Below are 57,671 nucleotides of genomic sequence, written 5' to 3' on the forward strand. Positions count from 1 at the left end.
GCGTCAGTTCGTCAATCACTCGGCCCTGTTCGCGCCCTATAACGCCTTGATGTACCTGTTCTCCGGCGTGCCGTCCAAGCCCTATCTGGATCGCAGCAAGTTCCCGGAGCTCGACGTGCTCAGGGACAACTGGGAGGTTATCCGCGACGAAGCCATGCACCTGTTCGATGAGGGCTACATTCGCGCCGCCGAAAAGAATAACGACGCCGGTTTCGGTTCGTTCTTCAAAAAGGGCTGGAAGCGTTTTTACCTCAAGTGGTACGACAAACCGCTGCCATCGGCTGAAGCCTTGTGCCCGAAAACCGTAGCGTTGGTCAGCAGCATTCCCAACGTCAAGGGCGCCATGTTTGCGCTGTTGCCGGGCGGCAGTCACCTCAACCCGCACCGCGACCCGTTCGCCGGCTCCCTGCGTTATCACCTGGGGCTATCGACGCCGAACTCCGATGATTGCCGCATCTTCGTCGACGGTCAGGTCTACGCCTGGCGTGATGGCGAAGACGTGATGTTCGATGAGACCTACGTGCACTGGGTCAAGAACGAAACCGAGCAAACCCGGGTCATTCTGTTCTGCGACATCGAACGCCCCTTGAGCAACCGCCTGATGACCCGCATCAACCGCTGGATCAGCGGCTGGCTAGGACGTGCTACTGCGCCGCAGAACCTTGATGATGAACGCGTTGGCGGGATCAACCAGGCCTATGCCTGGAGCAAGACGTTCAGCGACAAATTCAGCGGTGTGGTCAAGCAGTGGAAGCGTCGCAATCCCAAGGCCTATCGCGTGCTGCGACCGGTGCTGGCGGTGGTGGTGTTGACGTTGTTGGGGTATTGGTTGTTTGGTTGAGGCCAATCATTGAATGAAAAAAAACCGCTCCTTGGGAGCGGTTTTTTTATGCGCGCTTGCTCGGACTTGTGATGGGCTCCTGTTTCCTGGGCTCTTCCGTCAAGCCATTGCAATTGCTGTCCCGCGCTGGTTATAGTCGGCGCTCTGTGGTTTCCTGAGCCACTGTTCCACTCATCAAAAAAGATCAGCCCATGCCAGCTTCCCTTATCAACGCGGTAGTCGATTCAGCGGTCAACGTTGGCGTCGTGCCGTGCGGGAATCAGCAGCCTGCGCAGATCAGTCATTACCCTCCACCTGTCAGTAGCACGCCGGTGTGCGCAGTCGTATCACCGCCGGGCGTTGGCTTTTCGGGCTGATCAGCTTTTTTCTGCTGTTCCCATGCTCGTCTGAAAAAGCGCCTGCTTGAAAAAACTACTGAATTTCAGCTTCGGCTGAGTTGGCTTTTTTTGCCTGACTACAGGTGGTATTCATGTTTGTCCTTTCGAAAAAGTCCGCGCTCGCGGCGGCTTCCACGAGCCTGTTCGTTTTGCTGTGGAGCAGCGGAGCGATCTTCTCCAAATGGGGCTTGGCCCACGCATCACCTTTCGCCTTTCTGCTGATTCGCTTCGCCATCGCCTTGTGCGGGTTGGTGCTGCTGGTGCCGTTGCTCAAGCTGAAACTGCCCAAGGGCGGCAAGCCAATGCTGTATGCGATGGCCACGGGCGTGGTGTTACTGGGGGCTTATCAGATTTTCTATCTGCTGGCCCTCGACCTCAAAGTCACACCGGGCGTGATGGCAACCATCATGGGCGTTCAACCGATTCTCACCGTAGTGCTCATGGAGCGGCACCGATCAATAAGTCGGATGTTCGGCCTGGCGTTGGGTTTGGCCGGATTGATTATGGTGGTTTATCAAGGCATCGGGCTGGCCGGAATGTCGCTGGCAGGAATGCTCTTCGGTCTGTTGGCGCTGGCAAGCATGACGTTCGGTTCGATCATGCAGAAACGCATTACCGACAATCCCCTCGGCACACTGCCGGTGCAGTACCTGGCCGGGTTGTTGTTGTTGTTGTTGTTGTTGTGCGGGGTGTTTGTGCCGTTCCAGCCGTTTCACGTCGAACACAGCACAGGGTTCATTGTGCCGGTGTTGTGGATGGGGTTGGTGGTCTCGGTGCTGGCGACGCTGCTGTTGTATCGGCTGATCGCCCGGGGCAATCTGGTGAATGTCACCAGCCTGTTTTACCTGGTGCCGGCGGTGACGGCGGTGATGGATTACCTGATTTTCGGCAACCGACTTGCAGCGTTGAGCCTGCTGGGCATGGGGCTGATCATCGTCGGTCTGGTGTTTGTGTTCCGTAAGACCGCTTGAAACAAACAAGGCCCGGGGCATGAGCTCCGGGCCTTGTAGGTGATCCGACTTGACTGCGAAGGCGTTTTATCGGGCAACCACCTCAACCGGCTTCACCACCGCCGGCTTCAACACCAGCCACAACGCCGCGGCAATCAATACTCCGCCATAGAGGTGCGCCATCGACAGCGGCTCATCCAGCAACAGTGCCCCCCACAACACCCCGAACGGTGGAATCATGAAGGTCACGGTCATCGACTTCACCGGGCCGATCGAGCTGAGCAAACGGAAGTAAATGATGTAAGCAAACGCGGTACAGCCCAAGCCCAATCCCAGCAATGACAACCAGACACTCCAGCCGCCCCAGCTCACCGGTGGCTGGCTGATCACGCTGTAGCCAAACAGTGGCAGCAACAACAACGTCGCGCCGAGCATGCTGCCCAACGCCGAAAGGCGACTGTCGAGGCCGCCGGCCTGGTCGAGCCAGCGGCGGGCGAGGAACCCGGCGAAGCCATAACAGGTGGTGGCCATCAGGCACGCCAGTGCGCCCATCAGCAGTTCCATGTCGAACGCCACCGGGCCTGCACGGGTAAGAATGCCAACGCCGAATAGCCCGAGGAACACCCCGCCAAGCTTGGCGGCGGTCAGTTTTTCATGGAAGAACAGGCCGCCGATCAACACCCCCATCAACGGCGTGGTGGCGTTGAAAATCGCCGAGTAACCGGCCGGCAGCACTTGCGCGGCCACGGAATAGAGCGTCGCCGGAACCCCGGAGTTGATCACTCCGAGCAGCATCACCGTCTTGAGTTTGCCTTTGAAATCCCAACTGATGCGCATCAGCCCCAGGATCACCAGCAGTCCGACGGCGGCAATCGATACACGGAAAAAGGCAGTGGGGATTGTGCCAATCACTGGGGCGATAATGCGCATGAACAGAAAGCTCGCTCCCCAAATGGCAGCAAGTGACAACAAACGCAGGATATCGACGGGGTTCACAGCACTTTCCTTCCTAGATCGGCGCGCAAGTGTCGCGCCAGTCGGGGCACAAGGCAATGGTTGCGTTGCGTCACACGGGGCCACTAAGCTCAGGCTCCAATGATAAGAACAGCCGCAGAGGTTTCACCATGCCGCAGCAATGGCCCGCCGCCGACATCGCCCGAATGATCCTCGATGGCTTTGACGATTATCGCGAGCATTTCCGTCAGATCACCGACGGTGCCCGAGGCCGCTTCGAGCAAGCCCAGTGGCAGGCGACACAAGTCGCGTCGGCGGCGCGGATCAACCTCTACGAAGAGAAGGTTGGCGAAACGGTCGGGCGCCTGCATGGGGCGTTCGCAACCGATGTGCTGATGGACGTCAGCAGCTGGCCGCTGGTCAAAAGCGCCTATATCAGCCTGATCGACCTGCGCTTCGACGATGAACTGTCCGAGACCTGGTACAACTCGATTTTCTGCGGGCTGTTCAGCCACGACCTGATCAGCGACGGCTGCATGTTCATCCACACCACGCGGCCGAGCCTGCGCCGCGCCCGGGCGGCGCAAACCCGTACCTACAAGCCGCAGGGGCAGTTGCCCGGCATGCTCACGAGCATCTTTACCGACTTCCGCTTCAGCGAGGACTACGCCGATTTGCCCGGCGACCTGCGTCGTCTCGAAGCGCAATTGCGCGAGAACCTGCCGGACTGGGTCTGCAAGGATCCGGAGCTGAGTGTCGAGCTGTTTTCCTCAGTGCTTTACCGCAACAAGGGTGCTTATCTGGTGGGGCGCATTTACACCCAGGACGAGCAGTGGCCGTTGGTGATTCCGCTGTTGCACCGCGAAGGCCGGGGCATTCAGATCGATGCGTTGATCACCGACGAGGCGGAGGTGTCGATCATCTTCTCCTTTACCCGTTCGTACTTCATGGTCGATGTGCCGGTGCCGGCGGAATTCATCGGCTTTCTCAAGCGTATCCTGCCGGGCAAACACATTGCCGAGTTGTACACCTCGATCGGCTTCTACAAGCATGGCAAGTCCGAGTTCTACCGGGCGCTGATCAATCACCTGGCCAACACCGACGATCAGTTCATCATGGCTCCCGGCGTGCGCGGGATGGTCATGAGCGTGTTTACGCTGCCGGGTTTCAACACCGTATTCAAGATCATCAAGGACCGCTTCTCGCCGTCGAAAAACGTCGACCGCGCCACCGTGATCGAAAAGTATCGCCTGGTGAAAAGCGTCGACCGGGTCGGGCGCATGGCCGACACCCAGGAGTTCGCTGACTTCCGTTTCCCCTTGAGCAAGTTCGAGCCGGCCTGCCTGGAGGAGTTGCTTGAAGTGGCGCCGTCCACGGTGTCGGTGGAGGGCGATACGGTGCTGATCCGCCACTGCTGGACCGAACGCCGGATGACGCCGTTGAACCTTTATCTGGAACATGCCAACGAAGCGCAGGTGCGCGAGGCGTTGGAAGATTACGGTCTGGCGATCAAGCAACTGGCGGCGGCGAACATTTTCCCCGGCGATATGCTGCTGAAAAACTTTGGCGTCACCCGTCACGGTCGCGTGGTGTTTTATGACTACGACGAGATTTGCTTCCTGACCGAAGCCAACTTCCGCCACATCCCGCAACCGCGCACGCCGGAAGACGAAATGGCCTCTGAGCCGTGGTACTCGATCGGGCCACTGGATGTGTTCCCCGAGGAGTTTCCACCGTTTCTGTTTGCCGATTCGGCGCAGCGCAAGTTGTTCGATCAGTTGCACGGCGAGCTGTACAACGCCGATTACTGGAAGGGGCTGCAGGAAGCGATTCGGGCGGGGAAGGTGATTGATGTGTTTCCGTATCGACGCAAAGGCCTGGATAACGAATAAGGCCCTGAGTGTCCCCTGTGGCGAGGAGGCTTGCCCCCGTTGGGTGGCGAAGCCGCCCCAAAATCAACCCGCGCGGTGATTCAGGCAAACCGCGAATACCGGGTTTACGACTGCTTCGCAGCCGAACGGGGAGGTGTGGCGTTCCGACAAGCCCCCTCGCCACAATAAGCTCTCTGGCCACAAAAGCAGGTTGCATTCGTCGCCATGCGCCCAAATCTGCGACAATCCGCTCCCTGCGCCACTAGACGACTTTTGCGTACCTGATGACTGACGAATCGCCTTCCATCGACAAACTGCTGAAAAACCTCGATCACGCCATGCTCGCCGACCGCCACCGGCTGCGGCGGCAGTTGCTTGAGCTGCGCAAGAAACCTGACGAGGCCAAACTGGCCCAGTGGGTGACGCGTATGCAGGCGTCCTGTGATCAGGTGTTGGCGCGGCGCGCCAGCCTGCCGGTGATTCGTTACGACGACAGCCTGCCGATCGCCGCCAAGCGCGACGAAATCAAAGCGGCGCTGCTCAAACATCAGGTGCTGATCATTGCCGGCGAAACCGGGTCGGGTAAAACCACCCAGTTGCCAAAGATCTGCCTGGAAATCGGTCGCGGCCAGCACGGCCTGATCGGCCACACCCAGCCGCGCCGAATCGCCGCCCGCAGCGTGGCGAGCCGCGTTGCCGAGGAGTTGGCGACGCCGTTGGGCGCGCTGGTCGGCTATCAGGTGCGGTTCGAGGACCAGAGCGATGCCAACACCCTGATCAAACTGATGACCGACGGCATCCTGCTGGCGGAAACCCAGAACGACCGCTACCTCGAACGCTACGACACGATCATCGTCGACGAAGCCCACGAACGCAGCCTGAACATCGACTTTTTGCTCGGTTACCTGAAAACCCTGCTGCCGCGTCGCCCGGACCTGAAAGTCATCATCACCTCGGCCACCATCGACCTGGAGCGTTTCTCCAAACACTTCGACGACGCGCCGATTGTCGAGGTCTCCGGCCGCACCTTCCCGGTCGAAACCTGGTATCGCCCGCTGACCCTGGAGCAGGACGAGGAGGGCAACCGTGTCGAGGATGACCTGACCGTGGATCAGGCGATCCTCGCCACCCTCGACGAAATCGCCGCGTTCGAACGCAGTGAGCGCAAGAGCCCCGGCGATGTGCTGGTGTTCCTGCCCGGTGAGCGCGAGATTCGTGACGCCGCCGACATGCTGCGCAAGGCCCAGCTCAAACACACCGAGATTCTGCCGTTGTACGCACGGCTGTCGCCGGCCGAACAGCAGCGGATTTTCCAGTCGCACCCAGGACGCAGGGTCGTACTGGCGACCAACGTCGCAGAAACCTCGCTGACGGTGCCGGGCATTCGTTACGTGATCGACAGCGGCACCGCGCGCATCAGCCGCTACAGCTACCGCGCCAAGGTCCAGCGTTTGCCGATCGAAGCGATTTCCCAGGCCAGTGCCAACCAGCGTAAAGGTCGCTGCGGGCGGGTCGAGCCGGGGATTTGCGTGCGCTTGTACAGCGAAGAAGATTTCATCGGTCGGCCGGAATTCACCGACCCGGAGATTCTGCGGACCAACCTCGCGGCGGTGATTCTGCAGATGCTCCATCTGCGCCTCGGCGAGATCACTGATTTCCCGTTTATCGAACCGCCGGACGGCAAGGCCATCAGCGACGGTTTCAACCTGCTGCAAGAACTCTCGGCGGTGGACCGCAACAGCCAGTTGACCCCGCTCGGCCGGCAACTGGCGCGGCTGCCGGTGGACCCGCGCATGGGCCGCATGCTGCTGGAAGCGGCCAAGCTCGGCAGCTTGCAGGAAGTGCTGATCGTCGCCAGCGCGATGTCGATCCAGGACCCGCGCGAGCGTCCGCCGGAGCGTCAGCAAGCCGCCGATCAGGCTCACGCCCAGTGGAAAGACGTCGACTCGGACTTCGCCGGGCTGGTCAATCTTTGGCGGGGTTTTGAAGAACAGCGCCAGGCGCTGACGGCCAGTCCGCTGCGCAACTGGTGCCGCAAGAATTTCCTCAATTACCTGCGCCTGCGCGAGTGGCGCGACTCCCATCGCCAGTTGAGCCTGATCTGCCGCGACATGCAGTTGAGCCTCAACAAAGAGCCGGCGGATTACCCGAAACTGCACAAAGCCGTGCTGTCGGGTTTGCTCAGCCAGATCGGTCAGAAAACCGAAGACGGCGACTACCTTGGCGCCCGCCAGCGGCGCTTCTGGATTCACCCGTCGTCGGGCCTGGGCAAGAAGCGCCCGCAATGGCTGATGACCGCCGAACTGGTGGAAACCACCAAACTTTACGCGCGGATGGTCGCCAAGATCGACGCCGACTGGATCGAGCCGCTGGCCGGGCACCTGATCAAGAAAAACCACTTCGAACCCCATTGGGAGAAGAGGCGTGGACAGGTCGTGGCCTTCGAGCAAATCACCCTGTTCGGGCTGATCGTGGTCGGACGCCGGCCGGTGCATTACGGGCCGGTCGACCCGGTGGTGTCCCGCGAATTGTTTATCCGCGAAGCCTTGGTGCGTGGCGAGATTCAATCCAAAGCCAAGTGCCTGACAGCCAACAAGCAACTGCTGGAACAGCTCGACGAACTGGAAGCCAAGGCGCGTCGGCGGGACATTCTGGCCGACGAAGAAACCCTGTTTGCCTTCTACGATGCGCGCCTGCCGGCGGAGATCCACCAGACCGCGACCTTCGACAGTTGGTACCGGATCAACAGCCAGAAAGACCCGCAACTGCTGATCATGCGCGAAGAAGACGTGCTGGCCCGCGAAGCCAGTGAAGTCACCGCCGCGCATTACCCGGACACCCTGCACATAGGTGACCTGGAACTGGCGCTGAATTATCACTTCGAGCCCAACCATCCGCGTGACGGCGTGACCTTGCGCGTGCCGGCCCCGCTGTTGCCGATGCTGCCGCCGGAACGTCTGGAATGGCTGGTGTCGGGCGTGATCGAGGCCAAGTGCATTGCGCTGGTGCGCAACCTGCCCAAGGCCCTGCGCAAGAATTTCGTACCGGTGCCGGATTTCGTCAAAGCCGCGATGCAGCGTATGACCTTCGGCGAGGGCTCGTTGCCCCAGGCGCTAGGCCGCGAATTGCTGCGCATGACCGGGGCGCGGGTCAGCGATGAGGCGTGGGCCGAAGCGTCGCAGCAGGTCGAAAGCCATTTGCGGATGAACCTGGAAATCGTCGACGGCCAAGGCAAGTTCCTCGGCGAAGGGCGTGATCTGGCCGAGTTGACCGCGCGTTTTGCCGAGGCCAGCCAGGCCGCCTTGGCCGTGCCGCAAACCGCGAAAAGCCAGCAGCCGGTGGAGGCGAAAGTCTTTGCCGCTGTCGCCGAGAAAACCCAACAGAAGATCGCCGGGCTGTCGATGACGGTGTATCCGGCGTTGGTGGAAGAGGCCGGGACGGTCAAGGAAGGACGCTTCTCGACCCCGGCCGAAGCCGAGTTCCAGCATCGCCGGGCCTTGCAGCGTTTGCTGATGCAACAACTGGCGGAGCCGGCCAAGTTCTTGCGCGGCAAGTTGCCGGGGTTGACCGAGTTGGGCTTGATGTACCGTGAGCTGGGGCGCATCGACAGCCTGGTGGAAGACATTCTGCTGGCCAGTCTCGACAGCTGCATCCTCGATGGTGAAGAGCCGTTGCCACGCGATGGCGCTGGGTTGGCGTCCCTGGCTGAGCGCAAACGTGGCGCCTGGACCGAGCACGCCGAACGTCTGGCCAGACTGACTTTGGAGACGCTCAAGCTCTGGCACGGCCTGCAGAAACGCTTCAAGGGCAAGATCGACCTGGCGCAAGCCGTGGCCTTGAACGACATCAAGCAACAGCTCAGCCATCTGGTGTACCCGGGGTTCGTGCGGGAAACGCCGATGCCGTGGCTCAAGGAACTGCCGCGTTACCTGAAAGCAGTCGAGCAACGTTTCGAGAAACTCAGTGCCCAGGTTCAGAAGGACCGGGTCTGGAGCGGAGAATTGTCTGGCCTCTGGAGCCAATACCAGACCCGCGCCAACAAACACGCCCAGGAAGGCAAACGCGATCCGCAGCTGGAGCTCTATCGTTGGTGGCTGGAGGAGTATCGGGTCTCGCTGTTCGCGCAGCAATTGGGAACCAAGGTGCCGATCTCCGACAAGCGCCTGAGCAAGCAATGGACGCTGGTTGAACCATAACCCTGTGGGAGCGGGCTTGCCCGCGATGGCGGTCTACCATTCGACATGGATGTTGAATGTGATGGCCTCATCGCGGGCAAGCCCGCTCCCACACGTATGCTGTTGCTTTTGCAAAAGGCGCCAAAAGCCAGTGTTTATGGCAAACTTCGTGCCTATAAACGCCGGCCCCGCGGTTTTGAGCCTCCACGGGCCCGGGCGGATCGGAATAAAGTGATGCCAGGTTTGCGTCTGGAACCTGGAATGGACCCTTTGTGTGTTGGTACGTCGGTGCCAGCGCTTTCTGCCTGAACAGATTAGAGAAACGACCATGCATAACGTCGTCATCAGCGGCACCGGCCTGTACACCCCGGCCAACAGCATCTCCAACGAAGAGCTGGTGCAGTCTTTCAATGCTTACGTCGCGCAGTTCAACGCCGACAACGCCGAAGCCATTGCGCGCGGCGAAATTCAGGCATTGACCGAATCCAGCGCAGCGTTCATCGAAAAAGCCTCCGGCATCAAAAGCCGCTTTGTCATGGACAAGGAAGGCATCCTCGACCCGCAGCGCATGGCGCCACGCTTGCCCGAGCGCTCCAACGACGAGTGGTCGGTGCTGTGCCAGATGGCCATCGGCGCGGCCGAACAAGCCTTGCAGCGCGCCGGCAAGACCGCCGCTGACATCGACGGTGTGATCGTCGCCTGCTCCAACCTGCAACGCGCCTACCCGGCCATCGCCATCGAAGTTCAGGAAGCGCTGGGCATTCAGGGGTTCGGTTTCGACATGAACGTGGCGTGCTCCTCGGCGACCTTCGGCATCCAGGCCGCGGCCAACAGCGTGCAACTGGGCCAGGCCCGGGCGATCCTGATGGTCAACCCGGAAGTCTGCACCGGTCACCTGAACTTCCGTGACCGCGACAGCCACTTCATCTTCGGTGACGCCGCCACTGCGGTGATCATCGAGCGCGCCGATCTGGCGACGTCCAAGTACCAGTTCGACGTGGTCAGCACCAAACTGCTGACCAAGTTCTCCAACAACATCCGCAACAACTTCGGCTTCCTCAACCGCGCCGCGGAAGAGGGTATCGGTGCTCCCGACAAATTGTTCGTCCAGGAAGGCCGCAAGGTGTTCCGCGATGTCTGCCCGATGGTCGCCGAGCTGATCGCCACGCACCTGGAGGAAAACCAGCTCAACGTCAGCGACGTGAAGCGTTTCTGGCTGCATCAGGCCAACCTCAGCATGAACCACCTGATCGTCAAGAAGCTGCTGGGCCGCGATGCCACCGAAGCAGAAGCCCCGGTGATTCTCGACACCTACGCCAACACCAGCTCCGCCGGTTCGGTGATTTCGTTCCACAAGAATCAGGACGATCTGGTCAGCGGATCGCTGGCCGTGCTCAGCTCGTTCGGCGCTGGTTACTCGATTGGCAGCGTGATTCTGCGCAAGCGCTGATCTGAGCTGCTGTTGTTCTTTCCTGCGACTTGTGAGGCTTGTTCCTACATTCGAAACAGTCAGGACGCTGTAATTTTCGGAAATGCCAGCAGGACGACGCCTACAGCGAAGTCCTGCTGTTTTCGTTTTCGAGGTCAAGACAAGGGGTTTGTAATGGCGGCTGAAGATGCGCAACTGCTGGAACGCTTGCTGGCAGGTGAGCAAAAGGCCTTCAAAGAGTTGGTCAGCAGTTATCAGAGCGCCATGCGTGCGGTCGCCTACGCTATTGTGGGCAACCGACATGCCGACGAAGTCGTTCAGGATGCCTGGCTGTCCGTCGTGCGCAACCTGAGCGGGTTTGAGGGGCGCTCAAGCCTCAAGACCTGGCTGCTGACCATCACTGCCAACTCGGCGAAGAGCCGCTACAAGCAAAACCGCCGGGAAGTGTTGCTCGATGACCTGCCGTCGCCTCACGGCACGATCGATGACGATCGTTTTTCATCGAGCGATGGTCATTGGCTGGTGGCGCCGTTCGCCTGGCATCAGGACACGCCAGAGGCGTTGTTGACCGAAAACGAGCTGCGCGAATGCCTGGAGCACACGCTGCTCAGTCTGTCGGAACTGCAAAGCAGTGTTTTGCTGTTGCGCGAGCGACAGGGGCTGGAGTTGGAGGAGATCTGTAATCTTCTGGAAATCTCGCTCTCCAATGTTCGTGTGCTGCTGCATCGGGCACGGTTGAAGGTCTTTGCGACCGTAGAACATTTTGAGGAAACCGGCGAATGCTGACCTGCAAGGAACAAGTGGCGCGCTCCAGTGATTATCTCGATGGCCAGTTGAGTTTTCGCGAGCGACTGATGATGCGGCATCACTTGATGTTTTGCCCCAATTGCCGGCGATTTATTCGGCAGATGCGGTTGATGCAGGCGACCTTGCGAGTCATGCCGCAGAAGCCGGTCGAGGATGTGGAAGCGCTGGCCGAACGGCTGGCGGCGCAGCGGCGTAAAGATCGTTCCTGAAGAAAAACACAGGCCGGCGCGGGTGAAACGAACGGATGATGGGGATCGTTGCCCCGCGCCAGACTGTTGAACCGCTTCAAGCGATACGACCGGATGTAAACCGCATCGTTTGAAGTGTGTTGCTTCGCTGCTTAGAACTTCGCTTCCGCGTCCAGTTGCAGCGTGTTGGTGTTGGCATCGCGCTGGGTACGGCTGGAGAAGTCGGCTTTGGTCAGGAAGTAAGTGGCACCGAGGGCGAAGTTCTTGTCGATGTCGTAACCGACTTTGAACTTGTGACCGCGAGAACCGGTGGTGCCGTTGGCGAAGTCCGAGTCGGTGAAGGCGCCGACCACGGCGTTACGCTGCACGTCGCGGTAGTTGTAGTCGAGGTTGAGGCCGAAGACTTTCGACTTGGCACCGACCAGCCAGGCGGTGTCCTGATCGGTCACGGCATCGTTGTTCTTCACATATTGGCCGTAGAACGACAGTGGCATCGGCAGGCCACCGATGTCGATCTGGCTGAAACCTTCATACAGGCGGAACTCATTGTTGGCCGAGTTGCCATTGACGGCCAGGGCGCACGGCGTAGACGTGCCGGTGCAACGGCTGTCCTGGTCGTTCTGGTAGGCATAGACGCTGCCGCCGACGGTCAGTTTCAGGTTGTCGGTGATGGCGAAACGGCTGCCCAACTGGCCGGCGGTCAGACGCAGGTCGTGACGAAATTGCACACCTTCGCCGTCGACGTTGTCCTTGAGGTTGTAGTTGCCCAGGCTACCGAACAGTTCGGCACTGCTACCCAGCGGGTATTTGTAGGTCACTGCCAGACCTTCCGGGTTGATGTCGCTGTCCCAGATCACATCACCCATGCTGACCCACGGTTGCAGCATCTTGCCGCCGATCACATGCAGGTTTTTGATGGCGTCCGGGTGGTAGTCGATGTAGCCCAGATCCAACCAGATCTGCTTCTTGTCGAAGTAGTTGTCCATGTCCTGGTTGGTCGAGCGAGCATCGTCACCACCGCCGGTGGCAATGCGGATGCCGGTGTCCACTTGCGGGTTGATTTCGCTGTAGGCACCCAGACGGGCGCGGATGCGTTGACGATCCTTGTCGCGGCCACCGTTGTTGGATTCGCCGTCGATCTTGACCGTTTCCTGGCGCACGCGAACGTCGCCCTTGAACTGGGTCTTGGCGGCCCAAGCCAGTTTCTGGTCGAAGGCACTCAGCTCGTTGGCTTTCTTCGCGGCGACCGCTATTTGTTCGTTGGTCTCTTGCTGCGCCTGCTGCGCGATTTGCTGAGCTTTCTGATCCTTGGCCAGTTCAGCTTGCAGTTCAGCGTACTGCGCCTGGGAAATAGAACCGTTAGCCTTGAGCATGTCGAGCAGTTTGGCGTCGACTGCGGCACTGGCCGGAACACTCATGGCCAGCAACAGGCCGCCGCACAAGGCCGCCGCAGTTTTCGTGGAAGCAAGACGCATAGCAATCTCCGAAGATGAGAGGGATGGCTGAACCATCCTGGACACAACCGACGGTTGAAGGTCGGAAAACAGTGGCCGGGTAGAACCCGACGCTCTAAAAACAGGCGCCAGTATCGCGATGGTTTATGACAGGTCAGTGGCGAAGTGATGGCAGGTCGATGACGATAGAACAGTTTCCGAAATGCCCGATTCAGAGGCTTGAATCGGATTGACGCGTGTGGATTGCCCTGCGATCAGCGATACTCGCGGGGCTGTCACGCCAAGAGGTGGAGAGGAAAATGCCGCTGCAACGTCTGCACACACTGTCGCAAATCGCATCCCGTACCTGGGATGCCCTGGTGCCGGAGAATCAGCCGTTTCTGCGCCATGCGTTCCTCGGTTCACTGGAAGACAGTGGCAGCCTCGGCCCGCATTCCGGCTGGCAGCCCGAGCATCTGCTGCATGTCGAGGGCGAGCGCCTGATTGCCGCGTTGCCCAGTTACCGCAAATGGCATTCCTATGGCGAATACGTGTTCGACCATGGCTGGGCCGATGCCTGCGAGCGTGCCGGCATCGACTACTATCCCAAGTTGTTGACGGCGGTGCCGTTCAGCCCAGTCAGCGGGCCGCGATTGCTGGCGGCGACGATTGAGGATGGTTTTGAGCTGTTGCAGAGCCTGCCGGGTTATCTGGAGATAGAAAAACTTTCCAGCGCCCACATCAACTTCACCGACCCGTTCACCGACGCCGCGTTGGCCGAACAGCCAGGCTGGTTACAACGCATTGGCTGTCAGTACCACTGGCAGAACCGCGGTTACCGGGATTTTCAGGATTTCCTCGACGCCCTCAGTTCGCGCAAGCGCAAGCAAATGCGCAAGGAGCGTGAGCAAGTGGCGGGGCAGGGCATCGACTTCGAATGGCTGGAAGGGCGGCAGTTGGATCAGGCTCAGTGGGATTTTGTGTATGCCTGTTACGCCAATACCTACGCGGTGCGTCGGCAAACGCCGTATCTGACGCGAGAGTTTTTCAGTCTGTTGGCCGAGCGCATGCCGGAGTCGATTCGCGTGGTGTTGGCTAAACAGGGTTCAAGGCCGGTGGCCATGGCCTTCAGTCTGGTGGGGGGTGACAGCTTTTATGGTCGTTACTGGGGCTGCCTGGCGGAGTTCGATCGCCTGCACTTCGAGACCTGTTTCTATCAAGGCATGGACTACGCGATAGCCAATGGTTTTCAGCGTTTCGATGCCGGCGCCCAGGGTGAACACAAACTGATTCGCGGGTTCGAACCGGTGATCACCCACTCCTGGCATTACCTGCGCCATCCGGGCTTGAATGCAGCGGTGAAAGACTTCCTTGAGCGTGAACGTGTCGGGGTGTTGAGGTATGCAGAAGAGGCAAAGACTGCCTTGCCTTACCGACAAGGCTGATCTTTTGATCTTCGCGGTTTAATCAATCCCGACAAACCCGCCGGTCTGGTGCTGCCACAACCGTGCATACAAACCGCCATGGGCCAGCAGTTCGGCGTGGCTGCCGGTTTCAGCAATTTTGCCGTTTTCCAGTACCACCAAGCGATCCATCCGGGCAATGGTCGAGAGACGGTGAGCGATGGCGATTACGGTTTTGCCCTGCATCAGGGTTTCGAGGCTTTCCTGGATCGCCGCTTCGACTTCCGAGTCCAGCGCCGAGGTGGCTTCGTCCATGATCAGGATTGGCGCGTCCTTGAGCAGTACCCGGGCAATGGCGATCCGCTGACGCTGGCCGCCGGAGAGTTTCACTCCACGTTCACCGACGTGGGCATCGAAACCGGCGCGGCCTTCGGAGTCCGACAGCAGTGGAATGAACTCGTCGGCGCGAGCCTTGTGCACCGCCTCCCAGAGTTCGGCATCGGTGGCATCGGGTTTGCCATACAGCAAATTGTCGCGGATCGAACGGTGCAGCAGCGAAGTGTCCTGGGTGATCATGCCGATACGTTCGCGCAGGCTTTCCTGGCCGACTTCAGCGATGTTCTGGCCGTCGATGAGGATGCGCCCGCCCTGCACGTCATACAGGCGCAGCAGCAGATTGACCAACGTCGACTTGCCGGCACCGGACGGCCCGATCAAACCGATTTTTTCACCGGGCTTGATGGTCAGGTTGAGGTCGCCGATGATCCCGCTCTTCTTGCCATAGTGGAAATCGACGTGCTCGAAACGCACCTCGCCACGGGCCACCGCCAAGGGTTTTGCCTGTTCGCGGTCGGTGACGCTGACCGGTTGAGCGATGGTCTGCAAACCATCCTGGACCATGCCGATATTTTCGAAGATGCCGTTGACCACCCACATGATCCAGCCGGACATGTTGACGATGCGGATCACCAGCCCGGTGGCCAAGGCAATCGCGCCCACGCTGATCAGCGACTGCGTCCACAGCCACAGAGCCAGCGCGGTGGTACCGACGATCAGCAGGCCGTTCATGCTGGTGATGACCACGTCCATGCTGGTGACCACACGACCGGCCAGTTGGGCTTTTTCGGTCTGTTCCGCGATGGCTTCGCGGGCGTACTGCTGTTCGAAGTTGGTGTGGGCGAACAGCTTGAGGGTGGTGATGTTGGTGTAGCCGTCGACGATTCGTCCCATGAGTTTGGAGCGCGCATCGGAGGACACCACCGAACGCTCCTTCACCCGCGGCACGAAGTAGTAGAGCGCGCCGATGTAGGCGGCGATCCAGATCAGCAGCGGGATCATCAAGCGCCAGTCGGCTTCGGCGAACAGCACCAGCGAGCTGATCGCGTAGATCAGCACGTGCCACAGCGCATCCACCGCTTGCACGGCAGAGTCGCGCAGGGAGTTGCCGGTTTGCATGATGCGTTGGGCGATGCGCCCGGCGAAGTCGTTCTGGAAGAAATTCAGGCTCTGTTTGAGCACGTAACTATGGTTCTGCCAGCGGATCAGGCTGGTCATGCCGGGACTCAAGGTCTGGTGCACCAGCATGTCATGCAGGGCGAGAAACAAGGGGCGCAGGATCAGCGCAACCGCCGCCATCCAGGCCAATTCCACGCCGTGGACCTTGAAGAAGTCGACGTTGGATGTGCTCTGGGTCAGGTCGATGATGCGGCTCAGGTAGCTGAACAGCGCCACTTCGATCAGCGCACCGAACAGGCCGACGACCAACAAAACGGCGAAGATGGGCCAGACCTGCTTCAGGTAATAGGTATAGAAGGAGAGAACCCGGCTCGGTGGAGACGCCGTCGGGGCATCGCGGAAAATGTCGATCAGTTTTTCGAAACGGCGATAAAGCATCGGTTCTCCGCCCGCGTAGGGGCTCTCCTTTAAACGATGTGAGCGGTGCCGGACCGGCCACCGCTCAAGACTGCCTGTGTACTCAGTCGATACGCTTGGCCGACTTGATCAGCACCGGGTCGACAGGCACGTTCTGCATGCCTTGTTTAGTGGTGGTTTGAGAGTTGACGATGATGTCCACCACGTCCATGCCCTTGACCACTTTGGCGAAGACGGCGTAACCGGCGTCGCGACCCGGATCGAGGAAGGCGTTGTCGGCCACGTTGATGAAGAACTGGCTGGTGGCCGAATCCGGGTTCGAGGTGCGAGCCATCGACAGTGTGCCACGTACGTTGTGCAGACCGTTGCTGGCTTCGTTCTTGATCGGTGCCTTGGTTTCTTTCTGTTGCATCTGCGCCGTGAAACCGCCGCCCTGAGCCATGAAGCCCGGGATCACACGGTGAAAAATCGTGTTGTTGTAGAAGCCACTGTCGACGTACTCAAGAAAGTTCTTGGTACTGATCGGCGCCTTGACCGGGTCCAGTTCGATTTCGATCTGGCCGTTGGTGGTGTCCAGCAGCACGTGCGGTGCCTTGGCTGGCGTGGCGGCCATCAGGTTGGCGGCAAACAGAACGGAGCCGGCGACGAGGGCGATTTTTTTCAGCATGGGTCAGTGATCCTGAGTAGTGGTGTCGACTGCGGTGAGAAACTCGAGCAGGGTTTGGTTGAAGCGTTCGGGTTGATCCAGCGGGGTGGCGTGGCGCGAATCGGCGATCACCACCAGCCGCGCATCGGGCAGCAGTTTTACATAGGTTTCTTTCAGCGCGACCGGGGTGTAGTCACGGTCGGCGCTGACGACGAGGGTTGGACAGGAAACCCTGGAAAGTCGTTCCTGAACCCCCCAGCCAACAATGGCATCGAAGCTGGCGAGATAAGCATGTTTGTCGTTTTTTGCCCAGCGCGCCGCTATTTTTTGTCGTAACGAAGCTTGTTCCGGCTTGGGAAACAGTTTGGCGCCCAGGGCCTTGCCGATGGTGCCCATGCTCAGCACGCGCATCAGGCTCCAGCGTTTGAACCACTGCCAATAATCGTTGCGGCTGCGCCGTTTGACCTCGGGCGCGCTGTTGACGATGCACAGGCTCTTGAGCAGTTGCGGCTGGTCCACCGCCAGTTGAAAAGCGATCATGCCGCCCATCGAAAGCCCCACAAGATGGGCAGGGCCAAGGTTCAAGTGTTCGATCAGCGCGATCAGGTCGGCGCTGAACCCGGCGATGCTGTAACGCTCGCGGGGTTTGTCGGAGCGCCCGTGGCCGCGTACATCCGGCACGATCACCCGATGGTGGGCGGCGAGCGCCGGGATCTGCATTTCCCAGTCCAGGGTGCTGGAGCCCAACCCGTGAACCAGCAGCAACGGCGTGCCGTGGCCATATTCCTCGTAGTGCAGGTTGCAACCTTCATGTTCGAAATAGGCCATGGGTACACTCCGTGTCAGGCTTGTTCGGGCGCGGCGAAGGGCGCATCCAGCGGCGCGGTGTCAAAGGTGCGCAGCAGTTCGATGAGAATCTGCGTCGCCGGGCCCAAGGGTTTGTCCTTGTTCGAATACAGATAGAAACTCGGGTTGCGGCTGCCACCTTGATCCAACGGTAGCAGCTTGAGCGTACCTTCCTTCAATTCGCGCTCGATCATGTGCCGGGGCAGCCAGGCGAAACCCAGGCCGCTGCTGACGAAGGTTGCGGCGGTGGCCAGGCTGCCGACGGTCCAGCGTTGTTCCGCGCCGAGCCAGCCGACATCTCGCGGTTGCTGGCGGCCGGAGTCGCGGATCACCACCTGCATCTGAGTCTCCAGGTCCTGGAAGTTCAGTTCGCGGTTCAGGCGATGCAGCGGGTGTTCAGGGTGGGCGACCGCGACGAATTCGACGTCGCTCAATTCCGCGCCAAGGTAACCGGGAATACTGAGACCGGTGATGGCCAGGTCGGCCACGCCTTCAAGCAGGACCTCTTCGACACCCGACAACACTTCTTCGCGCAGACGCACCCGGCAGCCACGGCTTTGCGGCATGAACGCGGTCAAGGCGCGGACGAGGCGGGCGCTCGGGTAAGCGGCGTCGACCACCAGCCTTACCTCCGCTTCCCAGCCTTGTTCCATGTGGTGGGCCAGGTCTTCCAGTTGGCTGGCCTGTTTCACCAGTTGCCGGGAACGGCGCAGCAGCACGCCGCCGGCCTCGGTGAGCACCGCTTTGCGGCCATCGATGCGCAACAGCGGCACGCCGAGTTGGTCCTGCATGCGCGCAACGGTATAGCTGACCGACGATTGCGAACGGTGCAGCACTTCGGCGGCCTGGGCGAAACCGCCGTGATCGACCACGGCCTGCAACGTTCGCCATTGATCAAGGGTCACGCGGGGCGCTTTCATGTTGAGCTCCTCTTGTCCTAAGCTGGCAGTTCTTATTGGAGACTGCCGAATGAAAAAAATCTGTTGTGTGATGGCGGGGTGTGCGGCGTTGGCGATGTTGCCGCTGACTGCGTTTGCCTACCCGATCGATGTCAATAAACAGCTCAACGGTTTGAAGGTCGACTACAACGCCTACGACACAGACGCCGACATCGGCTCCATTCAGGTCAACAACTACGGCGACACCGACGTCACTTGCAAAGTGGTTTTCAATAACGGCCCGGAAGCGCCGCGCACCCGCAAGATCGACGTACCCGCCGGCAAACACAAAAACGCCACGGCCAAGTTCACCCGCACCATCATCAAGCTGCGTATCGACCTGACTTGCAGCCCGAAATGACATCAAGCCCCTGTGGGAGCGAGCCTGCTCGCGAAAGCGTCGTGTCATTCAATATCATTGTTGCCTGATGCACCGCTTTCGCGAGCAGGCTCGCTCCCACAGGGCATGCTCTGCTTATAAACGAATTTATCGATGCTTTATAGCAGTTATTTGCGCTTTTTCATCGATATGACTCTGTTTAACCTTCACTCCATCGACCTACAGCATTCTCAGATGGAGGCTACATCCCATGTCCCGCGTTCTGATCATCGAAAGCAGCGCCCGTCAGCAAGACTCGGTTTCCCGCCAACTGACCCAGACCTTCATCAGCCAATGGAAAGCCGCACACCCGGCCGACCAGATCACCGTCCGTGACCTGGCCATCAATCCGGTGCCGCACCTGGACATCAACCTGTTGGGCGGCTGGATGAAACCTGCCGAACAACGCAACGAGATCGAACAGGCTTCGCTGGAGCGCTCCAACCAGTTGACCGACGAACTGCTGGCCGCCGACGTGCTGGTGATGGCAGCGCCCATGTACAACTTCGCGATTCCGAGCACCCTGAAAGCCTGGCTCGACCACGTGCTGCGTGCCGGTGTGACTTTCAAATACACCGAGACCGGTCCGCAAGGTTTGCTCAGCGGCAAGCGCGCCTACGTGCTGACCGCTCGCGGCGGGATCTACGCCGGCAGCACCGCGGATCATCAGGAACCTTACCTGCGTCAGGTCATGGGCTTCATCGGCATCCACGACGTCACGTTCATTCACGCCGAAGGCATGAATCTGGGCGGCGACTTCCAGGAAAAAGGCCTGAACCAGGCCAACGCCAAACTGGCCCAGGTCGCCTGAGCCGTTAATCGCCAGATAATCGCTGGATGGTCTAGTGACCTGGCGCAACCCTTCAAGCCTGCACGCGCATCGAACCTCCCTTTGCACTTATTGCTCCTGAGTGCTCTAGCCCGATTGAACGCTTTAGCGAGATCGGGCTTTTTTTTGCCTATTGCACTGAATTGAATGCCTGATTTATATCCGGCATGCTCCGGTAGATGACACCGTGCAGCAACTGGCTATTCATGCCGTGAGCGGTGTTGTGACGGCGGCTCAACCGTTGATGGTCATTGTGCCCAAGGATCAGCCGATGGAAGATGAGGCCATGTTGGAGAGCAAGGACGTCGGTTTTGTCTGGCAAGGCCAGCCCGCTACCGTGAAAGTTGAAACCTTCACCTTCACCAAATACGATACTGTCTAGGGTGAAATAGTCAGCGTTCCCAATGATGCAATTGAAGGCGAGAAGCGCGGGCTGATCTATAGTAGTCGGATTCGTTTGTCGCAGGACGCCATTGTTGTTCACGGTAAAAAATTGCCCTTGTCTCCCGGGATGTCGGTCACGGTGGAAGTGAAGACGGATCGCAGGAAGGTGATTGATTATTTCTTGAGTCCGTTGCAACAGTACACGGATGAAAGTTTGTGGGAAAGTTAGGTTTGCGCCAAGGTTTTTGCTTTTGTACTGCGAGAAAGTTTGGTCAGTGAGCTATTCGTTACGAGCGGTATGGAGGCGTTAATGGGGGAGTTAAAAGTATTTTTCAGGGGGCTGGAAGGCGGCGTAGTCTATCTTGGGTTGCTGCTGGCGAGTTTAGTTGCTGCGAAGTTAAGGTCCGCGAACGTCGCCTCGCTATTTATAGGGGGTTGCAGCGTTCCGCTTACTTTTTTTTGTTATGTCGTTTGGCTTTATGCGAGTGGTGGTGATAAGTGGAGTCCGACGATGCTTCTTATTGAGGCGTTAGCGCTTGCGCAGCTCGGTTGGTTGGGGGGAGGGTTGGCTTTAGTAGGGGGGCTGATTAAAGCAGATGTGCTGAAAAAAGCGGCGTTGTGGATTTCCATTGTATCGGTAACTTGTCATGGCCTGTTTTTGGCGTCGATTTATGTTTTTGGATATGGCTCTTCATAATTGGGTCTTGATCGTGATTTATCTATATTGATTTGCTAGAAGGAATTGAGTGGTATCGTTTAGTAAATCTACACTTGACTATATACAGGATGATGCTGAGAAGGCTGAAGAAGTAGTTGGTGTTCTGATGTTGTGGCAGGCAGAGATTGAAGCTCCTTTTGGTAATGAACAAGTACGACGAGGTGCAAGGTTTTGAATGGATAGAATGAAAGATGTTTTTGTGGATTTTGATGGTTTTATTTTTTTGTTTTAGTGTTATTTGGTTTTGTTTTCATGAGGGCCAAACGCAAGCATGCACAGTCTATATTTGTTTGGTGCGTTAGTTTTCCACTTACGATTTACTGTTGTTTTGTTTGGGCGTATGGGCGCTGGGGTAGGGAGTGGATTGATTTTTCAACAGTTGTATTCGAATTTCTAGCGTGCTCTCAAATTGGGTGGTTAGGGAGTGCGTGTGCTTTGGTAGGTGTACTTGCAAAAGTAGACGTTGTAAGGAAAGTTGGATTGTGGGTTTCTATCAGTTCGGTAGTTTCTCATGGCCTGTTTTTAGTGCTGGTGCTAATTCTAGGGTCGGGTAGTTAGATTTTTTAATAGATAAATCAAAGGAGTGGATTGTCTTTCGGTAATCAACACTTGAATGTCTTCAGTCTATGGTGGGTGAAGCAAAAAAATATCGAAGACTCTGGGTGTGAAAGACGTCCCCGCGCAGGGCATGCTGGACGGCTTGAGCCTGAAATTTGCCGGTGATTGCTGCCAATTGGCAATAGAGTGACCGGTATAGCTGCCGAGCCCTGGAGGCCGGCAGCTGTCCAGGAATTTGTGTATGGATACCCTTTTAGGCCGGGGCGTTAGCGACGACCGGCAAAAACCGCTATCGTCGCCGCCATTCGAAATGAGGCGACCATGGGCTATCTACTTTTTGTCACGCTGATCCAGGCGTTTTCCTTCAGTTTGATCGGCGAATACCTGGCCGGACATGTCGACAGTTACTTCGCGGTGCTGGTGCGGGTGCTGCTGGCGGGGCTGGTGTTCATTCCTCTGACGCGCTGGCGTCAGGTCGAGCCGGCGTTCATGCGCGGGATGTTGTTGATCGGCGCGCTGCAGTTCGGCGTGACCTACGTCTGTTTGTATTTGAGCTTCCGGGTGCTGACGGTGCCGGAGGTGTTGTTGTTCACCATCCTCACGCCGCTGCACGTGACCCTGATTGAAGACGCGCTGAATCGGCGCTTCAATCCGTGGGCCTTGATCGCGGCATTGGTGGCAGTGGCGGGCGCGGCAGTGATTCGCTATGACCGGATCAACCCGGACTTCTTCATGGGCTTTTTGTTGTTGCAACTGGCCAACTTCACCTACGCCGCCGGGCAGGTGCTCTACAAACATCTGGTGGCTCGCCATCCTAGCGATCTGCCGCATTACCGGCGTTTCGGTTACTTCTATCTGGGCGCATTGGCGGTGGCGTTGCCGGCGTTTCTGCTGTTCGGCAAACAGAACTTCCTGCCCGAAGCGCTGCTGCAATGGGGCGTGCTGCTGTTCCTCGGTCTGGTCTCGACCGCGCTGGGTTTGTACTGGTGGAACAAGGGTGCGTGCCTGGTGAATGGCGGGACGTTGGCGGTGATGAACAACCTGCATGTGCCGGTGGGGTTGCTGATAAATTTGCTGATCTGGAATCAGCATGAGGCATTGGGGCGGTTGTTGTTTGGCGGTTCGGTGATTTTGATGGCGGTGTGGATCAGTCGGTTGGGTGTACGAAAACCTCTGACCGCCCACTGAATTCTGTGGGAGGGGGCTTGCCCGCGAAAGCGTTGTGTCAGGCGATATTGATATGGGCTGGCACGGCCTCATCGCGGGCAAGCCCGCTCCCACAGGTTCGAGGTGGTGTTACATGATGTGTTTTTCGGGCTCGGGAATGTGGCTCGTGCCCAGCATCGCCGGGAGCAACCCCGCCCGCAAATCACCGCCACTGGGTTGCTGATAAAGGCTCAGCCCGAACTCCGGCAACACCGCGAGCAGGTAATCGAAAATATCCCCCTGAATCCGCTCGTAATCGGCCCACGCTGTGGTGCGAGTAAAGCAGTAGATTTCCAGCGGAATGCCCTGGGCGGTGGTCTGCATCTGGCGAACCATGCAGGTCATGTTCGGTTGGACTTCCGGATGACTCTTCAGATACGCCAGCGCATAGGCGCGGAAGGTGCCGATGTTGGTCATCCGCCGACGGTTGGCCGCCATTGCCGCGACGTTGCCCTGGGCTTCGTTCCAGGCCTTGAGCTCGGCTGTCTTGCGGTTCATGTAGTCGGTCAGCAAATGCACCTGGGACAGTTTCTGTTCTTCATCATCACGAATAAACCGCACCCCGCTGGCGTCGATGAACAGGCTGCGTTTGATCCGTCGCCCGCCGGACTGTTGCATGCCTCCAGTTCTTGAACGATTCGGACATCAGGCGCCAGGTCGGGATCGACACAATGGTCTTGTCGAAATTCTGCACCTTGACCGTGTGCAAGGTGATGTCCACCACGTCACCGTCGGCACCGACTTGTGGCATCTCGATCCAGTCGCCGACCCGCAGCATGTCGTTGCTGGTCAGTTGCACGCTGGCGACGAACGATAGCAGGGTGTCTTTGTAGACCAACAAAATCACCGCCGACATGGCGCCCAGACCCGACAGCAGCAACAGCGGCGAACGGTCGATCAACGTGGCGACGATGATGATCGCGCCAAACACGAACAACACCATTTTCGTCAGTTGCACGTAGCCCTTGATCGAGCGGGTGCGGGCGTGTTCGGTGCGGGCATAGATGTCCAGCAGGGCATTGAGCAACGCGCTGATGGCCAGCACCAGAAACAGAATGGTGAACGCCAGCGCCACGTTGCCGAGGAAGTTCAGGCTGGTCTTGCTCAACTCCGGCACCAGATGCAGGCCGAACTGGATCAGCAGCGATGGCGTCATTTGCGCCAGGCGATGAAACACCTTGTTGTGGCGAAAGTCGTTGATCCAGTGCAGCGCCGGCTGGCGACCGAGCATTTTGGTCGCGTGAAGAATGAGGTAGCGCGCCACTCGTCCGAGCACCAGCGCCACCACCAGCAGCAACATCAGCGCGAGCGTGGAATGCAGGAGCGGGTGCTGATCGAGGGCACCCCAGAGGTCTTGGGCGTTGAGCCAGAGCTGTTTGATATCCATGGGCGAAAACGGTTCTTCTGTAGGACGCGACGGGGCGATTAGAGCATTTAAGAGGTTGCGGATGACGTTTTGAGACAAATCAGGCAACAAAAAAGCCACTGTTTGCAGCCGTTTGTATAAAGAAACTCGGCCTTCGCGCTCGAAACCGTTACCCTATGCAGCTGTTTTTTTGTATTTCTTCGAGGTAGCACCCGTGTTTTCCCAATTCGCCCTGCACGAACGTCTGCTCAAAGCCGTGGCCGAGCTTAAATTTGTCGAGCCAACGCCTGTGCAAGCAGCGGCTATTCCGCTGGCGCTCCAAGGGCGTGACCTGCGGGTGACAGCGCAAACCGGTAGCGGCAAAACCGCCGCCTTCGTTTTGCCGATCCTCAACCGCTTGATCGGTCCGGCCAAAGTCCGCGTCAGCATCAAGACCCTGATCCTGCTGCCGACCCGCGAGCTGGCCCAGCAGACCATCAAGGAAGTCGAGCGCTTCGCGCAGTTCACCTTCATCAAGTCCGGCCTGATCACCGGCGGTGAAGACTTCAAGGTCCAGGCTGCCATGCTGCGCAAGGTGCCGGACATCCTGATCGGTACGCCGGGCCGGATGATCGAGCAACTGAACGCCGGTAACCTCGACCTCAAGGAAGTCGAAGTGCTGGTGCTCGACGAAGCCGACCGCATGCTCGACATGGGCTTTGCCGAAGACGTGCAGCGTCTGGTGGACGAGTGCACCAACCGTCAACAGACCATGCTGTTCTCCGCCACCACCGGCGGTTCGGGCCTGCGCGAGATGATCGCCAAGGTCCTGAACAACCCTGAGCACTTGCAGCTCAACGCGGTCAGCCAGTTGAACGAAACCACCCGTCAGCAAATCATCACCGCTGACCACAACCAGCACAAAGAACAGATCGTGAACTGGCTGCTGGCCAACGAGACCTACCAGAAGGCCATCGTGTTCACCAACACCCGGGCCATGGCCGACCGTATCTACGGCCGCCTGGTGGCGCAGGAATACAAAGCGTTCGTGCTGCACGGCGAGAAGGACCAGAAAGACCGCAAACTGGCCATCGACCGTCTGAAGCAAGGCGGGGTGAAAATCCTCGTCGCCACTGACGTCGCTGCCCGTGGCCTGGATGTGGACGGCCTGGACCTGGTGATCAACTTCGACATGCCGCGTAGCGGCGACGAATACGTTCACCGCATCGGTCGCACCGGCCGCGCCGGCAACGATGGCCTGGCCATCTCGCTGATCTGCCACGGCGACTGGAACCTGATGTCGAGCATCGAGCGCTACCTCAAGCAGAGCTTTGAGCGCCGCACCATCAAGGAAGTCAAAGGCACCTACGGCGGACCGAAAAAGGTCAAAGCCTCGGGCAAAGCCGTTGGCGTGAAAAAGAAAAAAGTCGACGCCAAGGGCGACAAGAAGAAAACCGGCGCCAAGGCACCGACCAAGCGCAAAATCGCCAACCGCCCGAAGACCGACGCCCTGTCGCTGGTCAGCAAGGACGGCATGGCGCCTTTGAAACGCCGCAAGCCGGAAGCGCCGGCGGCTGAATAAAGCGTCGTAGCGATCCAATAAAAACCCGGACAGTGTCCGGGTTTTTTTACGTCAAAAGATCTTGTCATCTACCCCCCGGCTTTGTTCTTCGCCGATTCCAACTCCTTCAAACGCTGATCGATCAACTGGCACTTGTCCGGCAAATCCTTGCTGGCCGTCTCCAGGTCCATCTTCTGCAACTCGTCATTGATCTCCTTGGCCTTGGCCGGGTTCTGCTCAGTGATCTTGGCGACTTCCTTGGCCAGTTGTTCACGCTTGGCAGTGGCTTCCTCGGGAGGGCACGCCCAGACGGGGAGGGCGCAGGCGAGGGTGGCGGCGAGGATCAGTTTCAGCAGGGTGGTTTTCATGAGCAGGGCCTCATTTATCGATGTCACGGCGTTATTGAGTTGAGGGTTCCTCGCTTCAGAAAGTTCAGGCAATAAACCAAAACCCGCGAACTAGAGCCTTCGCAAAAAACATCCTGGACGGCTTATTGACGCCAGAATGATGGCAAATTAATATCGCGCCATCACATTGATATCACTTTGCCGTTTCGAGGGACCGAACAGACCATCCGCACGCTGATGCAATGGTTGTTTACGCCACGCTCTGGACCTTCTGCCCCAGGCGCGCACCTACCCACTTATGACGTATTCGCTCAGCAAGCGCCCCCTGCGTCTGCCGAGTCGGGACGGCTTTGTCTGTGATTTGCTCATTCCATTCTTGCCGTTCGCAACGAGATCTTTTGACATGGACGTTCGCCACTTCGCCTTCCTCGCTGGACAGCCCTCTGCTGCGGTCAAAAATCGCGAGCACTTCTGGGGCATGCCCAAGCGCGGGTTGGCGTTCCTGTTGGCCAACGTCATGTTCTGGCAGCCGATGTGGGCGCAGGCGGACGGGATCGTGGTGGCCACGCCCGGCACCAGTCTCGGGCAGGCCGGCAATGGCGTGCCGATCATCCAGATCGCCACCCCCAACGGCACGGGCCTGTCGCATAACCAGTTTCACGATTACAACGTCGGCACCCAGGGGGTGATCCTCAACAACGTCGCCAACCAGACCGGCGCCACGCAACTGGGCGGGATCATTGTCGGCAACCCGAACCTGACCAACGGGGTCGCCGCGCAAACCATCCTCAACGAAGTGGTCGGCGGCAGTCCCAGTCAGTTGCGCGGCTACACCGAAGTGGCGGGGCAGTCGGCGCGGGTCATTGTCGCCAACCCCTACGGCATCAGTTGCAACGGCTGCGGCTTCATCAACACCCCGCGAGTGACCCTGACCACCGGCAAACCGGTGCTGGACAACGGTCGTCTCGATCGCTTCCAGGTCGATCAGGGCAGCGTCACCATCGACGGCGCCGGGCTGAACGCCAACAACGTCGACCGCTTCGAAATCATCACCCGCAGCGCGAAGATCAATGCCGAGATCCAGGCCAAGAACCTGACCATCATCGCCGGTCGCAACGACGTCAATGCCGATAGCCTCAACGCTACAGCCCGTGCCGATGACGGTAGCGCCAAACCACAACTGGCGATCGACTCTTCCGCGTTGGGCGGCATGTACGCCGGGGCGATCAAACTGGTGGGCACCGAAGCCGGGGTCGGGGTGAAACTCGATGGCAACCTGGCCACCAGCGGTGGCGATATCCAGCTCGATGCCAACGGCCATCTGAGCCTTGCGCAGACTTCTGCCACAGGCGCCGTGAACGCCAAAGCCGCGAGCCTCGACGCTCGCGGCCCGGTCTACGGCGGCACCGCCGTCAACGTGCAAACCCAAGGCAACCTGACCAACCAGCAAACCCTCGCCGCCCGGGACAGCATCGCGCTGACGGCCGGCGGTGTGCTGACCAACAACGGCATCATCGAAGCCGGGGTCAATGCTGATACCAGCCGTAATGCCAATGGCGATGTGAGCCTGAGCGCGCAGAACCTTACCAACACTGGCAAAAGCGTTATCGCCAGCCGCAACCTGACGGTCAATACCGCGCAGACGTTGAATAACCAGGGCGGCACTTTAAGCGGGCAGAAAAAAACCAGCATCACTGCTACCACGCTGGATAACCAGAACAACGGCCGGGTATTGGGCAGCGGCGCTCTGGAGTTGAAAGCCTCGCAGGTGCTCAACACCCAGGGTGTCATCACCAGCAATGGCAACCTCACAGCCGCTCTCGGCCACCTGAACAACCACGATGGCGAAGTTTCCAGCGCCGGCACCACCACTATCACCGTCACGACACTGGACAACAGTGACGGCCAGGTCACGGGCGACGTTGCCCTGAACATCGGCTTGATCGGCGCCTTGAATAACCAGAACGGCGTGCTGGGTTCCGGCCAAAGCGTGAGCATCAGCGCCGCCAGCCTGGATAACAGTCATGGCGGCAGCCTGGTCAGCGACGGCAGCTTCACCGCACGCATCAATGGCTTGTTCGATAACCAGAATGGCGACCTGAGTGCCAAAGGCGTGGTCGACCTGCAAACCGGCAGCCTCGACAACCGCAATGGCAGCCTGACCGGCAAGGATCGCCTGACCCTGCGCAGCGATTCGCTGGACAACCGCACCGGCAAAGTACGCGCAGGCAAAGACCTGCAACTGACCGTCGGACAACTTGATAACCGCCAGCAAGGTCTGCTCTACAGCCAGGCGGCCATCAACTTCAACGGCACTCATCTGGATAACCGCGACGGTTTGCTCAGTGCAGCGGGGGCGGTGCAACTGCAGGCAGCCAGCGTCGACAACAGCGGCGGTCGTATCTCCAGCACAACCGATCTGACGGCCAAGGTTGCGCAATTCACCAACCAGGGCGGCGAGCTTGTCGCTCAAGGAATGTTGACCCTCAATGGCAACGGGCTCGATAACCGCAACGGCGGACTGGTAGGTGCGACAAAAGCGCTGAAACTCAACGTCGATGAGGTGGACAACCGGGGCGGCGAAATCTCCAGCGCCGTTGATGTGGCCATTGAAGGCCAAAGGCTGAACAACAGTGACAACGGCAAGGTCCTGGCCGGCACCGAGCTGGGCCTGAAAGTGGCGCAGATCATCAACCAGACCAAGGGGCTGTTGTTCGGCAAGGGCGCCACGACGGTAACGGGGCAGAGTCTGGACAACAGCGGTGGCAGCCTGGTCACTCAGCTTGGGCTGGATATCCGCCTCGACAACGCGCTAAGCAACATCGAAGGCCTGATCAGCAGTGAAGGCACCCTGACGGTCAACGCGGCGAGCCTCGACAGCACCCGCGGCAACGTGTCGAGCGCCGGCGCGTTGGCGCTGACAACGACAGGAGTGCTGAACAATCAGGGCGGGTCGATCACCACCGACAGCGGCTTGACCCTCAACAGCCAAAGCCTGAACAACAGCCAGAACGGCCTGATCAGTGGCAAGAGCGCGACCGCCGTCACCACGGGTACGTTCGACAACACTCAGGGCGGTCAATTGATCAGCGGCGATACGCTCGACCTGACCGCGACCCAGGTCAGTAATGGCGTTGCCAGCCGAATCGCCAGCGATAAGGCCCTGACCGCCAGTGTCACCGGTTTCGATCAGCAGGGCGGTCAGCTGTTCAGCAAAACCGTCCTGAGCCTGGACTTGAATCACGGCCAACTGAACAACCAGAACGGGCTGATCAATGCACCATTGCTGATGTTGAAAAATCTCAAGGACGTCAACAACCGGAACGGTGAAATCTCCAGCGCCCAGGCCTTCACACTGGCAGCCCAGAACCTGGATAACAGTAACGGCAAGCTGATCAGCAGCCAGGATTTGACGCTGCATATCGATCAACTGCTCGCCAGCATCAAGGGGCTGATTTCCGCACAGACCCTCGAGGTGCGCAGCGCGCGCCTGGACAACACCGGCGGCTTGATCAGCAGTCATGGCACCCTCGGGATGACGGTGGACGGTCAGATCGTCAATCAGGATGGCACTTTCATCGCTGACGGTGATGTGCATCTCAGAGCCGATAGCCTGGACAACACCCGTGGCCAGATCGCCGGTAAAGCCGATGTCACGGCCAACGTTGCGACCCTGAACAATCAGGGCGGTCAGTTGATCGCAACCGGTGGGCTCACCCTGACGGGCATCAACCTCGATAACCGGTTTGGCGGCCTTATCGGCGCAACCAACGCGCTGCAACTGAACGTCGAATCGGTCGACAACCGCGGTGGCGAGTTGTCGAGCAAGTCAGATGTCACGCTGATCGGCAACAGTCTGGACAACAGCGATGGCGGCCAGGTATTCGCTGAAGGCGCACTGTCCCTGACAGTCGAAAACATCATCAACCGCGCCAAAGGTCTGCTCTCGGGCAAGGCCGATCTGACATTGACCGGCCGCGATCTCGACAACAGTGGCGGCTCGCTGTTGAGTCAGAAAAACCTGAAGCTCGATCTCAAGGGTGATCTCAATAACAGCCAAGGCTTGCTCAGCGCTGAAGGCACACTCGGGGTCACAGCCGCGAGCTTGACTAACACCCAGGGCAGTGTTTCCGCGGCAGGGCCGCTGACGTTGACCACCACCGGCGCCATTCTCAACCAGGGCGGCGAGATCGTCACGGATGCTGGCATCACACTCAACAGTGCCAGCCTCGACAACCGCAATAACGGCAGCATCAGTGGCAAGGGGGCGGTGATCGTCAACACCGGTGTACTGGATAACAGCCTCACCGGTCGCTTGAACAGCGGCGCCAGTCTGGACCTGACCACCACTCAACTGACCAACCAGGACGGCGGCCGCATCGCCAGTGTCGGGGCCCTGACGGCCAGTGTCACCGGCCTGGATCAGCAAGGCGGGCAACTGTTCAGCAACACGTCTCTGACACTGGATCTGAACCAGGGTCAGTTGAACAACCAGAATGGTCTGATCAGCGCGCCGTTGTTGATGCTCAAAAACCTCACCGACGTTAATAACAACGGCGGCGAAATCTCCAGCGCCGAGGCTTTCACCATCGCTGCTCGCAGCCTGGACAACAGCAACGGCAAACTGCTGAGCAATCAGCCCCTGACCCTGCGCATCGATCAGGCACTGACCAACCTCAAAGGCCTGATCGCCGCCGCAGCACTCGACGTCAAAGCCGCCAGCCTGGACAACAGTGGCGGTACGCTGACCAGCCGCGCCAACCTCGACCTGAACCTCGACGGGCTGCTGACGAACCAGAGCCAGGGACTGATCAACGCCACCACGGGGCTGACAATCAACAGCAGCGGCCTGAATAACCAAAACGGTTCTTTGCTGGGCAGCGCCATTGCCATCGACTTCGGGGCGGCCACCGGCGACCTGAACAACGGTGCCGGCCTGATCACCATCACGGGTTTGCTGAGTCTCAAGCACCTGCGTGACCTGAACAACCGGAACGGCGAAATCTCCAGCAGCCAGAGCCTAGACCTGACAGCCCGCGCACTGGATAACAACAGCGGCAAACTGATCAGCAACAACCTGCTGACGGTCAACGCCGACACGGTACTCAACCAGGGCGGTCTGATCTCCGGCTGGCAGGGCCTGAGCCTCACCAGCAACAGCCTGGACAACCGCAACAAAGGCACATTGTCGAGTCATGACAGCGATGTGGCTGTCACCGCAAGTGGTGCCATTCTCAACAGCGGTGAAGGTGCGCTGGTCAGCCAGAAAACCTTGAGCGTCAACGCAGCAAGCCTGGACAACAGCAACGGCGGCATTCTGTCCAGCGGCGGCAACCAGACGCTGACCCTCAACGGCCTGCTGAACAACGCTCAGGGCGGTTTGATCGACAGCGGCGCAACCCTGGCGATGCAGGCGATGACCCTGGGTAATGCCGGCGGCACCGTCAACGCAAAACAGGACCTCAGTTTCACCGGCACCACACTGGATAACACCGGCGGCAATCTGATCGGCAACGGTGCCGTGACCCTCGACCTGCTCGGCGCCCTGACCAACACCAACGGCAAACTGGCCAGCGCCGGCCCACTGCTGGTGCAACGCGCCACGCAAATCAATAACCAGGGCGGTCAAATCGCCAGCCAAGGCTTGATGACGTTGCTCACCGGTGGCCTGGACAACCGCAATCTCGGCACCATCGCGGCCAATGATCTACTGACCATCACCACGGGCGGCACGGTACAGAACAGCGCCGACGGCCAGATCTACAGCCAGAATGGCGACCTGCAAATCCAGGCCGCCAGCCTCGTCAACGCCAAGGGCACTCTGCAAAGCCAGGGGGCTTTGAACCTCACCATCGGCGGCGATATCGACAACCAGAGCGGCCGCATTGTGGCCAAGGACGGCGACCTGTCGATCAAGGCCGGCAACCTCGATAACCGCGGCGGCGTGCTCGCCAGCCTGCAAGCCGCGTTCACGGCCAACCTGACCGGCGTGCTGAAAAACGGCTATGACCTGAACAACAACCGCCGCAGCGGTGTCACCCAGGCCCAGCGCCTGAACCTGACTGCGCTGGCCGGTATCGATAACTACGGCGGGCGTATCGCTGCGCAAGGCGGCGACGCGACTGTCGTCACCGGCAACTTCGACAACCGCAACGGTGGCCTCTACGCCAAAGGCAAGGTCAACGTCACCGGCAACAACTTTGACAACAGCGGCGACAATGACGGCCAGATCGCCGGTCAACAGATCGACCTCAACCTCAGCGGCGCCCTGAACAACCGACTGGGCATCATCGAGAGCGACGGTACCCTGGCGATCAAGGCTGCCAGCCTCGACAACCAGACCGGTCAACTGCGCGCCCTCGGTGACATAGGCAAAACCAGCTTCCAGATCGGTGGCCTGTTCGACAACCGCAACGGCACCCTGGAAAGCGCCAACACTGACCTGACCATGGCAGTGGGCAGTTTCCTCAACGGTGGCGGCAGTCTGCTGCACGTGGGCAACGGTACTTTCGACATTTCCACCGCCAACGTCACCGGCGCCGGTGGCACCATCGTCACTCGTGGCGGCCTGACCCTCAACGCCGACAGCTGGACCAACAGCAACGTCATCCAGGCCGGGCGCCTGAACGTCAACGTAAACAATTTCAGCCAGACGGCGAGCGGGCAACTGCTGGCCTCGGACAGCCTCGTCGGTACCGGTGGCAATTGGTACAACGACGGGTTGATTGCCAGTAGCGGCAGCCTTGCCCTTAACCTGGGCGGTGGTTATAGCGGCAACGGCGGCGTGAGCAGTGTCGGTAGTCTTGGGCTGAGTGCTGCGCAGATCGACCTTACCTCCATGGCCAGCATCACCGCCGGCACGACCGGAAGCATCAGCAGCAGTGGCAGTCTGACGAACTTCGGCCGCCTCACCTCGGCTGGGGCACTGACCGTCAACGCGGCCTATCTGAAGAACCAGGGAACCCTTGGTAGCGGCGCAAACTTACAAGTGAACGCCACTTCGCTGCTCAACCAGAACGGGCTGATCTTCAGCGGCGGCGACATGGCGTTGCGGGTGAATGACTTCACCAACCGTTATGCGGATGTGTATAGCCTCGGCAACATCAGTATCGCCAGGGATGACAGCAATGGATTGAGTGCGTCGATCTCCAACATATCGGCGACTATCGAAAGTACTGGCGACCTGAGCCTGGCGGCCGCATATATCGAGAACCGCAAGGACGTGTTCCAGGCTACGGGCGGGTTGGTCTCCGGCTATATCGGGGTGCAATGCTACACCTGCTCTGCATTTGACCCACTCGTTGGATTTCAGACCGATAGTCATCTGGTTTGGGTGGAAAACTATACGTCTCGGATCGTCCAGGATTCGGCGTCGGCCAGTATGACGGCAGGACACAATTTTCTGGGCCGCGGCGGAGATTTTCTCAATCAGGCCTCGACGGTTAGCGCCGGCGGCAACTTGACCATGAACCTGCAGACGTTCACCAATCAGGGGGCCTCTGTTGGCGACTATAGCGTCCTACGTTCGTTTGCCTCCCCCGGAGATGAGCAAAAATATTTGGGTTTCTGGCACTCGATCATGGATTACAACGCCGCTAATGACCCTTCCTATGACTCCGGTATTTTGGGTTATGCAGAGGCAGGGGGGGGAGGGCCATTTATTCACCCTAATTTGCATCTTTGGACCAGTGACAATGTCGAATCCCTGAGCCGTGTATTGGAAAAAGGTGGAGCTCGGGAGGGTAGCGCCTGGATTCACTTCGGCTCGATAAATGTTGAATATGGTGGCGGCTATGAGGAGTTTACCTCGCCTCACTACAGCAGCGATGGAGTACGAGCTCCAGCGCCAGACGCGGTTCAGAATGCGGCTTTCTTCGAAAATACGGTGACCTATAGCAACCCGTCTACTTACGCCAACGCGGTGGTGCAAGCCGGTGGCGCAGTTAACATCACCGCGTCGCAAAATCTCACCAATAGCGTGGTCCGTGAGGGAGTGGTCATTGGCTCCGGCGTATCACGTGTTGGCTCGACCCAGCTCAGTGGACAGCCCGCGCCGACTATCGTCAACCTCAACGCCCAACTACCGCCCAACCTGGCCCAACAGCAAGTCAACCCGCTGGCCTTGCCTGGCTTCGCTCTGCCCACCGGGCAAAACGGCCTGTTCCGCCTTAGCGGCCAAGACAGCAGCACGCCAGCGGCCAGCGGTCCGCAAAGCTGGACCATGGGCGGCGGCAGCGTCAGCACGACCCAGCGTGAGCAACCAGTTTCCAGCGTCCAGCCACGGAACATTCTACCGGTCAGCAACACTCAGGCCTCCGCCAGCAGCGTTGACCTGAAGCCTGTTGATTATGTGGCGTCGAACGTGGGCGTTGGCGCCAGCGCGATCAACGTCAGCGCACCGGCTGCCAATTCAACCGGCTCGGCACTACCGGGTCGTTCCACGGCCTTTACCATCAATCGCGTCCAAGGGTTGCCGGCCAGCAGCGGTCAGTCCAAACCGCAGAAATACCTGATCGAAACCAACCCGGTACTCACCGACCTCAAGCAATTCATGAGCTCGGATTACCTGTTGTCGAACCTGGGTTACGACCCCGACCAAAGTGCCAAGCGTCTGGGAGATGGCCTTTATGAACAACGCCTGATCCAGCAAGCGGTAGTGGCTCGTACCGGTCAGCGCTTCATCGATGGCCAGACCAGCGACGAAGGCTTGTTCAAATATTTGATGAACAACGCCATCGCCAGCAAAACAGAGCTCAACCTGTCGTTGGGCGTCAGCCTGACCTCCGAACAAGTCGCAGCCCTGACCCATGACATTGTCTGGATGGAAAACGCCGAGGTGAACGGCGAGCAAGTGCTGGTGCCGGTGCTGTACCTGGCCAACGCCAACAATCGCCTGGCCGCCAACGGTGCCTTGATCCAGGGCAGCGACGTGACCCTGATCGCCGGCAAAGACCTGAATAATGCTGGCACCTTGCGCGCCTCCAACAACCTGTCGGCCACGGCCACCAACGACCTGGTCAACAGCGGCCTGGTGGAAGCCGGCAATCGGCTCGACCTGAAAGCCGGCAACAACATAGTCAACAAGGCCGGCGGCATCATCGCCGGCCGTGATGTCTCGCTGACCGCCACCCGGGGCGACGTGATCAACGAACGCACCGTCACCACTCATGAAAGTGGCAGCGGTTATCGCGACGAGCGCACGGACTTCGTCGATAACGCGGCCCGCATCGAAGCCGGACACTCGCTCACCCTCAACGCCGGACGCGATATCAATAACGTTGGCGGCGTGCTGAAAAGTGGTGCTGATACCACGATCACCGCCGGTCGTGACGTCAATCTCACTTCAGCCGAACAGATCGTCAGCGGCGAGCGGGGTCAGCATCGTGATCAGACCATTACCCAATATGGCTCAGACATCGATGTAGGGCAGGACCTGAAGGTCAATGCCGGACGGGATATCACCGCTATAGCCAGTCAGATCGACGCCAAGCGCGATGTGAGCATGAGCGCTGTCGGCGACTTGACCCTGGCCTCGGCGGCGGATGAGCAGCACTCGTACAGCAAGAGCAAGAAGATTACCAGCCAGCAAGATCATGTCCATCAGGTAGCCACCACCGTTACAGCAGGCGGCAATGTTGCGCTGAGCGCGGGTAACGACCTGACGCTTATCTCCAGCAAGATCGCCGCGGGGGACGAAGCCTACCTGGTGGCCGGCGATAAACTTCAGTTGCTGGCCGCGCAAGACAGCGATTATTCGCTGTACGACATGAAGAAAAAGGGTGGTTTCGGTAGCCTGAAGACCCAGCATGATGAAGTCACTGACGTAAAAAACGTGGGTAGTGAGATCCAGACCGGCGGTTCTTTGGCTCTGATCAGCGTTGGCGACCAGCGGTACCAAGGCGCCAAGCTCAACAGTGGTGGAGACCTGAACCTGAGCAGTGGAGGGAGCATCACCTTCGAAGCCGTCAAGGACCTGCATGACGAAAGCCACACCAAAAGTGATAACAACGCGTTCTGGGTATCAGCCAAAGGCAAAGGCAACACTGACGAGACCTTGCGCCAGAGTGAGTTGACCGCACAGGGGCAGGTGACGATTAACGCTGTCAACGGCCTGCACATCGACCTCAAGCAGATCGATCAAGACACGGTTGCACAAAGCATCGATGCGATGGTCAAGGCCGATCCGAGTCTGGCCTGGATAAAAGACGCCGAACAGCGCGGTGATGTCGACTGGCGCCAGGTCAAGGAAATCCACGAGTCCTTTAAGTACAACACTTCGGGTCTTGGACCCGCATCGAAGGTGATCATCGCGATCCTCATGTCAGCCATTCTCGGCCCTGCCGGGCTGGGCCTGGGCGGGGTAGAGGGGGCGGCAGAGATCAGCCTGGCCACTACGGCAGTCACCAGTCTTATCGATGAAAAAGGCAATCTGGGCAGTGCGCTGAAGGACACCTTCAGCTCGGGTAGTTTGAAAAACGCGGCAGTCGCTGGCATTACCGCCGGAGTACTGGATTATGCCGACACCAACTGGTTCGGAGATGCCGGGGGCTCCACCGTCACCAGCGCCGGACCGCTTCAAGACGCCAATTACACAAGTGACATGCTCAGTTGGAGCAATGCTGAGCAGGCCTTACTGCGCGCTGGTGGGCATGCCCTGATCAACGGTGGGATTTCTACGGTGATCAATGGCGGAAGCTTCGGTAAGAATCTGAGTAGCGCGGCCTTGGGAGAGGCCATTAATCTTGGTGCGGCAGCCGGTAACAAAGTCATCGGCGATATAACGAATGACATCTCGAGCAAATTGGTCATGCATGCCTTGCTCGGTGGCTTGCTATCGAAAGCTGCAGGTCAGGATTTTGCCAGTGGTGTTGTCGCTGGCGGCGTGGCCGAAGGCCTGACACCACTGGTCAATGCCGCGTTGTCCAACTATGTCAGCAAGATTTTTGACGCGAACAACCTGAGCCTCCAGGGTAGCCAGGCCAAAATCACCACGGCGCAATTGATTGGCTTGGTTTCGGGGGCGATGGCCGGCGGTGATCCCAATATCGGCGCGTTGATCGGTGGGACGGCGGAGAAGTACAACGATCAAGGGCACCCGTTTACCGATCCTACAGTGCTGTTTGGTGATGACGGCGCGCCTCTGCAAGGCGGCATGACTGCGCTGGATAAGGCTAAGGCACAGTTGTCATTGGCGATCTTGTTTACGTTGGTTCCGGAGCTTTTTTCGGAAGGGTTTATAGCCAAGATTGGCACAATGTTCAACGAGATGGGGGAGGGTGCGGGTGTAGGGGTAACGGCGTCGGGAGGTGGAGCTGCAGTTGACGCGGGTGCAAGCGCAAGCACAGGTGCAGGTGCAGGTGAGACTATACTGGGAGAGGCGGGTGAGAATGCTGGTGCAAAAGGCATTGATAAAATTTTTGAAACCGGTCGCACGCCAAAAGCAAGTGAGTTAAAGGAGTACGCGGAGGCTCAAGGCTGGAAACCCTCTCAGACCGATGGTGGCCCCCTCAAATACGTTGACGAGAATGGCATTCCTCGTGTGACAATCAAACAAGGTAGCTCGCGCGCGCCAGGAAGTTCTGATCCACATGTTGAGTTCAAGGACGCCACAGGCCAAAGAACCGATGCCTTTGGTAATCCGGTAACTAGGAAAAGCCCAGGAAATCACACAAAAATTGACTTCGATCTTTGAGAGCAGACATGGACTATTATGAAATTCTATCGCTCTCAAATTTTTATCTCGAAGATAGCTACGTTTTGTCGATTGATGAGATAGAAGGATCACTGATTTTTGAACTGGAAGCTGTTCTTACTAAGAATCACCCGCAATATGAAGAACCTAAAAATGGAGAGCAGTACTGCTATCGCAAGGTTTTATTGCGGTTTTTTAGCGCGGACTCTATCGAATGGCTTGATAGGAGACTCATAGGGTTTGTAGATAGGACAGGTGATTTGGACTATGGAAATATAGACAGCTTTGTTAAAGATGATGGGGCTTACATTCTGTCTGGCGATTGGGGGCGGGTCATAATTCGGGGAGGTGAGGTAGAAGCGGTTATCACTGATTAGTAGGTGCAAAAGTTAGCGGCGTTGTACCCGCTCCAGGCGATCAAGACTTCAGCGGTCCAATTCCAGTATCCCCGTAAAAAACAGCCTCTAGTTGGTAGGGGAGTGGTGCTTATGTTGGTGTAGATAAATACACCGATACCACTATCAGTGAAGGGACTTTAGTGGTTGGAGCTGTGCCTGGTCAGTCACCGTACTACACAACCATCCACGGCTTTGAAAGCACCGATGGTACGGCTAAGGGTTATTATGAGGGCTTGCAGATTCAGCCTAACTTGACGAATATTGCGTATCCACCATATCGAAATGGAGTAACAATCTATAAGGTAACCAGCGATGTTAAAATTGGTGCGGGCAACGCTTCGGCAAATCCACAGTTCGGAATAGGTGGCGTAGAACAGGTATTTATTCCGAATTTTGAAAATGTGCTGGTACCTCTATATTCGATTCCATTTAGGAACTAACATCATGTCAGAATTAACTTATCTAAAAAAGTGGTAGTGTGATTCTTGATGGGTTTAAAGAAATAAGGTCGGGGCTTTCTGCGCTCGAAACTATGGAGCGGGGGGGTGGTATTTGATCGTGAAGTCGATTTTAAAAATGGTTGGGTTATGCGTGCTAGTAATTCGCACGTTATCCTCGGCTATAAGGTTAATGTGAGTTTCAACTTTTTAATGATAGTCTTGAAGCTTTTGGTTTTTCTTTGGCTGATGAGGATTTAGAGGGGCTAAAGAAGAAACATGATTATATTTTATTGGAATAATTGGGTCCCCCCCCCCCCCCCCCCCCCCCCCCGGAGAAAGAATAAAGTTATGATGGTCTACGAGTTTTCTTGGGGGACTATAACTTCTCAAATAGATCCACGAGGAGGAGCCTGTAGTGTGGGAGTTAATTGGAGGAAAGAGACGTAGGGTGCAAAAAAATGTATCGACTAATCCAAGTGAGGCGTTTTTTGTCTGGCCAAATAGATGGAGTTGGTGACACAGATATAGCCCAGCAGATTGCGGAGCAACAAGGAGGGACTACCCTAGAAGCATTAGCGCTGACTCAGGAAGATCGTTGAAACGATCAAAGCCAACCGAGTGGCAGAACAGAGGGCCATAGCCTTGAAAGCTACCTAGGTCAACGATTTCTCGGGAGATATACGGGGACAGACCACATTTTTAAACGTGGTCTGTCCCCGATTTCTGGCGCCTTTGAAACGCCGCAAGCCGGAAGCGCCGGCGAGAGTGTCAGATTTTTTGTGTGCGGGCCGGTAGCGGCCTGCCGTCAGGCAGGCCTTAGTTTTACCAGGTCGGCCTGATAAATCGATCTCCGTACAGGATCGCAAATTGATTCATCGCACTCTTCCAGTCATGGGCCGGCTTGCCCCAGTTCGCGGTGATGTTGCGTAAGCCCAGCCAGATCAACTTCGTCGCAGCATCGTCAGTTGGGAAGTGACCTCGGGTCTTGATGATCTTACGCAACTGAGCGTTGATACTCTCGATGGCGTTCGTTGTGTAGATCACTTTTCGTATGGCCGGGGGAAACACAAAGAATGGGATGACTCGATCCCAAGCGCGTTTCCAGGCCGCTACAACCGTTGGATATTGCTTACCCCAAGGACCCACTTCAAAGGCTAACAGCGCTTGTTCAGCAGCATCGGCATTAAGCGCTTGATAGACCGGCTTCAACGCTTTGGCCAGCTCGCGGCGTTTGTCCCACGCTGCGTAATCAAGGCTGCTGCGGATCAGGTGAACAATACAGGTCTGCAAAGTCGCTTCGGGGAACACGGCGCTAAGGGCCTCCGGCATGCCTTTGAGGCCGTCAGTTACCGCAATCAACACATCTTCGACACCTCGGGTTTTCAGGTCGTTGAAGACCTTCATCCAAAACTTGGCGCCTTCAGTTGTTTCAATCCAAATGCCCAGGATATCTCGGGTGCCGTCCGGCAAGACACCTAACGCCAAGTAGATAGCTTTGTTGCGCACCAAGCCTTCGTCGCGGATTTTGACTCGCAGCGCATCGAAGAAAATCACCGGGTACATCGGCTCAAGCGGTCGTTGTTGCCAGGCAGTGACCTCTTCCAAAACGGCATCGGTGACCGAGCTGATGAAGTCGTGAGATACGTCTGTTCCGTACTGCTCCGAGAGAAACGCGCGGATCTCGCGAACTGTCATGCCACGGGCATACATCGCAATGATCTTGTCGTCGAAACCTGTAAAACGGCGCTCGTGCTTGGGGATCAGGATCGGGGCAAAGCTTCCATCACGGTCTCTGGGAATGTCCAGACGCAGCGGGCCATCATCGGTCAACACCGTTTTGCCACTCTTGCCGTTGCGCTGGTTACTCGACTCCTCAGGGCGCTCCGCGCCCTGAGGATAGCCAAGATGATGGCCCAGCTCGGCACCAAGGGCTCGCTCAATGAGCGCCTTTTTGAACGCCATGGACGCATCCTGAATGGCTTCGGCACTCATCGGGCCGCTGACGAACTGGTCGATCAGCTCTTTTGGAATAGATGGAAGGTCACGGGAGGCCTCCGAGGCCGGTTTCTTTTTGGTCGGCATACATGCTCCTTTTCAACATGTTATGCCCGAACACAAAATTTCTGACAGTCCCGCGCCGGCGGCTGAATAAAGCGCCATAGCGATCCAATAAAAACCCGGACAGTGTCCGGGGTTTTTTTCGTCAGAAGATCTTGCCATCTAACCCCCGGCTTTGTTCTTCGCCGATTCCAACTCCTTCAAACGCTGATCGATCAACTGGCACTTGTCCGGCAAATCCTTGCTAGCCGTCTCCAGGTCCATCTTCTGCAACTCGTCATTGATCTCCTTGGCCTTGCCCGGGTTCTGCTCAGTGATCTTGGCGACTTCCTTGGCCAGTTGTTCGCGCTTGGCAGTGGCTTCCTCGGGAGGGCAGGCCCAGACGGGGAGGGCGCAGGCGAGGGTGGCGGCGAGGGTGATTTTTAGCAGGGTTTTCATGGAGACAGACCTCGGTCCCGGTGAAGGCGGGTTGTCCGGTTGAGGGTTGAAGGGCAGAAAAAGTTCAGTAACAGGAAGGGCGACCAAAGGTCGCCCGCTTTCATTCACTCCGCAACCTGCGCCCGCAGCCGTCTGCCAATGACATCCATCAAATCACAGCCATCGCGTAACGGAATGGCCAGCAGTTTGGAGAAGTCGGAAAGCACCACCGTGTCGCAACCGATCTCGGCGCGAAAGGCGATGTTTTCCAGCACTTGGGTGACGGTGCGAATGCGGTAGTCGGCCATGGCTTGCAGGACGTCGAGTGGAGCTTGGGTGTCGATGAGCAGGGAGGCCGGGATCAGGTCGATTCCGGTGAGGGGCATGTATCGATTCATTTGAAGATCTCTGTTTGATTGGCTAATGCCGTCACTCAGTCGTCGCCAAACGAGAGGGTGGCAGCTGTACGCAGGTTGGCGAACCGGTACAGAGAAACCGGCAGATCCGAAGATCTCCCGCGCACAGCCGCCATAAATAGCGGCTTTGCGGGTGCGTTGGCGCCTGCAATTAAGCTGATAGCCTTCGCATTCTCTATAATCAGGTCGCCAAACCTGAATCGCCATTTGGGCGACGGGCGGACTATAAGCTTCATCGTTCCAGCGGTGCAAGGCGCCTGATTCCGAGGTTGTTGTAGGGCATTTGCCAGGTGACAGTCAGGCAAACGGATGCAACCTACAGAACACCACATAACCTTGTGGGAGCGAGCTTGCTCGCGATAGCGGAGTGTCAGTCATCGTCAATGTTGAATGCCAGTCAGTCATCGCGGGCAAGCCCGCTCCCACAGGGTATTTGTGGTGTTCACGGATGTTGTGTTCAACCCGAGCCAATGCCCGCGATGGTTGCGGTCTACCCCCCATGACAGCAACTAGCCGGCGCCTTGTTCTCATACCGATCGTGATGCCTCACCCAATCCATGATCTCCTCTTCGTTACGGCCCTTGGGCGTTAGGTCGAGATAGTTGTAGGCCCCGACCAGCAGATCCAGGCCTCGTGCATAAGTCGAATAGGTATGGAAAATCTCCCCCGCTTCATTGCGATAAAACACGCTGAGCCCTGGGAGTTCTTCCTCTGCACCGTCGGTTTTTTCGTAGTTGTAGGTAGCTTTTCCGGCGGCGACGTCTTCGGCCCGGGCGCAGACGCCGAAGTCGTAGTTGAAGTCGCAGCCTTCGGACGAGACCCAGTCGAATTTCCAGCCCATGCGCTGTTTGAACGGTTGGAATTCGGCGAACGGTGCGTGGGAGACCGCGACCACGGCGACGTCGTGGTGGGCCAGGTGTTGGTTGGCGCCGTCGATGTGGTCGGAGAGGAACGAGCAGCCTGGGCAGCCTTCGTCCCAGCCGGCGGCGAACATGAAGTGATAGACGATCAACTGGCTGCGGCCGCCGAACAGGTCGGTCAGGCTCAGTTCGCCGTTGGGGCCCTGAAAGCGGTAGGGTTTGTCGATTTTTACCCAGGGCAGGGCGCGGCGTTCGGCGCTGAGTTTGTCTCGTTCTTTGGTGAAGGCTTTTTCGTGGGCCAGGTGTTGTTTGCGGGCGGCGAGCCATTCTTCCCGGGATACGACCGGATGAGTCTGAATGTTCATGGTGATTTCTCCTGCTTGCTGTGGCGAAAGTCGATCCGCGCAGAGGGGTAAACCGTCTTACACAGCCTAGTCGTTTGGCCTGGGTTCAAATCGACAGGCCGCCGGTCGGTTGGGGGAAAGACCTCGGCTGAACGGCTGCACTCCCTGTCGGTCACAACCTAAGAAGGCCATTTCACTCTAGGGCTTGGAGGTTGATCAGGATGACGACTTATAACTGGGATTTGATCGAGCATTTACTGCACGAAGTGCAGAACAGTGCTGGCCGCAGTTTCACTCCACGGCCTTATGCCGAGCAGTATGCGGCGGCGAAAGCCTCCGCGGGCGAGCCGTTCGAGAATCTGGATCGCCTGAAAACGGTGGCCGGTGAGTACGAAAAAATACTGCTGTTGCGGGGGTATATCGAGCCTCGGCCGGAGGATCAGGGTGGCAATGGCGAGAATTACATTTTGACACCCCGGGGCTCGAGTTTGTTGAGCCTGATCGACAGCAGCATCCCGGGAGATGAGCATCCGCGCCAGGTGCTGGATGAGCAGGAAGATGCGCTGGATGAATTGACGTTTGATGAAGTGGCGTCGAAGGCTCAGATTGCGTGAAGCTTGCAACTTTAGAACCTATCCTCGTTGCGCCGCTTTCAGGCATTTCAAATCAGTGAAATCCTTGCGCATGTCTTCAATCTTTTGCAGCAACCGCTGACGCTGAAACGGCGTGCTCTCGGCCATCAAGTCCACTAGCAACGCCCGAGCCTGGGCTTCAGTGTTGGCGTAGGCCACACGGTAAGCGGGGGTCCATAAACTCTCGCGATCAACCAGAAGCGTCTCGATTTGCTGTGGGAATTGCGGACTCTGACGTTGCGCGACCGCCGCGCTGAATTGCTGTTGCCAATGGACGCGGTTGGCAATCCATTCTTTGTTCTGATCCCCCAGGGCGCTCGACCAGGCCATCACCCGTTGCTGTTGGGTTGGGCTGAGTGGTCCGAGCCAGGCATTCAGGCGTTTTTCCATGCGCTTGCTTCGCTCTTTGATCTGTTGCTCGAGAGGTGGCTTGAGGTATTCCTCTTGGCGTTTGCGCAGGTCCTTGGCGAAAGCGTCGTTCATTTCCGCGACTTGCTTGTCATCCAGCCCTTGCAACAGTTCGATGGCCGAAGGGGTGATTTCCCGGGCGGTTTCGGCGATGGCTTGTTTGGCTTCTTGGGTACGGGCTTGCAGCTCGGCGTCGGTGATCTGGTTGGTCTGGATCATGGTCTGTAACCGATTCAGCCAGTCGAGGTAGCCGGGTAGTTGCGTGGTGCAGTGCCAGCGCAGGTGTTCGTTGAGCCGCTCGTTCAACCAGTCTTTTTGCTGGCGGTTCATGTCCAGGTAGTCGCTGAGCGTCCAGGGAATGATCACGTCGAGGTTGCGGTAAGCCAGGCCCACGCGGGTGCATGCGGCGACGGTGAGGCTGAGCGTGAGGATGACGGTGATCTGTTTCAACCAATGCGACATGGCAAGCCCTTGCGAAGACCTGGTTTTTTATTGGGTTCTTTTATGTGAACGCAGAACGAACCCGGCAGTTCAGCCGATTAATAGAAGGTGCGTACAGCCTTGAGGGTGACCAGGCCGTCGCATTCGCTATTGTGGCCGGAATAGGCGGAGCAATCGCTGCCGCTCAGGTTTGAGTCACTGTAGATCAAGTCCAGGTCGATACCCATGAATGGCCGGGACAATTTCACCGACCAATCGGTAAAACTGCCTACATATCCACCGTCAACAGATACCGGTGTATTGAGCTGGTGGGTGGTGCACTTCAGGCTGACCCCGATGCCGAACGGCTGATTGCCGCTGAGGTCGGCGAACAGGGTGCTGTTCTGTTTGTCCGGGTCGTTGCTGAAGGCAGCGCCGAAGCGGCTGCCCAGTAAGGTCAGGCCGCCGAAAAGCTCTTGGCTGTCGAGGGTATCCACTTTGGGATAGCTGTAATGGATCATGCCCACTTCGTAGCCGAGGGATTGATCGAAGGGCTGTTTAAAGCCCATGTAGGAATCGACTTCAAGGTTGCTCGAAGGGCTCAGCCCCATGCTGGGGGACCATTGGCCCACATAAAAGCCACTGTCGTGGCTCAGGTCGAGGCCACCGTGGAACGAGCCGGTCGTCGAAGGTTTGACCAACCCTTGGGCCATGCTGCGGCTGGGGGTGGTGGCGAGTTTGAGATCGAAGTCGCCCAATTCGCGCTGGAAGACTTGCGCATGGGCGACCGAACACCCCAACAGGCTGGCGAGCAGGAGAAAAGGGGGCTTGAGCATGCGTCACTCCATGAGCTGCGAGGAGCAGGTTGTGAAAACCTGCTGAAACGCTTGATCCAGACACGTGCAAGCATACCGGCGAATGTTCGGCATCGAGGGCCGTTCGTCGATTGTTGAACTATTGATTTGTCTTATGGGGTGTTGCTGGAGGGTTCCAGTCCAAGCGCTTCGAAGCTCAAAGCGCTTAGGGACCAGTTAACGCAGGGGAATTACTTTTTGCCCAGCGTGATCTGCTTGGACGGGCCGAACGTCTGGCCGCTGACGCCTTTGGCAATTTGCTGGATCTCGCCGCCGGACTTGAGGAACGCAGCGATCTGATTGTTGATCGATTCGCTGGTTTCAACGGCTGGAGCTGGCTTTGCTTTGCTGTTGGATGCTTTTACACGCATGGCGGCCATTAACCTGTAGAAATTAACTTGGCCAGGCATCGTACAGGAAATACTTGACAATTGCTTGGTAAATATCCTCCCGAAATACACACGGCAGGTGCGCGAATAATCGCAAGTTATTATTTGGAATAGTCCCCTAAGCTGCTGTTTTAACTAAAAACCTCATCGGAGAAATAGTGCTTTTCGGATCGGCTGGCCACCGTCCAGACCACCCGAACGGCCTGACGAGCGGCCAAACACGCCCGCCAAACCCAGGGAAATTAGGGCCTTGCGCGGATTTTCTCGCGCCACCGGGCCGGGCCGCCGAACGCCGCCCGCAAAACCGGGTAGAATGCCGCCCACGCAATGAGGGTATTGAACATGGCTTTAGTCGGGCGCTACAACAGTTTGCAAGTGGTTAAACACACTAACTTCGGTTTATATCTGGACGGTGGCGCGGACGGCGAAATCCTTCTGCCTAATCGTTATATTCCCAAAGATATTCCCAGCGAAGATGAAGACTGGCTCAACGTTTTTATTTATCTGGACAGCGATGACAAACTTATCGCCACCACTGAAAAACCGAAAGTTCAGGTCGGTGAATTCGCCAGTTTGAAAGTCGTTGAAGTCAACAGCATCGGCGTGTTCCTGGATTGGGGGTTGCCGAAGGATCTGCTGCTGCCGTATTCCGAAGAAAAGCGCCAGATGACCGCCGGCGAGTATGTCGTGGTGCACGTCTACCTCGACAAACACACGCGGCGCATCACCGCGACGGCGCGTCTGGACCGTTATCTGGACAAGACTCCGGCCAACTACACTCCGGGCCAGGAAGTTGATTTGCTGGTGGCCGAAGCGACCGATATGGGCTTCAAGGCAATCATCAACAACAAGCACTGGGGCCTGATCCACAAGAACGAAATTTTCAAGTTCATGCGCGCCGGTAAAGAAGAGAAGGGCTTTATCAAAGAAGTCCGTGCCGACGGCAAGATCAGCCTGAGCCTGCAACCGGTGGGCGAAGCCGCCGCCACCAGTCTGAACTCGAAGATTCTCGCCAAGTTGCGCGACAACAACGGTACCCTGCCAGTCAGTGACAAGAGCGATCCGACGCTGATCAGCAGTATGTTCGGCGTCAGCAAGGGCAACTTCAAAAAGGCCATCGGTGTGTTGTACAAGAACGGCCAGATCGTCATTCACGCTGATCGTATCGAACTCAGCTGACTTTACGCCGATTCCAAGGAGCTGCCGCAGGCTGCGGTCAAAAAAGATCGCAGCCTACGGTAGCCGTCGGGCGCAAAATCCAGGGCTCACCATGAGTCTCATGTGGGAGCGAGCCGGCTCGCGATCGACTGCGCAGCAGTCATCCATCTCTTTGTATACACAATACCCTGCACCGTTTGCAGGCGCGGACGCCCTGTTCATGGGCATTATCACCCCCTTTACGTCCTGAAGGCTGTGCTCTGAATAGGGTTGAAAGCCAGATTTGTCACACCTTTAGATCGTATGGCACGCATTCTGCGTAGCAACTCGTATACAAACCATGCCAGCTCCCGTACGCAGTGTGGTCGCCACATCAATCTCGGGGGCCGCGCCTGTACTTTCGAGGAGCCCCGCGATGCCCGAACAATTGCCCAATGGCTACAGCCCACGCCTGTATAACCAGGACCTGGGGCCACTGCCGCAGACATGGAATTGGTACAACATCTTCGCCTTCTGGATGAGCGACGTGCACAGCGTCGGCGGCTATGTGTTCGCCGCCAGCCTGTTTGCGCTTGGGCTGGCCAGTTGGCAGGTGTTGATTGCCTTGCTCGGCGGGATTTGCATCGTGCAGTTGATCGCCAATCTGGTGGCCAAGCCGAGTCAGCAAGCCGCGGTGCCTTACCCGGTGATCTGCCGACTGGCGTTCGGGGTGTTCGGGGCGAATATTCCTGCGGTTATCCGCGGCTTGATCGCGGTGGCCTGGTACGGGATTCAGACGTACCTGGCGTCCAGTGCACTCATCATCGTGGTGTTGCGGTTTTTTCCTGCGATGGCGGCCTACGCCGAACCGCACTTTGCCGGTTTGTCCTACCTCGGCTGGTTCGGTTTCCTCAGCCTGTGGTTCGTCCAGGCGCTGGTGTTCTGGACCGGCATGGAGTCGATCCGCCGCTTCATCGACTGGGCCGGCCCCGTGGTGTATGGCGTGATGTTCCTGCTCGCCGGCTGGATCGTCTGGCAGGCCGGCTGGAGCAACATCAGCTTCACTCTCGCGGAAAAGTCACTGTCTGGCTGGGAAGCCTTCGGCCAGGTGATCGTGGCAACGGCGTTGGTGGTGTCGTACTTTTCCGGTCCGACCCTGAACTTCGGCGATTTCAGTCGCTACTGCCGCAGCATGAACGACGTGCGTCGCGGCAATTTCTGGGGGCTGCCGGTAAACTTTCTGGCGTTCTCGCTGGTGACCGTGGTGATCGTTTCCGGCACCTTGCCAGTGTTCGGTGAAATGCTTCACGATCCGATCGCCACCGTGGCGCGCATCGACAACAGCGTGGCGGTACTGCTCGGCGCCTTTGCCTTCGTCACCGCGACCATCGGCATCAACATCGTCGCCAACTTCGTGTCCCCGGCGTTCGACTTCGCCAACGTCGCCCCGAGCAAAATCAGTTGGCGTGCGGGTGGCATGATCGCCGCCGTGGCATCGATCTTCATCACCCCGTGGAACCTGTTCAACAACCCCGAAGTGATTCACTACACCCTCGACGTGCTGGCGGCGTTCATCGGCCCGCTGTTCGGGATTCTGCTGGTGGACTACTACCTGATCAAAAAGCAGCAGATCGACGTCGATGCGCTGTTCAATGACGGCCCGAGTGGGCGTTATTACTACAGCGGCGGGATTAACTGGACGGCGGTCAAGGCATTGATTCCTGCCACCCTGATGGGTGTTGCGATCACTTTCATCCCAGTGTTACAGCCGATGGCCAACTTCGCCTGGTTCACCGGTTGCTTCCTCGGCGGTGTCCTGTACTTCGTACTGGTCAGGCGCGAGCAGGCACAGCAATCGGCGGCGCTGGTTATCGCGGGATGACGCAAGCGGCGATTTAAAGGTCTTTTGCAGGCACCTTTTTCTGTCCAACTGGTTAATAATCGACAGCATAATTTTTCGCCCCGGCGCCCTCTGTTCAGCAGGAGGGCCGGGGCTTTGCTTTTACTGTCGAGCCACTGCCATGAATGGTGTTATCGAGGTGTTCCGGTGAGCGCCACCCGGCGTAGCGCCGATGGGTTTGCCCTGCAAGTGATGGTCGGGCTGTGCCTGATCTGGGGTGTGCAGCAGGTGATGATCAAATGGGCCGCGCCCGACATCGCACCGGTCATGCAGGCGGCGGGGCGCTCAGGTATTTCCGCGTTGCTCGTAGGATTGTTGATTTGCTGGAAGGGCGGTTGGGATCAGGTCGGCGCTACCTGGCGTGGCGGTTTGCTGGCCGGCGCGCTGTTTGGCCTGGAGTTTTTCTTCATTGCCGAAGGTCTGCAACTGACCACAGCGGCGCACATGTCGGTGTTTCTCTACACCGCGCCGATCTTTACCGCGTTGGGCGTGCATTGGCTGCTGCCGAGCGAGCGCTTAAGGCCGGTGCAGTGGCTGGGGATTTTTCTCGCCTTCGTCGGCATTGCCATTGCGTTTGCCGGTGGCGTGTCCTGGGACAACCTCGACCACCGCATGTTGATGGGCGATGCCCTGGGCGTGCTGGCCGGCGCATCATGGGGCGCGACCACCGTAGTGGTGCGTGCCTCGCGCCTGTCGGAAGCGCCGGTGACCCTGACGCTGTTTTATCAACTGATCGTTGGCTTCGTCGGTCTGCTACTGATCGCGATCCTCAGCGGCCAGGTCACCCATGTCAGCCTGACTCCCGTGGCGGTGGCCAGTGTGCTGTTTCAGGGTTTGGTGGTGTCATTCTTCAGTTACCTGACCTGGTTCTGGCTGCTGCGCCGTTATCTGGCGGCGAACCTGGCGGTGTTTTCGTTCATGACGCCGTTGTTCGGCGTCACGTTCGGCGTGGTGCTGCTGGGCGAAGAGCTGAGTCTGAACTTTGTGATTGGTGCGGTGCTGGTTCTGCTCGGGATCACTTTTGTGAGCGCAGAGCAGTGGGTGCGCCGTCGTTTGCGCAAAGCACTTGGGCAACCCTGACCGGGCGCAGCAACAGGCCTGCGGCAATGATAAAACCGCTACCGGCGATCACCAGCGCCGGTTGCAAGCCACCGCTGAAATGGCTGCTCAGCGCCGCCAACAATGGCCCGCTGAGCTGACCCACGGCGAAGCACGCGGTCAGCAGCCCGGCGTTACGCTGGGTGGCGTGGGGCGCCAGTTCCCGGGAGCGCTGCATCACCAGTTGCATGCAGGCCAGGAACGGCCCGCCACACAGGATCACCCCCAGCGCCAGGCCGGCACCGCTGCCCAACAGGCAAGCAAATACGCCGATGGCTTGCAGCCACAGCGTAGCCATCAGCCAGTGCCGAGTCGCGTTCGGGGAGTGCCGACGCAGGCTCACCAACACGACCCCGGTCGCCGCTGCCAGGCCAAAACACGGCCAGAACAGATCGGCTTGCCATTGCCCATGGAACTGCGCGCTGGCCATTTGTGAGAGGAAAGTGGCCGGGATGATGTAGCCCAAACCGTACAAACCGTAGATCACCGGTAAACGTCCGACGCCTTGGGCACCCGGCGTGGCGACAGGCGATGTCAGCGTTGAAGGGGCGGCCGGCTGCGGCAGGAACGGCAGAATCGCCAGCAGCATCGCCAGCCCGACAGCGGCATACACCAGCCACAAGGTTGCGGACGTCTGCCCCAGCAGGTTCGAGCCCAAGGCCAACAACCCTGTCAGAAAAATCCCCAGACCCGGTCCGGCAAATACCAGCGCGCCGAGCCGTGGACGACCGGCCGCCGCTGCCAGTGGTTGGCTCAACGCGGTAATCATCACCAGCACCCAGGCGCTGGCCACGCCCGTGCCGAAGCGCAGCGCCAGATGCGACCAGAACCCGGTGGCCCAGAACGAGGCCAGGGTCAGCAGCACACACAACCACAAACCACCGAGCAACCGCCCGCGAACCTGATCGGGGCGACGGGCGAACATCGCATCCACCGCGCCGACGAAGTAGCCGAGGTAGTTGGCGGCGGCAATCAGACCGGCGGCGGTCAGGTCGATCTGGCCTTCACTGAGCAAGTGCGGCAGTTGCGGTGTCAGGGCGAAGCGCCCGATGCCCATGGCCATCATCAATGCAATAAAGCTGGCGGTTAAGCGAATCAGAGGGGACATGGTCTGAGTTCCGTTTCGAGGATCAATGACCGTCAGGCTAGGACTGATTGACTTTCTTTAAAAATGAATAATAGTGAGAAACTTGTTCTGATTTGGAGAATGGCGTGGAATTCAGCCAATTGCGGATTTTCCAGGCAGTGGCGCAGGAGGGCTCCATCACCCGAGCCGCTGAACGCCTGCATCGCGTGCCCTCCAACCTGTCGACCCGGCTTAAGCAGCTCGAAGAGCAACTCGGTGTCGAATTGTTCGTACGCGAGCGTCAGCGTTTGCAGTTGTCGCCTGCGGGAAAAGTCCTGCTGGACTACACCGCCAAGCTGTTCGCCTTGCACGACGAAGCCCACGCGGCGGTGCAGGGCGGGCAACCGGCCGGGGATTTCGTACTGGGCACCATGTACAGCACCGCCGCAATTCACTTGCCAGAGCTGTTGGCGCGCTATCACCGCCGCTACCCGGCGGTGAACCTGCAAGTGCAGTCGGGCCCCAGCGGTGAACTGCTCGAAGGGGTGCTCACCGGGCGCCTCGATGCGGCGCTGGTGGACGGTCCGTTGGAACTGGCCGGGCTCGACGGCGTGCCGTTGTGCGACGAACGGTTGGTGTTGATCAGCGAGGCCGATCATCCGCCGGTGCACAGTGCGCTGGATGTCGAAGGGCGTTCGGTGTTCACGTTCCGCCAAGGCTGTTCCTATCGGATGCGCCTGGAAGCCTGGTTCGCCCATGATCACGCGGCCATGGGCCGAGCCATGGAGATCGAGTCTTATCCGGGGATGCTCGCTTGCGTGATTGCCGGCTCCGGCGTAGCGCTGATGTCGGAGTCGATGCTCGCCAGCCTGCCGGGGCGCGAAAGCGTGGCGGTGCACCCGTTGGTCGAGCCGTTCGCCAGCGCGACCACCTGGCTGATGTGGCGCAAAGGCATGGTCGGGGCCAACCTGAATGCGTGGATCGAGCAGCAGCAGGCGGTGTATCCGTCGACAACGGTCCAGGCCCAGGCAATTTCTTGAACCAACGTCCAAGGATTTGGATCAATTCAGTAACAGATCATTGCGATCTTGGACGAGCATTGCGTAGGACTTCGGACTATTATCAGTGCGAAGGGGCTACAGAACTTCGGCCGCTCGGCACGACCCTGAAGGGGGGCATCATGAAAGAGAAAATCCAAAACTGGCTGCATGACCTGGGTGTCGCACTCGGTTTGATTGAACCGCCTCTGCAACCCGTGCCTATTCGCACTGACGACGAACAACGTCGACGCCAGCAGCGCCGCCGGTAAGTCTGGCAAATCACCTGTGGCGAGGGAGCTTGCTCCCGCTGGGGCGCGCAGCGGCCCCATTCATCGCCACTCAGGTGGGTCAGGTTGAGCGCGAGTGCAGCTTGCGATTGCTGCGCAATCGAGCGGGAGCAAGCTCCCTCGCCGCAGAGGTTCATTCGGCCCATCGGATGTATTTAGCAATCCGTTTCAATACCGCCCGATCTCAATCAAAAACCGGCTCAAATCATTCGCCGTCCTGGCGGTCTTGAGCATCCGGTCTTCTTCGGCGCTGAACGCCGTCAATCCCAGTTGATCCTCCAGACGGAAGATCAGCTCTTCGATATCTTCCTTATCCAATCCCAACTGCACCAAGTTGGTGTTGTCGTCGAAGTCATCCTGATTTTCCAGCAGGCGGCGAATGTGATGATGCACGGCGGCACGAACGGCGGCTCTTGTCATGAGGTCCTTCTTCGAGAGCGTTGTGAGGTCCCTGAAGCTGAGTACAGCAGGCTTCAGGCGTGTTGGCGTTGCCACTCGTCAATCATCGAGCGCAGAACCTCGAACCACTGATTGCGAGAAACAATCTTCATCAAAGGTTTTCTCTGGACGAAAAAAACGGGTGTGGCAACCGACGCCACACCCGCCGAAGAAAGCATCAAGTCGTTGTAGGAAGTTTAGGCGGCGCTCGCCACCGGAGCCGGGCGACGGGACAGCAGGCTGACCACCACGAAACTCACCAGGCCCACGCCGAGGCTGTAGTAGATCGGGGTGTTGGCGTCCATACCGTCCTTGATCATGAACAACAGTGCAGTGGCAAAGCCCAGGCCCATGCTGGCGATAGCGCCGGCGGTGGTTGCGCGTTTCCAGAAGATCGCGCCGATCAGCGGGATCAGCATGCCGCCTACCAACAGGTTGTAAGCCAGGGTCAGCGCGCTGATCACGTCGTTGACCACCAGCGCGATACCCAGCACCACGAAACCGGTCAGCAGGGTGAACAGGCGGTTGATGCCCAGGCTCGACGGCTTACCGCCGCGCAGTTTCGGCAGCAGGTCTTCGGTCAGCGTGGTGGACGCGGCGAGCAGGCCGGCGCTGGCGGTGGACATCATGGCGGCCAGGGCCGCAGCGATCACCAGGCCACGAATACCGTCCGGCAGCGACAGTTTGACGATGGCGGCGAAGGCGTTGTTGACGTTGTCCAGGTTCGGGATCAGCACGTGAGCCGCCATGCCGATCAGCGCGCATGCCAGGCCGTAGAGGATGCAGTAGATGCCCGCAAAGGTACCGGCGTATTGCGCGACTTTGGCGGTCTTGACGGTGAACACCCGTTGCCAGATGTCTTGGCCGATCAGGATCCCGAAGAAGTAGATCATGAAGTAGGTGATGATGGTGTCCCAGCCGATGGTGGTGAAGCTGAAGGCGGCTGCCGGCAGTTTCATTACCAACTCATCCCAACCGCCGACGCGGTAAAGGCAGATCGGCAGCAGGATGAACATCAGACCCACGGTCTTGATCACGAACTGGACGATGTCGGTCAGGGTCAGCGACCACATGCCGCCGATGGCCGAGTAGACCACCACCACGCCACCGCCGAGCAGTACCGAAATCCAGAACGGCAGGCCGAACAGCACTTGCAGCACGGTGCCGATCGCCAGGATCGAGGTCACGCCGATCATCAGCGCGTACGCCAGCATGATCGCCGCGCTCGCCGAGCGAGCCATCGGGTTGTAGCGTTTTTCCAGCACCTGGGTGACGGTGAAGATTTTCAGCTTCAGCAGCGGTTTGGCGAGGAACAGGTTCAGCGCGACGATCCCGCAACCCAGCGCGGCGCACAGCCAGAAACCGGAAATGCCGTGGACGTAGCCCAGGCGTACGGTGCCGACGGTGGACGCGCCACCCAGCACGGTCGCGGCCATGGTGCCCATGTACAGAGTCGGGCCGAGGTTACGACCGGCGACCAGGTAGTCTTCGTTGGTCTTGGCCTTGCGCATGCCGAAGTAGCCGAGCACCAGCATCGCGGCGGCGTATATGAGAACGACGAATAAATCCAAAGCCATGATGGCGTGTCTCCGATTGTTTTTTTTATGGTGAGGCGAAAATCAATCCCTGTGAGTGCATCGATTCCTGTGGGAGCGTGGCTTGCCCGCGATGGGGACGCCATGGTCTGTCAGGCAGACAGCGTCATCGTTCTTCGCGGGCAAGCCACGCTCCCACAGGTAATGCATTGACCACAGGTAATGCGTTGCATCAGGCGGTTTGTCGAATCGCCGGTTTACCGAGCGAATCCGTGCCCTTACTGCGTGCATCGTTGGGGCCGAACACCGCAGCCGATTCCGGGAACAGGCTCAGCAGCGCCAGGTACACCAGAGACGCCAGGCCGAGGGTCACCGGCAGGCTGATGTCGATGCCGCCCGCCAGATCGCCCAGTACGCCCACGAACTGCCCCGGCAGGTTCACGAAACACAGACCCACCAGTGCACTCGGGATCCAGGCCCCCAGGCCACGCCAGTTCCAGCCGTGGGTGAACCAGTAGCGGCCACCTTTTTCGCCACGGGTGAACACTTGCAGGTCATCCGGACAGTAGAAGCCGCGACGCACCAGCAGGCCGATGATCATGATCACCATCCACGGAGTGGTGCAGGTGATGATCAGCACGGCGAAGGTCGACACGCTCTGCACCAGGTTCGCCGCGAAGCGCCCGATGAAGATGAAGGCAATCGACATCACACCGATCAGCAGCGTGGCTTTAACCCGCGACAGCACCCGTGGAAATACGCTGGACATGTCCAGCCCGGTGCCATACAGCGAGGTAGTGCCGGTGGACATGCCGCCGATCACCGCAATCAGGCACACCGGCAGGAAGAACCAACTCGGCGACACCGCCAGCAGGCCGCCGACGTAGTTGTTGGCCGCGATGTAGTCCGGTGCCTTGATCGCCACGATGGTGGCAGTGGCGAGGCCGAACAGGAACGGGATGAAGGTCGCGATCTGCGAGATCACCACGGCGGCCATGATCCGGCGCTTGGAGGTGTCACGCGGGATGTAGCGCGACCAGTCGCCGAGGAACGCGCCGAAGGAAATCGGGTTGCTCATGGCCACCAGCGCAGCGCCGATGAAAGCCGCCCAGAAACCCGGTTGGCCGAGGCTGACGCTGCCGGCGTAGTTCACATCGAAAGGGCCGGCGAAGGCGAAGACGCCCAGCAGGAACAACAGGCTGGCGCTCCACACGGCAATCTTGTTGACCCACAGCAGGAAGCGGAAGCCGTAGATGCACACCGTCAGCACCAGGATCGCGAACAGACCGTAGGCCAGGCCCAGGGTCAGGTCGGTTTCCGGCAGGCCGATCAGGCGTTTGGCGCCACCGATCAACGCATCACCCGAGCTCCACACCGAGAGCGAGAAGAAGGCGATGGCGGTCAGCAACGACAGGAACGAACCGACGATCCGCCCGTGCACGCCGAAGTGCGCACCGGACGACACAGCGTTGTTGGTGCCGTTGAGTGGCCCGAACAGGCCCATCGGCGCGAGGATCAGCGAGCCCAGCAACACGCCCAGCACAATTGCCCAGACGCCCGCCTGAAAAGACAGGCCGAACAGCACCGGGAAACTGCCGAGCACGGCGGTGGCGAAGGTATTGGAACCGCCGAAGATCATCCGGAACAAGTCCGTCGGGCCTGCGGTGCGTTCGTTGTCCGGGATCTGTTCGACCCCGTAGGTTTCAATGTGCGTAAGGCTTTGGTCTTTGTTGTTGTTATTCATGATCTGCTCCGATCATAAAGGCGCGCTCATCGTGTGTGAGCGTCACCTTGGCTAAGGGGGTGGCAGCCCTTCCGGCATTGCGGACAAATGTTCGTGGCAGGCCAGCCATAGGCCTTGTTGTTCTTGGCCAGACGCCTGTTTCTTGAAAACAATCGTCTCGCGTTCCTGGCTGAAGTGTTGCTCCCCTTGCATGCGCAGTTCGGTGGCCACGTCATGGATGAAAATCGCCACGTCACCCTGCAGGCTGACGAAGGCGTTGCTCGAGGTGCATGACAACACCTCGAAGCCGTCCTCGGCACGCCAGGTGTCCCACAACGCCTGGTAGGCATCGCGCGACAGCAGGGGCTGCTCGAGGGTGTAGAACACGAAGCTGGCATCGACGCTGAATGCGCCGAAGTAAGCTTCGCGATCGTTACGGGCAAAGGCCGACACCAGCTCGGCGGCAGCGTTGAGTACCTGATCACGTTGGTTCATGACCGATCCTCAGCGATGGACTACGCCTGGCAGTACGCAGAGCATTTCGTACAGCAGGTTGGCGCCCAGCAGCGAGGTGTTGCCGGTGGTGTCGTACGCTGGCGAGACTTCTACCAAATCGCAGCCGACCAGGTCGAGGCCTTGGCAGCCGCGCACGATTTCAATCGCCTGAATGGTCGTCAGACCGCCGATTTCCGGGGTGCCGGTGCCAGGTGCCCAGGCCGGATCGATGCCGTCGATATCGAAACTCAAGTACACCGGACCGTCGCCGACTTTCTCGCGCACTTCGGCCATCAGCGGTGCCAGGGACTTGTGCCAGCATTCTTCAGCCTGCACCACACGGAAGCCCTGATTGCGGCTCCAGTTGAAGTCATCAGCGGTGTAACCCTGAGCCCGCAGGCCAATTTGCACTACGCGGTCGCAATCCAGAAGACCTTCTTCTACAGCGCGACGGAAGGTGGTGCCGTGGGCGATTTTCTCGCCGAACATGTGATCGTTCACATCGGCGTGGGCGTCGATGTGCACCAGGCCGACCTTGCCGTGCTTTTTATGGATGGCACGCAGGATCGGCAGGGTGATGGTGTGATCGCCGCCGAGGGTCAGGGGGATTACATCGTGTTCAAGGATATTGTCGTAGGCCTCTTCGATGATCCGCACGGCGTCCAGCAGGTTGAAGGTGTTGATCGCCACGTCACCGATGTCGGCAACCGACAGCGAGTCGAACGGCGCAGCGCCGGTGGCCATGTTGTACGGGCGGATCATCACCGATTCAGCACGGATTTCACGCGGCCCGAAACGGGTGCCGGGGCGCAGGGACGTGCCGATGTCCAGCGGGATGCCGATAAAGGCAGCGTCCAGGCCGGCAGCGGAGGGCAAATGGGGGAGTCGCAGCATGGTGGCGATGCCGCCGAAGCGCGGCATTTCATTGCCGCCCAGTGGTTGGTGAAGAATCTTGTCCACGGGTAAGGCCTCATCGTCATTGTTTTATTTATGCAGGTAAGCCGCTCGGGGAGAGACGGGTACCGCTGTGGGCCGATTCTGCGAAATGCAGTGGCCGGGAAGAATCGCTACAGGCAAATACTTAGTTCAGATTTTTCTAAACTAATGGCGGGCGGGAAGATAGACTCCCCACCATGCACCGAACCCCTGTGGCGAGGGAGATCACTGTGGCGAGGGGGCTTGCCCCCGTTCGGCTGCGCAGCAGTCGTAAACCTGCCAACTCGGTCTGTCTGATTGCACCGGGGTGAATGGTTTTGGGGCTGCTGCGCAACCCAACGGGGGCAAGCCCCCTCGCCACAAAAGCAACATGCACTACCTTGCAATGGAGCCTCCCCATGGCCAACGCTTTACCCGACCTGAAACTATTGCGCATCTTCGTCAGCGTGGTCCGTCATCAGGGGTTCGCCAACGCCCAGCACGAGCTCAACCTCTCGACGTCGGCCATCAGCACCTACATGAGCCAACTCGAAGCGGCCCTCGGCCTGGTGCTCTGTCATCGCGGTCGCGGTGGTTTCAGCCTGACCAGCAAGGGCGAGCTGTTCCATCAGGAAACCCTGCGTCTGTTGGC

Annotated in this window: 42 protein-coding genes and 2 pseudogenes (2 of these 44 running past the window's edge); 23 read left to right on the forward strand and 21 right to left on the reverse strand. The window is 58.6% G+C overall.

Features of this window, described 5'->3' with window-relative positions; translation table 11 throughout:
• On the forward strand, positions 1–841 hold the 3' portion of the coding sequence (locus J3D54_RS15805; protein WP_253419833.1) for an aspartyl/asparaginyl beta-hydroxylase domain-containing protein. 98 nt of this gene lie to the left of the window's left edge; 841 of the gene's 939 nt are visible here — the last part of the coding sequence; the start codon falls outside the window, past its left edge; it ends in the stop codon at positions 839–841.
• A gap of 469 nt (positions 842–1,310) precedes the next feature.
• A complete protein-coding gene (locus J3D54_RS15810; RefSeq protein ID WP_253419836.1) occupies positions 1,311–2,189 on the forward strand; it encodes a DMT family transporter in 879 nt (292 codons plus the stop codon).
• Positions 2,190–2,255: 66 nt separating this feature from the next.
• Here J3D54_RS15810 and J3D54_RS15815 read toward each other — a convergent pair whose 3' ends face one another.
• Positions 2,256–3,164 (reverse strand): DMT family transporter, encoded by a 909-nt coding sequence (locus J3D54_RS15815; protein ID WP_253419839.1) that lies wholly within the window; start codon positions 3,162–3,164, stop codon positions 2,256–2,258.
• A 128-nt stretch (positions 3,165–3,292) separates the two neighbouring features.
• Between J3D54_RS15815 and aceK the strand changes: the two genes are divergently transcribed.
• From aceK to J3D54_RS15840, 5 genes are all read left to right on the forward strand, one after another.
• Positions 3,293–5,014 (forward strand): bifunctional isocitrate dehydrogenase kinase/phosphatase, encoded by a 1,722-nt coding sequence (gene aceK / locus J3D54_RS15820; RefSeq protein WP_253419843.1) that lies wholly within the window; start codon positions 3,293–3,295, stop codon positions 5,012–5,014.
• A 263-nt stretch (positions 5,015–5,277) separates the two neighbouring features.
• Positions 5,278–9,189: an ATP-dependent RNA helicase HrpA gene (gene hrpA / locus J3D54_RS15825; RefSeq protein WP_253419846.1), complete on the forward strand. Its 3,912-nt coding sequence runs from the start codon at positions 5,278–5,280 to the stop codon at positions 9,187–9,189.
• A gap of 307 nt (positions 9,190–9,496) precedes the next feature.
• Positions 9,497–10,618, forward strand: coding sequence for a beta-ketoacyl-ACP synthase III (locus tag J3D54_RS15830; protein ID WP_253419849.1), 1,122 nt, complete (start codon positions 9,497–9,499; stop codon positions 10,616–10,618).
• A 153-nt stretch (positions 10,619–10,771) separates the two neighbouring features.
• Complete coding sequence (locus J3D54_RS15835) at positions 10,772–11,383, forward strand: RNA polymerase sigma factor (RefSeq protein ID WP_253419851.1); 612 nt, start codon at positions 10,772–10,774, stop codon at positions 11,381–11,383.
• The gene (locus J3D54_RS15840) at positions 11,377–11,613 is read left to right on the forward strand and encodes an anti-sigma factor (RefSeq protein ID WP_007934080.1); all 237 of its coding nucleotides are present in this window, start codon (positions 11,377–11,379) and stop codon (positions 11,611–11,613) included. The genes J3D54_RS15835 and J3D54_RS15840 overlap by 7 nt, the downstream gene beginning before the upstream one ends.
• Before the next feature lie 131 nt (positions 11,614–11,744).
• On the opposite strand, the gene J3D54_RS15845 is transcribed toward J3D54_RS15840, so the two are convergent.
• Positions 11,745–13,067, reverse strand: a complete 1,323-nt coding sequence (locus J3D54_RS15845; protein ID WP_253419853.1) for a putative porin — start codon at positions 13,065–13,067, stop codon at positions 11,745–11,747.
• Between the two features lie 278 nt (positions 13,068–13,345).
• On the opposite strand from J3D54_RS15845, the gene J3D54_RS15850 reads away from it, so the two are divergent.
• Positions 13,346–14,470, forward strand: coding sequence for a GNAT family N-acetyltransferase (locus J3D54_RS15850; RefSeq protein ID WP_253419855.1), 1,125 nt, complete (start codon positions 13,346–13,348; stop codon positions 14,468–14,470).
• Between the two features lie 18 nt (positions 14,471–14,488).
• On the opposite strand, the gene J3D54_RS15855 is transcribed toward J3D54_RS15850, so the two are convergent.
• From J3D54_RS15855 to J3D54_RS15870, 4 genes are all read right to left on the reverse strand, one after another.
• Positions 14,489–16,321, reverse strand: a complete 1,833-nt coding sequence (locus tag J3D54_RS15855) for an ABC transporter ATP-binding protein (protein WP_253419857.1) — start codon at positions 16,319–16,321, stop codon at positions 14,489–14,491.
• Positions 16,322–16,403: 82 nt separating this feature from the next.
• Positions 16,404–16,967: a peptidylprolyl isomerase gene (locus J3D54_RS15860; protein ID WP_253419859.1), complete on the reverse strand. Its 564-nt coding sequence runs from the start codon at positions 16,965–16,967 to the stop codon at positions 16,404–16,406.
• 3 nt (positions 16,968–16,970) lie between these two features.
• Positions 16,971–17,774: an alpha/beta fold hydrolase gene (locus J3D54_RS15865; RefSeq protein ID WP_028939359.1), complete on the reverse strand. Its 804-nt coding sequence runs from the start codon at positions 17,772–17,774 to the stop codon at positions 16,971–16,973.
• 14 nt (positions 17,775–17,788) lie between these two features.
• A complete protein-coding gene (locus J3D54_RS15870; RefSeq protein WP_019648027.1) occupies positions 17,789–18,712 on the reverse strand; it encodes a LysR family transcriptional regulator in 924 nt (307 codons plus the stop codon).
• A gap of 49 nt (positions 18,713–18,761) precedes the next feature.
• Here J3D54_RS15870 and J3D54_RS15875 point away from each other — a divergent pair, with 49 nt between their 5' ends.
• The 5 genes and pseudogenes from J3D54_RS15875 to J3D54_RS15895 all read left to right on the forward strand — a co-directional run bounded on the left by J3D54_RS15875 (position 18,762) and on the right by J3D54_RS15895 (position 22,786).
• Positions 18,762–19,091 carry a 3-phosphoglycerate kinase gene (locus J3D54_RS15875; protein WP_253419861.1) on the forward strand — a complete coding sequence of 110 codons (330 nt, stop codon included), beginning with the start codon at positions 18,762–18,764 and terminating at the stop codon, positions 19,089–19,091.
• A 229-nt stretch (positions 19,092–19,320) separates the two neighbouring features.
• Positions 19,321–19,920, forward strand: coding sequence for an FMN-dependent NADH-azoreductase (locus J3D54_RS15880; protein WP_253419864.1), 600 nt, complete (start codon positions 19,321–19,323; stop codon positions 19,918–19,920).
• Between the two features lie 187 nt (positions 19,921–20,107).
• Positions 20,108–20,551: pseudogene (locus J3D54_RS15885) on the forward strand (HlyD family efflux transporter periplasmic adaptor subunit); the annotation flags it as partial.
• 81 nt (positions 20,552–20,632) lie between these two features.
• On the forward strand, positions 20,633–21,019 hold the full coding sequence (locus J3D54_RS15890) for a hypothetical protein (RefSeq protein WP_253419868.1): 387 nt from the start codon (positions 20,633–20,635) through the stop codon (positions 21,017–21,019).
• A gap of 900 nt (positions 21,020–21,919) precedes the next feature.
• Positions 21,920–22,786, forward strand: coding sequence for a carboxylate/amino acid/amine transporter (locus J3D54_RS15895; RefSeq protein WP_253419870.1), 867 nt, complete (start codon positions 21,920–21,922; stop codon positions 22,784–22,786).
• A gap of 108 nt (positions 22,787–22,894) precedes the next feature.
• On the opposite strand, the pseudogene J3D54_RS15900 reads toward J3D54_RS15895, so the two are convergent.
• Positions 22,895–24,191: pseudogene (locus tag J3D54_RS15900) on the reverse strand (mechanosensitive ion channel family protein).
• A 193-nt stretch (positions 24,192–24,384) separates the two neighbouring features.
• Here J3D54_RS15900 and J3D54_RS15905 point away from each other — a divergent pair.
• Positions 24,385–25,731 (forward strand): DEAD/DEAH box helicase, encoded by a 1,347-nt coding sequence (locus tag J3D54_RS15905; protein WP_019580783.1) that lies wholly within the window; start codon positions 24,385–24,387, stop codon positions 25,729–25,731.
• A 68-nt stretch (positions 25,732–25,799) separates the two neighbouring features.
• On the opposite strand, the gene J3D54_RS15910 is transcribed toward J3D54_RS15905, so the two are convergent.
• Positions 25,800–26,078: a hypothetical protein gene (locus J3D54_RS15910; RefSeq protein WP_253419873.1), complete on the reverse strand. Its 279-nt coding sequence runs from the start codon at positions 26,076–26,078 to the stop codon at positions 25,800–25,802.
• 382 nt (positions 26,079–26,460) lie between these two features.
• Here J3D54_RS15910 and J3D54_RS15915 point away from each other — a divergent pair, with 382 nt between their 5' ends.
• Both J3D54_RS15915 and J3D54_RS15920 read left to right on the forward strand, forming a co-directional pair.
• Positions 26,461–37,749: a filamentous hemagglutinin N-terminal domain-containing protein gene (locus J3D54_RS15915; protein ID WP_253419876.1), complete on the forward strand. Its 11,289-nt coding sequence runs from the start codon at positions 26,461–26,463 to the stop codon at positions 37,747–37,749.
• A gap of 8 nt (positions 37,750–37,757) precedes the next feature.
• Entirely contained in the window at positions 37,758–38,126 is a 369-nt protein-coding gene (locus J3D54_RS15920; protein WP_253419879.1) for a hypothetical protein, read from the forward strand.
• Positions 38,127–39,409: 1,283 nt separating this feature from the next.
• On the opposite strand, the gene J3D54_RS15925 is transcribed toward J3D54_RS15920, so the two are convergent.
• The 4 genes from J3D54_RS15925 to J3D54_RS15940 form a co-directional block, all read right to left on the reverse strand.
• Positions 39,410–40,669 (reverse strand): IS256 family transposase, encoded by a 1,260-nt coding sequence (locus tag J3D54_RS15925; protein WP_253419882.1) that lies wholly within the window; start codon positions 40,667–40,669, stop codon positions 39,410–39,412.
• A 138-nt stretch (positions 40,670–40,807) separates the two neighbouring features.
• Complete coding sequence (locus tag J3D54_RS15930) at positions 40,808–41,083, reverse strand: hypothetical protein (protein WP_253419885.1); 276 nt, start codon at positions 41,081–41,083, stop codon at positions 40,808–40,810.
• A 104-nt stretch (positions 41,084–41,187) separates the two neighbouring features.
• Positions 41,188–41,460, reverse strand: coding sequence for a hypothetical protein (locus J3D54_RS15935; protein ID WP_253419888.1), 273 nt, complete (start codon positions 41,458–41,460; stop codon positions 41,188–41,190).
• 508 nt (positions 41,461–41,968) lie between these two features.
• Entirely contained in the window at positions 41,969–42,703 is a 735-nt protein-coding gene (locus tag J3D54_RS15940) for a thioredoxin family protein (RefSeq protein ID WP_253419891.1), read from the reverse strand.
• A 200-nt stretch (positions 42,704–42,903) separates the two neighbouring features.
• Here J3D54_RS15940 and J3D54_RS15945 point away from each other — a divergent pair, with 200 nt between their 5' ends.
• Positions 42,904–43,296, forward strand: coding sequence for a transcriptional regulator (locus tag J3D54_RS15945; protein ID WP_253419894.1), 393 nt, complete (start codon positions 42,904–42,906; stop codon positions 43,294–43,296).
• Between the two features lie 18 nt (positions 43,297–43,314).
• On the opposite strand, the gene J3D54_RS15950 is transcribed toward J3D54_RS15945, so the two are convergent.
• From J3D54_RS15950 to J3D54_RS15960, 3 genes are all read right to left on the reverse strand, one after another.
• Positions 43,315–44,184 (reverse strand): DUF6279 family lipoprotein, encoded by an 870-nt coding sequence (locus tag J3D54_RS15950; RefSeq protein ID WP_253419897.1) that lies wholly within the window; start codon positions 44,182–44,184, stop codon positions 43,315–43,317.
• A 77-nt stretch (positions 44,185–44,261) separates the two neighbouring features.
• Positions 44,262–44,978: a TorF family putative porin gene (locus tag J3D54_RS15955; protein WP_253419899.1), complete on the reverse strand. Its 717-nt coding sequence runs from the start codon at positions 44,976–44,978 to the stop codon at positions 44,262–44,264.
• Positions 44,979–45,187: 209 nt separating this feature from the next.
• The gene (locus J3D54_RS15960) at positions 45,188–45,376 is read right to left on the reverse strand and encodes a hypothetical protein (protein ID WP_017337097.1); all 189 of its coding nucleotides are present in this window, start codon (positions 45,374–45,376) and stop codon (positions 45,188–45,190) included.
• A gap of 351 nt (positions 45,377–45,727) precedes the next feature.
• On the opposite strand from J3D54_RS15960, the gene J3D54_RS15965 reads away from it, so the two are divergent.
• From J3D54_RS15965 to J3D54_RS15975, 3 genes are all read left to right on the forward strand, one after another.
• Positions 45,728–46,564 (forward strand): S1 RNA-binding domain-containing protein, encoded by an 837-nt coding sequence (locus tag J3D54_RS15965; protein ID WP_253419902.1) that lies wholly within the window; start codon positions 45,728–45,730, stop codon positions 46,562–46,564.
• A 394-nt stretch (positions 46,565–46,958) separates the two neighbouring features.
• Positions 46,959–48,404: an NCS1 family nucleobase:cation symporter-1 gene (locus J3D54_RS15970; protein WP_253419905.1), complete on the forward strand. Its 1,446-nt coding sequence runs from the start codon at positions 46,959–46,961 to the stop codon at positions 48,402–48,404.
• Between the two features lie 165 nt (positions 48,405–48,569).
• The gene (locus tag J3D54_RS15975; RefSeq protein ID WP_253419908.1) at positions 48,570–49,502 is read left to right on the forward strand and encodes a DMT family transporter; all 933 of its coding nucleotides are present in this window, start codon (positions 48,570–48,572) and stop codon (positions 49,500–49,502) included.
• Here the strand turns inward: J3D54_RS15975 and J3D54_RS15980 are convergent.
• On the reverse strand, positions 49,438–50,628 hold the full coding sequence (locus tag J3D54_RS15980; protein ID WP_253419911.1) for an MFS transporter: 1,191 nt from the start codon (positions 50,626–50,628) through the stop codon (positions 49,438–49,440). The genes J3D54_RS15975 and J3D54_RS15980 overlap by 65 nt on opposite strands.
• 104 nt (positions 50,629–50,732) lie before the next feature.
• Here J3D54_RS15980 and J3D54_RS15985 point away from each other — a divergent pair, with 104 nt between their 5' ends.
• Both J3D54_RS15985 and J3D54_RS30335 read left to right on the forward strand, forming a co-directional pair.
• A complete protein-coding gene (locus J3D54_RS15985; RefSeq protein WP_253419914.1) occupies positions 50,733–51,626 on the forward strand; it encodes a LysR family transcriptional regulator in 894 nt (297 codons plus the stop codon).
• A 140-nt stretch (positions 51,627–51,766) separates the two neighbouring features.
• Entirely contained in the window at positions 51,767–51,895 is a 129-nt protein-coding gene (locus tag J3D54_RS30335) for a PA1414 family protein (RefSeq protein WP_007914492.1), read from the forward strand.
• Positions 51,896–52,081: 186 nt separating this feature from the next.
• On the opposite strand, the gene J3D54_RS15990 is transcribed toward J3D54_RS30335, so the two are convergent.
• The 5 genes from J3D54_RS15990 to speB form a co-directional block, all read right to left on the reverse strand.
• Complete coding sequence (locus J3D54_RS15990) at positions 52,082–52,333, reverse strand: acyl carrier protein (RefSeq protein ID WP_253419917.1); 252 nt, start codon at positions 52,331–52,333, stop codon at positions 52,082–52,084.
• A gap of 215 nt (positions 52,334–52,548) precedes the next feature.
• Positions 52,549–53,928 (reverse strand): sodium:solute symporter, encoded by a 1,380-nt coding sequence (locus tag J3D54_RS15995; RefSeq protein ID WP_253419919.1) that lies wholly within the window; start codon positions 53,926–53,928, stop codon positions 52,549–52,551.
• Positions 53,929–54,118: 190 nt separating this feature from the next.
• The gene (locus tag J3D54_RS16000) at positions 54,119–55,630 is read right to left on the reverse strand and encodes a cytosine permease (RefSeq protein ID WP_253419923.1); all 1,512 of its coding nucleotides are present in this window, start codon (positions 55,628–55,630) and stop codon (positions 54,119–54,121) included.
• Positions 55,631–55,681: 51 nt separating this feature from the next.
• Entirely contained in the window at positions 55,682–56,104 is a 423-nt protein-coding gene (locus J3D54_RS16005) for a nuclear transport factor 2 family protein (protein WP_253419926.1), read from the reverse strand.
• Positions 56,105–56,113: 9 nt separating this feature from the next.
• Complete coding sequence (speB, locus tag J3D54_RS16010; RefSeq protein ID WP_007942156.1) at positions 56,114–57,064, reverse strand: agmatinase; 951 nt, start codon at positions 57,062–57,064, stop codon at positions 56,114–56,116.
• A gap of 374 nt (positions 57,065–57,438) precedes the next feature.
• Between speB and J3D54_RS16015 the strand changes: the two genes are divergently transcribed.
• Positions 57,439–57,671, forward strand: partial view of a LysR family transcriptional regulator gene (locus J3D54_RS16015; RefSeq protein WP_253419929.1) — the beginning only. It continues 661 nt past the right edge of the window; 233 of the gene's 894 nt are visible here — the first part of the coding sequence; the start codon lies at positions 57,439–57,441; its stop codon lies off the right edge, out of view.

Source organism: Pseudomonas sp. GGS8, from assembly GCF_024168645.1.
GTDB lineage: Bacteria > Pseudomonadota > Gammaproteobacteria > Pseudomonadales > Pseudomonadaceae > Aquipseudomonas.

Excerpts from the sequence above, each read along its gene's own strand:
- J3D54_RS15935 (WP_253419888.1), bottom strand. The coding sequence starts at position 41,460 with ATGAATCGATACATGCCCCTCACCGGAATCGACCTGATCCCGGCCTCC.
- J3D54_RS15890 (WP_253419868.1), top strand. The coding sequence starts at position 20,633 with ATGGGGGAGTTAAAAGTATTTTTCAGGGGGCTGGAAGGCGGCGTAGTC.
- J3D54_RS30335 (WP_007914492.1), top strand. The coding sequence starts at position 51,767 with ATGAAAGAGAAAATCCAAAACTGGCTGCATGACCTGGGTGTCGCACTC.
- J3D54_RS15860 (WP_253419859.1), bottom strand. The coding sequence starts at position 16,967 with ATGCTGAAAAAAATCGCCCTCGTCGCCGGCTCCGTTCTGTTTGCCGCC.
- J3D54_RS15830 (WP_253419849.1), top strand. The coding sequence starts at position 9,497 with ATGCATAACGTCGTCATCAGCGGCACCGGCCTGTACACCCCGGCCAAC.
- hrpA (WP_253419846.1), top strand. The coding sequence starts at position 5,278 with ATGACTGACGAATCGCCTTCCATCGACAAACTGCTGAAAAACCTCGAT.
- J3D54_RS15895 (WP_253419870.1), top strand. The coding sequence starts at position 21,920 with ATGGGCTATCTACTTTTTGTCACGCTGATCCAGGCGTTTTCCTTCAGT.
- J3D54_RS15930 (WP_253419885.1), bottom strand. The coding sequence starts at position 41,083 with ATGAAAACCCTGCTAAAAATCACCCTCGCCGCCACCCTCGCCTGCGCC.
- J3D54_RS15960 (WP_017337097.1), bottom strand. The coding sequence starts at position 45,376 with ATGGCCGCCATGCGTGTAAAAGCATCCAACAGCAAAGCAAAGCCAGCT.
- J3D54_RS15925 (WP_253419882.1), bottom strand. The coding sequence starts at position 40,669 with ATGCCGACCAAAAAGAAACCGGCCTCGGAGGCCTCCCGTGACCTTCCA.
- J3D54_RS15980 (WP_253419911.1), bottom strand. The coding sequence starts at position 50,628 with ATGTCCCCTCTGATTCGCTTAACCGCCAGCTTTATTGCATTGATGATG.
- J3D54_RS15995 (WP_253419919.1), bottom strand. The coding sequence starts at position 53,928 with ATGGCTTTGGATTTATTCGTCGTTCTCATATACGCCGCCGCGATGCTG.
- aceK (WP_253419843.1), top strand. The coding sequence starts at position 3,293 with ATGCCGCAGCAATGGCCCGCCGCCGACATCGCCCGAATGATCCTCGAT.
- J3D54_RS15950 (WP_253419897.1), bottom strand. The coding sequence starts at position 44,184 with ATGTCGCATTGGTTGAAACAGATCACCGTCATCCTCACGCTCAGCCTC.
- J3D54_RS15965 (WP_253419902.1), top strand. The coding sequence starts at position 45,728 with ATGGCTTTAGTCGGGCGCTACAACAGTTTGCAAGTGGTTAAACACACT.
- J3D54_RS15910 (WP_253419873.1), bottom strand. The coding sequence starts at position 26,078 with ATGAAAACCACCCTGCTGAAACTGATCCTCGCCGCCACCCTCGCCTGC.
- J3D54_RS15835 (WP_253419851.1), top strand. The coding sequence starts at position 10,772 with ATGGCGGCTGAAGATGCGCAACTGCTGGAACGCTTGCTGGCAGGTGAG.
- J3D54_RS15945 (WP_253419894.1), top strand. The coding sequence starts at position 42,904 with ATGACGACTTATAACTGGGATTTGATCGAGCATTTACTGCACGAAGTG.
- J3D54_RS15855 (WP_253419857.1), bottom strand. The coding sequence starts at position 16,321 with ATGCTTTATCGCCGTTTCGAAAAACTGATCGACATTTTCCGCGATGCC.
- J3D54_RS15845 (WP_253419853.1), bottom strand. The coding sequence starts at position 13,067 with ATGCGTCTTGCTTCCACGAAAACTGCGGCGGCCTTGTGCGGCGGCCTG.
- J3D54_RS15920 (WP_253419879.1), top strand. The coding sequence starts at position 37,758 with ATGGACTATTATGAAATTCTATCGCTCTCAAATTTTTATCTCGAAGAT.
- J3D54_RS15850 (WP_253419855.1), top strand. The coding sequence starts at position 13,346 with ATGCCGCTGCAACGTCTGCACACACTGTCGCAAATCGCATCCCGTACC.
- J3D54_RS15810 (WP_253419836.1), top strand. The coding sequence starts at position 1,311 with ATGTTTGTCCTTTCGAAAAAGTCCGCGCTCGCGGCGGCTTCCACGAGC.
- J3D54_RS15990 (WP_253419917.1), bottom strand. The coding sequence starts at position 52,333 with ATGACAAGAGCCGCCGTTCGTGCCGCCGTGCATCATCACATTCGCCGC.
- J3D54_RS15865 (WP_028939359.1), bottom strand. The coding sequence starts at position 17,774 with ATGGCCTATTTCGAACATGAAGGTTGCAACCTGCACTACGAGGAATAT.
- J3D54_RS15870 (WP_019648027.1), bottom strand. The coding sequence starts at position 18,712 with ATGAAAGCGCCCCGCGTGACCCTTGATCAATGGCGAACGTTGCAGGCC.
- J3D54_RS16000 (WP_253419923.1), bottom strand. The coding sequence starts at position 55,630 with ATGAATAACAACAACAAAGACCAAAGCCTTACGCACATTGAAACCTAC.
- J3D54_RS15875 (WP_253419861.1), top strand. The coding sequence starts at position 18,762 with ATGAAAAAAATCTGTTGTGTGATGGCGGGGTGTGCGGCGTTGGCGATG.
- J3D54_RS15940 (WP_253419891.1), bottom strand. The coding sequence starts at position 42,703 with ATGAACATTCAGACTCATCCGGTCGTATCCCGGGAAGAATGGCTCGCC.
- J3D54_RS15880 (WP_253419864.1), top strand. The coding sequence starts at position 19,321 with ATGTCCCGCGTTCTGATCATCGAAAGCAGCGCCCGTCAGCAAGACTCG.
- J3D54_RS15915 (WP_253419876.1), top strand. The coding sequence starts at position 26,461 with ATGGACGTTCGCCACTTCGCCTTCCTCGCTGGACAGCCCTCTGCTGCG.
- J3D54_RS15970 (WP_253419905.1), top strand. The coding sequence starts at position 46,959 with ATGCCCGAACAATTGCCCAATGGCTACAGCCCACGCCTGTATAACCAG.
- J3D54_RS15955 (WP_253419899.1), bottom strand. The coding sequence starts at position 44,978 with ATGCTCAAGCCCCCTTTTCTCCTGCTCGCCAGCCTGTTGGGGTGTTCG.
- J3D54_RS15840 (WP_007934080.1), top strand. The coding sequence starts at position 11,377 with ATGCTGACCTGCAAGGAACAAGTGGCGCGCTCCAGTGATTATCTCGAT.
- J3D54_RS16005 (WP_253419926.1), bottom strand. The coding sequence starts at position 56,104 with ATGAACCAACGTGATCAGGTACTCAACGCTGCCGCCGAGCTGGTGTCG.